The organism is Wenzhouxiangella sp. XN24 (genome assembly GCF_011064545.1).
In the GTDB taxonomy this organism is placed as follows: Bacteria; Pseudomonadota; Gammaproteobacteria; order Steroidobacterales; family XN24; genus XN24.
Genome location: NZ_JAAMFG010000037.1, coordinates 53,951 through 110,387, shown reverse-complemented (window position 1 = coordinate 110,387; position 56,437 = coordinate 53,951). Strand labels below are relative to the sequence as shown.

Below are 56,437 nucleotides of genomic sequence, written 5' to 3'. Positions count from 1 at the left end.
GGCCGCGTCGTCATCGGGGATGATGCCTCCCTGTGGCCGATGGTGGTGGCGCGCGGCGACGTGAACAGCATTCATATCGGCGCCCGCAGCAATATCCAGGACGGCAGCGTGCTCCACGTCACCCACGACGGGCCTTATTCGCCCGGCGGCCTGCCGCTGGTGATAGGCGAGGACGTGACGGTGGGGCATCGCGTCATGCTCCATGCCTGCACCATCGGCGACCGTTGCCTGCTCGGCATGAGTTCGACGGTGCTCGACGGCGCCGTGCTCGAGGACGAGGTGTTTCTCGCGGCGGGGAGCCTGGTGCCGCCGGGCAAGCGGCTGGCGGGCGGTGGCCTTTACCGCGGCAGCCCTGCGCGGCGGGTGCGTGACCTGTCGGAGGAGGAGCGCGAGATGTTGCGCTACTCGTCCGCGCACTACGTGCGCCTCAAGGATCGTTACCTGGGCTGATCCCGGTTCAGGGGCGCATCATTGCGTCGCGCAATTCCCCGAGCACCTGGGCAGTCGGCGGCCGCATCCCGCGCCACAATTCGAACGACTCGGCGGCCTGCTCCACGAGCATGCCCAGGCCGTCCGCGACGCCTTTTGCACCGTGTGCGTCCGCCCAGCGAAGAAACGCCGTGGGTCCGGCGCCGTACGCGAGGTCGTAACAAAAGGTGTGCGCGCCGATGATGCGGGTATTAAGCGCCGGCACTTCGCCCGACAGGCTGGCGGAGGTGGCGTTGACGACCAGGTCGAAGGCATCCCGTGCCCCCTCGAGGGCCACGCCCGAGACCGGCCCGTCGGAGGCAAACCTCGCTGCCAGTTCCGCGGCACGCCCTGGCGAACGATTGGCGATGAGCACGGAGGCCGGGCCCGCATCGAGCAGGGGGCCGAGCACGCCGCGCGCCGCCCCGCCCGCTCCCACGAGCAGGATACGCTGCCCTGCGAGCTCGATTCCCAGGTTGTGCTGCAGGTCCCGCAGCAGGCCGGCGCCATCGGTGTTGTCGCCGAGCAATCCCTGCGCCTGCAGCGCGAGGGTGTTCACGGCGCCCGCGTGCTGCGCGCGAGGAGTCAGGACATCGGCCGCGTCGAATGCGGCCAGCTTGTGAGGTACCGTGATGTTGAGGCCCTTGCCGCCAGTGGCGAGGAAACCCTCCAGCGCCGCTTCGAAATCCCCTGGAGGAACATCGATCGCCTCGTAGGCGATCAGCTGGCCGGTCAGTTCGGCGAAGCGCGCGTGAATCCGCGGTGAGCGGCTGTGCCCGACCGGATGGCCGAACACCGCGTATCGGTCGGGTGCGGCCAAGGTCTCAGCGGTTCTTCAGCCAATCGGCGACGACCGGGGCGAAGTAGGTCAGGATCGCGTCCGCCCCCGCCCGTTTCATCGACAGGAGCGACTCCAGCACCACCGCCTGCTCGTCCAGCCAGCCGTTGGCGGCGGCGGCTTTCAACATCGCGTACTCGCCGCTGACCTGGTAAACGAAAGTGGGTACGCCCAGTTCGCTCTTCACGCGCCGCACGATATCGAGGTAAGGCATGCCGGGCTTGACCATGAAGGCATCGGCCCCTTCCGCGATGTCGAGCGCCACTTCGCGAATCGCTTCGTCGCTGTTGCCGGGATCCATCTGGTAGCCGTACTTGTTACTGCCGCCCAGGTTGGCGGCCGAGCCGACGGCATCCCGGAAGGGGCCGTAGAAACTGGACGCGTACTTCGCCGAATAGGACAGGATGGCGGTGTTGGCATGGCCGGCGGCTTCCAGCGTGGCGCGAATCCGTCCCACGCGCCCGTCCATCATGTCCGACGGCGCGACCATGTCGGCGCCCGCATCGGCATGCGACAGGGCCTGGCGGACGAGGGCTTCCACCGTGATGTCGTTCAACACGTAGCCGGTGTCGTCGATGATGCCGTCCTGGCCGTGGGTCGTGAACGGATCCAGCGCCACGTCGGTGATGACCCCGAGTTCCGGCAGTGCGGCCTTGAGAGCCCGGACCGTGCGCTGCGCGAGTCCTTCCGGGTTCCAGGCCTCCCGCCCGTCCTCCGTTTTCGCGTCGGCCTCGGTGACCGGGAACAGGGCCACCGCCGGCAGCCCCAGCGCCATCCAGCCCTCGGCCTCCCGGAGCAACTCATCGATCGACATCCGCTCCACCCCGGGCATCGAGGGTACGGGTTCGCGGCGACCCTCTCCCTCAAGGACGAACACCGGGCAGATCAGGTCATCGACCGTCAGGAGCGATTCTCTTACCAGGCGGCGGCTGAAGGCGTGGCGCCGCAGGCGGCGCATGCGGGTGCTGGGGAACGATGGCGGGGTGGCGGCTGTCATGTTGGTGAGTTCCGGCAAGTCCGAGTTATGCTGATTGTCCCGCGATTTGCCGGGCCTTGCCAGCCGGGGACGTGGGTCGCTGTAATAACTTTGCAACTCCGCAGGTCTTGATGCATGAAGGCAAGAATTCTCAACCTCGGCCTCAGGCGACGCTACGAACAGGTCGTCGGGGCATTGCGGCAGGACCTGTACCGGTACGCCCTCTGGCTGAGCCGGGACCCGCAGGCCGCGGAGGATATCGTCCAGGAATCGCTGCTGCGGGCCTGGCGGGGATTCGACAGCCTCGAGGACGCGGGCAAGGCGAAGCCCTGGCTGGTGACGATCGTGCGCAGGGAGTTTTTGCGCTTCAGGGAACGCCAGCGGGAGGAGACGATGGACCCGGCAGTCGTGGCAGAGATCGCGGAGGATGAAGCGGATCCGCGGGTGCAGGAACTGCGAACTGCCATATTCGGCCTCGAGGAGACTTACCGTGAGCCGCTGGCGTTGCAGGTATTGATGGGGCACTCGACGGACGAGATTGCCGAGATCATGGGACTGACCCAGGGCGCGGTGCTGACGCGACTGCATCGTGCCAGGGACAAGCTGAAGCAGGCTTTCGTGGAGGACGGGATCGCCGTCCAGGTGGAGACAGGATGAGCAGGTTGACCCAGGAAGAACGCCGTCAAAGAGAGGCCATCGTCGCCGACGATGCGCAGTTCGACGCGCTGCTCGAAGCCGCGTTCAGGGTCCCCGTGCCGGAGAAAGCGCCCGCGAAGCGCCCGGGCGGCAGCCGTTGGCCGGCCCTGGTCGCAGTTGCGGCGACGATGGTGCTCGCCGCCGGGGCATGGTTCGGGCTGCGCACGGTAGACCCGGTGCACGCCGTGTCCCCGCTGGGCCCAGACATAATCGCGCACATCAATCACGAGCCGGCCGCCCTCGCGGTGTCGGCGCGGACCGTTCCGGAGGCGGAGTTCGGCGACGTGTTGCAGCGCGGCGGGGCAAGCCTCGGCGGGCCGATCGGCCGTGTCAGCTATGCAAAGCTATGCCCGTTCCGGGGCCAGATGGTGGCGCATTTCGTCGTCCAGGGTGAGCAGGGGCCGGTGACGGTCATGTTGCTGCCCGACGAGGAAAGCAGCGCCCCGGCGACGATTGACGAAGATGGCTTCAAGGGCACGATCGTGCCGCTCGACGGCGGTGGCAGCATGGCCGTGGTCGGCCAGCCCGATGAAGACCTGGAAGTGATCCGGGATCGCCTGCTGCAGGCGGTACGCTGGAAACTATAGTGGGCACGACCCATTAAAAAAACGGCTGAAAAAGCCGGGCAAGTAGAAACCAAGAGCTGACAAACCAAGAGAGAGAGGGACCAGAACATGTTGAAGAAGACGATCAAACCCGTTTCCCTGGCCGCCGGCATCGCGCTGGCGGGTTCCCTGGCCAGCGTCTCCGTCGCCCAGGCCGACAACCCCTTCGGCATGACCGCGCTGTCCAGCGGCTACATGGCGATGGCCTCGGTCGGCGAAGGCAAGTGTGGCGAGGGCAAGTGCGGCGGCGACAAGAAGGAAGACAAGGACGCCGAAGGCAAGTGCGGCGAAGGCAAGTGCGGCGGCGACAAGGAAGGCGAGAAGGGTGGCGAAGGCAAGTGCGGCGAAGGCAAGTGCGGCGAGGGCAAGTGCGGCGCCGCCTGATCCGTTAGTAGCTTTCATCCACCGACGGATGAACGAGGGGGTTCGCGATTCGTTTCGCGGACCCCTTTTTTCGTGCCCGATGTCCCGTTACGAGCTCTTCTCTCGTGGCCCAGTCTGCGGGAACATGGCCGGGGCGCATGGAGCTCGGAATACGGGGGGGTCTCGGATGAGTGCAATGAATGGCGATCTGCCTCGATGTGACTGGAGCCGGGGCGTCAGCGCGGCGTACCTGGCGTACCACGACGAGGAATGGGGGCGCCCGGTTCGGAACGACGCAGGCCAGTTCGAGTTTCTCCTGCTGGAAAGCGCGCAGGCCGGCCTGTCCTGGTCGACGGTGTTGCACAAGCGCGCTGCGTACCGGCGTGCTTTCGCGGGCTTCGATCCTGAAAAAGTGGCGCGCTTCAACAGGCGCAGCGTGGCGCGGTTGCTCGCCGACCCGGGCATCATTCGCAATCGCCTCAAGGTCGAAGCGGCCATCAGTAACGCCCGTGCTTTTCTCGCGATCCGCGACGAGTTCGGCAGCTTCACCGACTACCTGTGGGATTTCGTGGACGGTCGCCCGGTCGTCAACCGCTGGCGGACACAGGGCGAGGTGCCGGCGACCACGCCGTTGTCCGACCGCGTCAGCAAGGACCTGAAAGCCCGCGGCTTCAGGTTCGTCGGCAGCACCATCATCTACGCGCACCTGCAGGCCACCGGCCTCGTCAACGACCACCTGCTGGGATGCTTCCGCCGGGAGGAATGCATCGCCGAATCCGCGCCAGTCGGGTAACCTTCGCGGTCTGCAACAGCCGCCGAGGTCGCCACTTCCATGAGCCCGACGATTACCGCTCTCTACGGGGGCCTGCTTGGCCTGCTCTACATCGCCCTCTGCTTCCAGGTGGTCTCGCACCGCCGGCGCGCCAAGGTCGGGCTCGGCACGGCGAGCGACACGGCGCTCGAGCGCGCGGTGCGCGTGCACGGGAATTTTGCGGAATATGCGCCGCTGTTCCTGGTGCTGCTGCTCGCGGCGGAACTGAATGGCGCTCCCGCCGCCCTGCTGCATGTCTTCGGCGCGCTCTTCTTCCTCGCCCGGGTGGGTCACGCCGTCGGCCTCGCACGCAGCAGCGGCACCAGTTTCGGGCGGTTCTACGGCACCCTGTTCACCTGGATCGTGATCCTGGCGGTGGCCGTGACCAATATCTGGCTGGCCCTGGGCTGAGCAGCCGGCCGGGCGGGATGCCCGACCGACACATGGAATCCGCTTTCAGCCGACGCCTGGATCCAGCGAGAAGATCTGTCGCTCGTCTGCGAAGGACTTGAATTCCAGCGCGTTGCCCGAGGGGTCGCGGATGAACAGCGTCGCCTGCTCACCGGGGCGTCCCGGGAAACGCACGCGGGGCTCGATCAAAAACGGTGTCCCGGCGTCACGCAGCCGCGCGGCGAGCGCGTCCCACGCGTCCCGTTCGAGGATCAGGCCGAAATGCCGTGCCGGAACCCGGTCGCCGTCCACGGGGTTGGCGGCCACCTCCTCGAGCGATTCCACGAGGTGTGCCGTGATCTGGTGGCCGTGGAAATCGAAATCGATCCAGCGTGCGGACTCACGCCCGACAGCGCAGCCCAGCAGTCCGGCATAGAACGCCCGCGCCGCCTCGAGGTCATGTACCGGGAACGCGAGATGAAAGCGCGGCCGCATCATGCCTCCAGCCAGTCGCGCGGTTGCAGGAAGTCCCGGTACAGGGCGGCCTCCGGCGTGCCTTCTTCCGGGCGCCAGTCGTAGCGCCAGCGCACCAGCGGCGGCAGGGACATCAGGATGGACTCGATGCGCCCGCCGGACTGCAGGCCGAACACGGTGCCGCGGTCGTAGACCAGGTTGAACTCCACGTAGCGGCCTCGGCGATAGAGCTGGAACTCGCGTTCCCTCTCGCCCCACGGCGTGTGGCGGCGGCGCGCCGCGATCGGCGTGTACGCCGGGAGGAATCCGGCCGCCACGGCACGCGAGAACTCGAAACAGCGATCGAAGCCCCACTCGTTGAGGTCGTCGTAGAACAGCCCTCCGACGCCGCGCGGCTCGTTCCTGTGCTTCAGCTGGAAGTAATCGTCGGCCCAGCGCTTGTAACGGGGATAGACCTGCTCGCCGAACGGCAGGCAGGCGCTGCGGGCCTGGCGGTGCCAGTGCTGCACGTCCTCCAGGTAAGGGTAATAAGGCGTCAGGTCGAAACCGCCGCCGAACCACCAGACCGGCGCCTCGCCGGCCTTCTCGGCGACGAAGAAACGCCAGTTGCCGTGGGTGGTCGGCACGTAGGGATTGCGTGGGTGGAGCACCATCGACACGCCCGTCGCGCGAAAGCTCCGCCCTGCAAGGTCCGGCCGGCGGGCCGTCGCCGACGGCGGCAATGCGGCACCGCGCACCGACGAGAAGTTGATGCCTCCCTTCTCGAAGAGGGCGCCCTCTTCGATGACCCGGCTGTCGCCGCCGCCGCCTTCGGGACGCTCCCAGCTGTCGCTGCGAAAGGTGGCGCCGCCGTCTAGCGTTTCCAGCTCGGCGGTGAGCTCGTCGTGCAATGACCGCAGCCATCCTTCGACGGCGTTGATCTCTTTTTGTCCTACGGGGGGTTGCATGGCTTCACTCGGGTAGACGGTGTAGTCCAGGAGGCCGTCGAATCGCAAGCCTGCCGGCCATGATCAGTTCTCGATATCGTCCGCCGTCCGGCTGGCGGCTTTCTTTTTCGTTCCCGCTTTCTTGCCGCCGGCGGTTTTCTTCGTGGCTGCGGTTTTCCTGGTCGCCGGTTTCTTCTTCGCGCCGGCTTTCTTTTTCGCTGCCGGCTTTTTCTTTGCGGCCGATTTTTTCGCGGCCGGGGCCTTTTTTGCCGCCGTTTTCCTGGCGGCGGCCTTTTTCTTCTTCGCGCCCTTTTTGGCCGGGGCTTCGTCGAGCAGCTTCATGGCTTCCTCGAGCGTCACGCTCGCGGGGTCCCGGTCCTTCGGGATGCTGGCCCGCCGCCCGGCGTCCGTCACGTAGGGACCGAAGCGACCCTTGAGAATCCGGATGCCCTGTTCGGGGAACTCGACGATGGTGCGGGCCGCCTCCAGCGCTTCCTTCTCGCGCACGATCTCCAGTGCCCGTTCGAGGCCGATGGTGTAGGGATCATCGTCCTTTTTGAGCGAGGCGTATTTCGCGCCGTATTTCACGAAGGGGCCGAACCGCCCGATGTTGACCATGACGGGCAATCCATCCGGCGTCTCGCCGAGCTCGCGGGGAAGCTTGAACAGCTCCAGCGCCTCCTCGAGGCCGATGTGCTGCATGCTCTTGCCGCGGGGGATGCCGGCGAATCGGGGCTTGTCCTCGTCTTCCGCGGTGCCGATCTGCACGTAAGGCCCGAAGCGCCCGATCTTCACGAGCACCGGCTTGCCGCTGACCGGGTCCTTGCCCAGTTCGCGGTTCGGCATGACGTCACGCTTGCTGACGGAGCTTTCCTTGTCCTTGATCAGCTCCTCGAAGGGCGTCCAGAAGCGCCCCAGCAGTCCCTGCCAGTCCTGTTCGCCGCGTGACACGGCGTCGAGCCGGTCCTCCATGCGCGCCGTGAAATCGTAGTCCACGTAACGGGTGAAATGGTCGCCGAGGAAGTTGCTGACGATCCGGCCGATGTCGGTGGGAATGAAGCGCTTTCTGTCCAGCTCGACGTACTCGCGATCGACCAGCGTCGAGATGATCGTCGCATAGGTCGAGGGGCGGCCGATGCCGAATTCCTCGAGCGTCTTGACCAGGCTCGCTTCGCTGTATCGCGGCGGCGGCTTGGTGAAGTGCTGTTCGGCGTCGAGCTTGTTGAGCTGGATGAGTTCGCCTTCCTCGACCTGCGGCAGCCGGCGGTCCTTCTCGTCCTCGACGTCATCCCGGCCTTCCTGGTAGACCGCGATGTAGCCGGGTTCGACGAGGATCGAACCGGAGGCGCGGAACCGGTGCCCGGCGTCCAGGGCCTGCGAGGGCGCCAGGTCGAGGGTCACGGTGTCGAACACCGCGCTGGCCATCTGGCTGGCGACGGCTCGCTTCCAGATCAGTTCGTACAGCCGCTGCTGGTCACGGTCGAGCCGTCCCGCAAGGCTGTCCGGATGCCAGGTGGCGGACGTCGGGCGAATCGCCTCGTGAGCCTCCTGCGCGTTCTTGGCCTTGGTGCGGTAGTGGCGCGGCTTCTCCGGCAGGGCCTGGTCGCCGAAGCGCTGCGCGATGACGCCGCGCATCTCCTGCACCGCATCGGCGGCGAGCGACACGGAGTCGGTACGCATGTAGGTGATCAGTCCGGTCGCGCCCTCGCCGAAATCCACGCCTTCGTACAGGCGTTGCGCCGTGCGCATCGTCTTCTGCGCGGTGAAACCGAGCTTGCGGGCGGCTTCCTGCTGCAGTGTCGAGGTGGTGAACGGCGGGGCCGGGTTCTGGCGCCGCTGGCGCCGTTCCACGGACGTGACCTTCAGCTTTCCGGCGGCGGCTTCGCGGAGCGTGCGCTCGGCCTCACGGGCCAGGCCCTCGTCGCCGATGAAGAACTTCTGCAGCTTGTCGTCGATGCGCTGTCCGGCGTACTCGGCGAGCCGCGCCGGGAAAGTGTGGGCAGCCTTCTCCAGTTCGGCCTCGAGCGTCCAGTATTCCACCGGCTTGAACGCCTCGATCTCGCGTTCGCGCTCGACGATGAGGCGCAGCGCCGGCGTCTGGACACGACCGGCCGAGAGCCCCGGACGGATTTTCTTCCACAGCAGGGGCGACAGGTTGAAGCCGACCAGGTGGTCCAGCGCGCGGCGCGCCTGCTGGGCGTTGACCAGGTCGCCGGAGATCTCGCGCGGATGCTCGAGGGCTTCCTGCACCGCTCGCTTCGTGATCTCGTGGAACACGATGCGGTGGACGGGGCGGGTCTCGAGCAGCCCCCGCTCGCGAAGCGCCTCGCAGACATGCCAGCTGATCGCTTCGCCCTCGCGATCCGGGTCGGTCGCCAGGTAGAGGGCGTCGGCGCCGCGCATGGCTTTCGCGATCGCGTCCATATGGCGGCGATTGCGCTCGATTTCCTGGTATTTCATGGCGAAGCCGGCTTCGGGATCGACCGCGCCGCCTTTCGCGACGAGGTCGCGGACATGGCCGTAGGAAGCGAGCACCTTGAAGTCGCCGCCGAGATACTTCTCGATGGTCTTGGCCTTCGCCGGCGATTCGACTATGACAAGGTTCTTGCTCATTTCAACGGTTGGCCTTTGGGTCGAAAAAACGGGCCGTGGCTCGCGCCACGACCCCCCTCTGTACGTCTATGCAGGTCGCGGGATGGCTGAGATTCTAGTGGGTGATCCAGGCCCTGTCCTCGAACACGAGGTCTTCCATCCGCGCGTAGGCGGTTTCCTCGCCTGGCTGGCTGAACAACACCATCAACACGACCCACTTGATGTCATCGACATCGATCTCTTCGCCGTCCAGCGCCATCAACCGGTCGATGACCAGTTCCCGCTGGTGGGCCGATAAAATTCCGATCTGCTCGAGGTACATCATGTATCCCCGGCCGTTGGTATCCATGCGGATGCATTCGTCGCGTCCGTAGATCCGCATGGCGCGTTCCGTGGGTGGCTCGCCCACCTCGTCGGCCCGCCGCGAAGCGAGTCCGTCCAGCCACTCGAGCGCCCGATCGATTTCGCGGTCACGAAAGCCGGCCCGCTCGAGCTCGTCCCGCAGTCCTTCCCGGTCCGGCTCCGGCGGCACGCCGTCGTCGCCTGCGGTCTCGAACAGGTACATCAGAACGTCGAGAACATTTTCCGTCATTTCACGACCTCTCCGGTTTCCTGGCGTAGCGTCCGCCCGGCAAGGATTCCACGGCGCCTTGCAGTTCAAGGATCAGCATCATCGAGGAAACCTCCGCAGCCGTCAAACCGGTCCGGGCGGCGAGTCCGTCGACCCCGCAGGGGTCGTGGGCGAGGGCCGCCAGCAGTTTTCCGTAGTCTCCGTCGGGTGCCGGCGCCGGCCGAGCCGGGTCGGCTGCGGGCTCCGTGGCTGCCATCGACAGGCCCGCCAGCGGGCCGATTTCGCCCAGGATGTCGTCGGCGGTCTCCACCAGGACGGCGCCCTGGCGAATGAGCGCATGGCAGCCGCGCGCCAGCGGATTGTGAATGCTGCCCGGGATCGCGAAGACCTCCCGGCCCTGGTCGCCGGCGAGTCTCGCCGTGATCAGCGAGCCGCTGCGCCGGGCGGCCTCGACCACCAGGACACCGAGGCCGAGCCCGCTGATGATGCGGTTGCGCCGCGGAAAGTTCTGCTTGAGGGGGCGCGTGCCCGGGAGGTACTCGGACACGATCAGCCCGTTTGCCACGATCCGTTGGGCCAGCTGCGCGTTCTCCGCCGGATAAGCCCGATCGGGTCCGCAGCCGAGCACGGCGGTGGTCGGCGCACCTGCCGCAAGTGCCCCGCGGTGAGCTGCCGCATCGATGCCGGCGGCCAGGCCGCTGCAGATCACCAGCCCGCAGCCCGCCAGGTGGCGCGCGAAAGCATGCGCGTTTTCGGCGCCCTGCGGGGTCGGGTTGCGGCTGCCGACGATGGCGAAATGGGGCTCGCCGAGCAGTGCCCTGTCGCCACGCAGGAACAGGGCCGCCGGCGGATCCGGGGCGCGCCGCAGCAGCGGCGGATAGTCCGGGTCGGCAAAGGTCAGGAGGTCGTGGCCCGGGATCTCGAGCCAGTCGAGCGCCGCGGGCAGCCACTCAGGCGCCGGACCGGTCAGCATCCCGGCCGCCTCGGCCGGGATGCCGGCTGAGAGCAGCGCGCCGCGCCCCGCATCGATCAGCGCCTCGAGGCCGCCGGGGTGGGTCGCGGCGTGATGCGCGGCGGCCACCGGGATGCCCGGGGCCAGCGAGAATCGCAGCCAGGCTGCGGCCCTGTCGCTCATGGCAGCTCCCTCAAAGCACGACGCCGGCGATGGCCGGCGTCGTAGGGTGGGAATCCGCGGCGCAGCGCCGTCAGGGGTTGCGCACCCGGTCCAGCACCCGGATCTCGTTCGACGCCTGCATGATCAGGCCATAGCTGAGATCTTCGTAGCTGCGGAAAATCATCAGATTGCCCGCATATTCATCCGGCAGATCCACACGCCCGCCCTCGAAACGATCACGGACACGTTCACCGGCCTGCCACACGGCAAGTACGTGGCCGGGTTCGAGGCCGTGCTGCGTGCCGCGATTCAGCGTCACGATCTGGTAGGTGCTGGCGCGCGCCACGCCGTTGAGGACGCTGATGATGCGGCCATCCACCTCCTGCTCGGGCGGGCGCGGCGTGAAGCGCAGCGGAAAATCAGTCTCGACCGGCACCAGCTTGTCGCCGTTGAGAGCTTCCCGCGCGGTGGCCTGCAGCTGCAGCGTGGCCGGATCGCCCGTGCGGATCACGCGGCCTTCACCGACGTAAATGCCTTCGTAGCCGAGCAGCCGGCCGTTGTCCGGGTCGCGCAGCGGTTCGCCCACGTTCACCACGCTGTAGATCTCGTCTTGCGCGAAATCTGCGCCGCGGACATAGACTTCTGTGAAGGAACCGTGCGCGAGGTGACCGGCGCGGCTGGTGAGGATGTACGGCGCCTCATCGATCGTCTCGCGATCGAGCACCGAGGGACGGCTCAGGAACGCCGCGATCCGGTCGTACGGCACCGTCAGGATCGCGTCTTCCAGCGGTTCCACTCGGATCCGCGGCTGCAGCCGCTCCGTCGTTGCGGGGCCTCGTTCGAGGATCAGGCGGGGACGACCGTCGAGGTAGACCAGCGTCAGCACGTCGCCGGGATAGATAAGGTGCGGGTTCTCGACCTGCGGGTTGGCGTACCAGATCTCCGGCCAGAACCAGGGATCGCGCAGGAACATAGCGGAAATGTCCCAGAGCGTGTCGCCTTTGCGCACCACGTAGCGTTCCGGGTGGCGCGGATTGAGGACCGGCGGTGGAGCCACGGGTGCGGCGGCGCGTGGCGTCGCGCTGGGGGCGGGTGGCGGCGCGCTCTGTTGCGGCGGCGGCTCGGCGGCGGGTGCCGGCGCGGGCGCTTCCGGGGTGCTTGCGCAGCCTGCCGCCAGCAGTGCAGCTGCAAGGCCGCTCAGCAGGCGTGTTTTCATCGGGCGTTTGGTCGGCTTGGACATGGCTGGCCTGACTCCATGATGTCCGTTAATTGAGAGGGGACGGGTGCGGCTTGGTATAATCGGCCGAGCCGACGGCCATCTCCCCCGCGCGCGCGCATTCCGAGCGCCGTTCGGTGAGCGGGACGTTAGCACGGCAGACTTGAATTGTCATACTCTTAGCGGCACTTTGTGGCGTAATACGCGAGGAACCGGAACGGCGCTCATGGCGATCCTGAAGATACTCGAATACCCCGACCCCAGGCTCCGCACCAAAGCGGAACCGGTGCTCGTCGTGGATGACGAACTCCGTCAGCTGGCCGCGGACATGCTGGAAACCATGTATGCGGCTCCCGGCATCGGCCTCGCGGCAACGCAGGTCAACGTCCATCGTCGCATGCTGGTGGCAGATGTCTCGGAGAAACAGGACACACCGCACGTTTTCATCAACCCGGTGATCGTCGAGCGGCTGGGAACCGAGGCCATGGAGGAGGGATGCCTTTCCGTGCCCGGCTTCTACGAGACCGTGACCCGCGCCGAGTGGGTGCGGGTGCGCGCCCTGGGGCTGGACGGCGAGCCGTTCGAGCAGGAGCTCGACGGCCTGCTCGCGGTCTGCGTCCAGCACGAGATCGATCACCTGGATGGCAAGCTGTTCGTCGATTATCTCTCCGACCTGAAGCGCCAGCGGCTGCGCAAGCGCATCGAGAAGGAGCGCCGGCAAAAAGAACCCGACTCCGCCGTTCGCGCACTCTAGGCGAGGCAGCCATGCCGCGCCTCGTGTTTGCCGGCAGCTCGGACTTTGCCGTACCTGCCCTGGAGGCGCTGGCGGGCGCCGGCTGGGAAATCTGCGCGGTGCTCACCCAGCCCGATCGGCCGGCGGGCCGGCGACGCCAGCCGGCGCCCACACCCGTCCGCGCCCACGCCCGCGAGCGGGGCCTTCCTGTCCAGACGCCCCTTACCCTGCGGGATCCGGCCGCGGTCGAGGCGCTGGCCGAACTGCGGCCGGACATGGTGGTCGTGGTGGACTACGGACTCATACTGCCGTCATCCGTGCTCGAATTGCCGCCGGCGGGGTGCATCAACGGGCACGCTTCACTGCTGCCGAGATGGCGGGGCGCGGCGCCGATCCAGCACGCCATCCTGGCGGGCGACGTGCTGACCGGAATTTCGATCATGCACATGGACGAGGGGCTGGACACCGGTCCTGTATACAAAATGCAATCTACGGAAATCGGTTCCATGGAAACGGGCGGCGAGCTGCGTGAACGACTTGCAGAGCTCTGCGCGGCGCTGCTGGTCGAAACACTCCCCGGAATCCTGGGCGGTCGCCTGGAGCCGCGCCCGCAGGACGACACGCTGGCGACCTATGCCGGCAAACTCGATCCGGCCGCGGCGGAAATCGACTGGCGGGATCCCGCCACCACGCTCGCCAGGCAGGTGCGGGCTTTTGCGCCGCGGCCCGGCGCCTGGACCCGTCGGCGCGACGAGCGCATCAAGCTCCACCGGGCGGTGGCGCTGGCGGAATGCGAAGGCGAGCCCGGGGAGATCTGGCGGACGGGCCCGGCGGGCATCGACGTGGCCGCCGGCGCGGGCAGCGTACGACTGCTGGAACTCCAGCCGCCGGGCGGCCGGGTGATGAGCGCCCGCGATTTCCTCAACAGCCGGGCCGTGCTCGGCGAGCGGTTCGGCGCATGAGCCTGGGCGGAGAACCGCGTGCCGCGGCGGCCAGGGCCGTCGCGTCGGTCGCGCGGCGCGGCCGCTCCCTCGACGAGGCGCTGGCGCAGGGTTTTCCCGACCTCGCGGCCGCCGATCGCAGCCTGGTGGCGCAACTGGCCTACGGGACGCTGCGGGCCTATCCGCGGCTCGATCGCTGGGTCGATTTGCTGCTTGCCCGCCCCCTGTCGAACCGGGACGCGGAGGTGCACGACCTGCTCGCCGTCGGCCTGTACCAGCTGGAGGACACGCGCGTGCCCGATCACGCCGCCGTGGCCGCCACCGTGGAAGGCGTGCGCCTGCTCGGCCGGCACCAGTACGCGGGGCTGGTCAACGCCTGCCTGCGTCGCTGGCTGCGCGAGCGCGATGCGCTGAAGGGCCGGGTCGCAAGGGTTCCGGAGGTCGTGCATGCTCACCCTCGCTGGTGGCTGGATGCCCTGGCGAAGGACTGGCCGAAGGACTGGGAGGCGATCGTTGCCGCGGCCAACGTGCAGGCGCCCATGTGGGTGCGCGTCAACCGCCTGCGCGGTACACGCGAGGCCTGGCTCGGGCGGCTCGTGCTCGCCGGCGGGTCTGCGACGAGCTGGGCGCCGGCGCCGGATGCGCTGTGCCTCGCGGCGCCGATGGACGTAGACGCCCTGCCGGGATTCTCCGCTGGCGATGTGTCTGTCCAGGATGCCTCGGCGCAGCTCGCGGCGGAATTGCTGGAGGCCGGCGCAGGGATGCGGGTGCTGGATGCCTGCGCGGCGCCCGGGGGCAAGACCGGACACTTGCTGGAACGCTACCCCGGGATCGACCTGACCGCGCTGGACGTTTCGCCGGCCCGTCTCGAACGCGTGCGGGAGAACCTGGCCCGGCTCGGACTGGAGGCGCGCCTCTTGTCCGGCGACGGTTGCGACCCGGTGGCCTGGTGGGACGGCAAGCCCTACGACCGGATCCTGCTGGATGCGCCGTGCAGCGGCAGCGGCGTGGTCCGCCGCCATCCCGACATCAAGTTGCTGCGCCGGCCGAAAGATATTGCGGCGATGGCGGCCAAACAGCAGGCGCTCCTCGACGCGCTGTGGCCGTTGCTCGCCCCGGGCGGGCGCCTGCTGTACGCCACCTGTTCGGTGTTTCGTGCAGAGAACGGTGCGCGCATGGCGGATTTCCTGGCGCGCCATCCGGAAGCCCGGGCGATCGATCTCGGCGAGCCCGGCTGGGGCCGTCGCGCCGGCCCGGGACGCCAGGTTCTTTCCGGTGAGGCAGGGGCGGATGGCTTTTATTATGCTTGCATCACCCGGCCAGCCGAGGCTTAGACGGATGCAGGGACTGGAGCGACATGGCGATATTGCCGGCTGGCGCCTGGCGGCGGCCGGTTTGTTCGTCATGTTGTTGCTGCAGACGAGCGCCACGCAGGCCGACGACGGCATCGAGGTGCGCAGCGCGTCGACGCTGCTGCAGGGCGGCGTGTGGTACCTGGATGCGAACATCGACTACACGCTGAACGAGACCGTGCGTGAGGCGCTCGACAGCGGGCTCGTACTGGATATCGAGTTGACGATCCGGCTGGAGGAGCGCCGCCGGATCCTCTGGGATCCGGTGTTTGCCGAACTCAGGCAACGCTACGAACTGCAATTTCATGCCCTGACCGAGCGCTACATCCTGCGCAACCTGAACAGCGGCGAGCAATCGACCTACGGCAGCTTGTCGGCCGCGCTTGCAGAGGTCGGCACGGTACGTTCACTGCCCATCATCGACGATGCGCTATTGGACCGCGGCCAGGCTTATCGAGTTTCCATCCGCGCGGTCGTCGACATCAAGCAGCTCGGCGGCCCGCTGGCGCTGATCAGCCTGCTGTGGAACGACTGGCGTATTTCGAGCGACACGGTGCGATGGCGACTCGCACGCTGAGACGCTGGACACTCGCGACGTCGGCCCTGCTGGGCCTGTCCCTGCTGCTCGTCGCGCTCCTGTTCCTGGCCTCGACGGTCGAGAATGCCGATCGCTTCGGCGAGATCTACAACTGGATCATCCTGCTGAACGTGGCGGGCGGATCGATCCTGCTTGCTCTGATCATCGCGAACCTGGTGCGGCTGGTGCGCGAGTACCGCAGCCAGGTGCCCGGTTCCCGCCTGGCCTCCCGGATGGTCGCGATCTTCGTCGTGCTGGCCGTGCTCCCCCTGGGGCTCGTCTACTATTTTTCCGTGCAATTCATCAGCCGTGGTATCGACGCCTGGTTCGACGTCAACGTGGAGGCCGGCCTGGGCGGCGCCCTCGAGCTCTCGCGCGCGACCCTCGAAAGCCGCATGCGGGAACACCTCGACGCGACGCGCGAGGTCGCCGATTCGCTCAGCGGAAGGGTGGACCGCGAGCTCGCGACGAGCCTGGAAGTCATGCGTCGTGGCGCCGGCGCGGTCGAGCTGACGGTCGTCGGCGCCAGCAGCCGCATCATCGCACTGTCCTCCGGGCGCAGCATCGCGGACCTGCCGGAACCGCCGACCGAAGAGGTCATGCTGCAGATCCGCCAGGGGCATCCTTTCGTGAGCCTGGACCCGGTGAACGACGGCTACGTGATTCGTACCGCGGCGGAGATTCCCGGCGGGCACCCGCTCGACGAGTTGCGCGTGTTGCACGCCTTGTTCCCTGTGCCGGAGCGCGTCGGACGGCTCGCCAATTCGGTGCAGGAAGCCTATGCCCAATACCGCGAACTGTCCTTCCTGCGCGAGCCGTTCACCCGCAGCCTGACGCTGACCCTGACGCTGGTCCTGCTGCTATCGCTGTTGATGGCCGTGTGGGGAGCCTTCTTTTTCGCACGCAAGCTGACGGCGCCGATCCAGACGCTGGTTGCAGGCACCCGCGCCGTCGCGAAGGGCGATTTCGACACCCGCCTCCCGATGCCGGCGCGCGACGAGATGGGCTTCCTGGTCCACAGCTTCAACGACATGATCACGCGCCTCGCCGGAGCCCGCGAGCTTGCTCACCAGAGTCAGCAGGCGGTCGAGAGCCAGCGCGCCTACCTCGCCGTCATCCTCGGACGCTTGTCCACGGGGGTGGTTTCACTCGAGCGCGACTGGCGCATCAAGACCGCGAATGAGGCCGCGGGCGCGATTCTCGGCGTCGATCTCGAAGCTGCGATCGGGCGGCCGTTGCTCGAGGTTGCAGAGGACAAGCATCTCCTGCTGCAGTTCATCGAGGTCGGCCGCCGGCATTTCGAGGCCGGCGATTACGAGTGGCGCGAGCAGATCGTCCTGCGCGGCGAGACGGGCCGGCGCGTCCTGATGTGCGCCTGCTCGGCGCTGCCGGGCGAGGACGACACACCGGACGGTTTCGTGGTCGTGTTCGACGACATCACCGCCCTGCTGCAGGCCCAGCGCGATGCCGCCTGGGGCGAGGTCGCGCGTCGCCTTGCGCACGAGATCAAGAACCCGTTGACACCCATCCAGCTGTCGGCAGAGCGGATCCGACGCAGGTTCCTCGGGCAGATGGACGACGACGATGCACAGGTCCTCGAGCGCGCGACCCGCACCATCGTGCAGCAGGTCGAGGCGATGAAGGAGATGGTGAACGCCTTTTCCGATTACGCGCGGGCACCCGACATGGACATCGGCACCATCGACCTGAACCGGCTCGTGGCCGAGGTGACCGAACTCTACCGGGTACGCGAAATCCCGGTCTCAATCGAATTGAGCCTGGATCCGGCGGCCGCCGTCGTGCAGGCGGACCTCGGCCGGTTGCGACAGATTCTTCACAATCTCATCCGCAATGCCGTCGAAGCGCTCGAGGGGCAGGAGGACGGCGTTCTGCGGGTGACTACACGCGGTACCGAGGAATTCGACCTGCACGCCGTTTTCATCATGGTGGAGGACAACGGCCCGGGCATTCCGCAGGACTCGGTGGACAGGATTTTCGATCCGTACGTGACGAGCAAGCCGAAGGGCACCGGGCTCGGCCTCGCGATCGTGAAGAAGCTCGTCGAGGAACATGCCGGCTGGGTCGAGGCCACCAATCGCGCCGAGGGTGGTGTCCGCATCACGATCGCATTGCCGGCTGACGAGGATGCCCGCAGCGCCATGTTGCGTCGCGAGGTCCGGGCGAACGAATTCAGGAGAGCGCACGCATGAGTACCGGCCGGATCCTCGTCGTCGATGACGAAGCCGACATCCGCAGCCTCCTCGAGGAAATTCTCTCCGAGGAGGGCTACGACGTGATGTCCGCCGCAAATGCGGTCGAAGCCCGCCAGCGACGCGGCACTTTGCATCCGGACCTGGTGCTGCTCGATATCTGGATGCCTGACGTGGACGGCATCAGCCTGCTGCGCGAATGGTCCGGCAACGACAAAACCCGTTCCTGCCCGGTCGTGATGATGTCCGGCCATGGCACGGTCGAGACCGCGGTCGAGGCTACGCGCCTCGGCGCCTTCGATTTCATAGAGAAGCCGGTGTCCCTCGCCAAGCTGTTGCGCACCGTCGAACTGGCCCTGGAGTCGGGGCGCGCCCCGGCGCGCGCGATGCGGAGCCGGATGCCGGCGAACATCGTGTCCGTCGGCCGCAGCCGCGTCATGCAATCGCTTCGCGAGCAGGCGGAGCGTGTCGCGGCACATGCGACACCGGTGCTCATCACGGGCGAGCCCGGCAGTGGCCGCGAGGCGTTTGCAGAGTACATCCATTCTCTCGGACCCCGCGCAGACGGCCCTTTCGTGCGCCTTGTCGCGAGCGCGCTCCCCGAGGAGGGCGCCGACGCGATACTTTTCGGGCGCGTGGCGGGTGACGGTGTCGAGCCGGGGTACCTGGAACGGGCCCGGGGCGGCACATTGTTCATCCACCAGGTATCTGACCTCGGTCCGGCCGCGCAGCGCCTGTTGCACGGGAGCCTGGAAGCGGGCCGCTTCACGCCGGTCGGCGGCTCGGAGCCCCGGCTGCTGGACATGCGCATCATCAGCTCTGCGGCGCCCGGATTCGAGCACGCCGTGCAGCGCGGTGCCTTTCGTGCGGAGCTGCTGATGGACCTTGCGGTGGTGGTGCTCAAGGTTCCGCCTTTGCGCGATTATTCCGAGGACGTGCCGGAACTCCTGCGCCACTACCTCGATGCGCTCGTCGACAGCGAGGGACTGCAGTTCCGGCGCCTCAGCGTGGCGGCGCAGAATCGCCTGCGGAACTACCCATGGCCCGGCAACGTGCAGGAATTGCGCAATCTCATCCACCGCCTGCTGATCCTCGGGGGCGAAGAGGAAATCGGGCTCGAGGAAGTGGAGCAGCTGCTCGCCGCCAAGGAGTCGGGGGACGATGCGGTGTTGAGCCAGGATCTCATGGCCCTGCCGTTACGCGAAGCGCGTGAGCAGTTCGAACGGAGTTATCTGCAACAGCAGTTGCGCTTGTGCGACGGCAAGGTGGGCCAGCTGGCCAAACGCGTCGGCATGGAGCGAACGCATCTGTACCGCAAGCTGCGTGCGCTCGGCATCGACTTCCGTAGCGGCGGAGGAGACGACTGACCGTTGTAATGTTTTGCGTCCGTGCAAGGTCTCTATGTGCACAGCAGGCCGATACCCGGGTGCGGGCTATCGCGACCCACACCTGAACAGGAGACCCGAGACATGGCATGGACGATCGCGAACGAAACGGCGGGCGGTGGCGCCCGGGGTATTGCAGGGACGCTCTGGCGTGCATTGACGGATCGCCTGGAAGGTCTCGGACAGTGGCTGGCGCCCTTGTTCCTGCGGCTCATCATGGCCTGGGAGTTCGGCGAGGCCGGCTTCGAGAAACTGCGCGGAGACAACTGGTTCTCCCATGTGCAGGAAAATTTCCCGTTTCCGTTCAGCGTGGTGAGCACCGACATCAGCTGGTTCATGGCCACGTGGTTCGAGATCGTCGGGGCGTTCGCCCTCGTGCTGGGCCTGTTCACGCGTTTTTTCGCATTCTCGCTGCTGATCCTGACCTTCGTCGCCACCGCCGCAGTCCACTGGCCGGACAGCTGGTCCAGCCTGGGCGAGCTCTGGCAGGGCTATGCGATTTCCGACGACGGCGCCGGCAATTTCAAGCTGCCGTTGCTGTTTGCCGTGATTCTCGTCCCGCTGGTCCTCAATGGAGCCGGCAAGTTGAGCCTGGATCACCTGCTGGGTCGTATCCGGCTGCCCGCGCCGGGCACGCCCCGTGCCGACGGCCTGTCCTGGTCCCTGGCCGGCGTGGCGTTCGGTTTGCCGCTGGCGACGCTGTTCCCGGCCTTCGGCTTGTTGCTGGCGGCGGCGGGCATCGCCGGGTTCGTCGTGACCTGGTTTCGCGGGGGTGCGCACGCGGCCTGAAGCGCGGATTTCTATCGCGACGCACAATCTGTGATCTGGGTCATCGTCACACCATCGGGGCTGCGGGTAAAAAGTGATCGCGGGGCGAACCTCGCGACAAAGACGAGCTGGACCGAGGATGATGGCCGAGACTGAAATGCGATCTGCTGCTGGCGCCTTGCGCGAGCCGGAGGCGGAACTCGCCGTGATTCCCATGCCTCCCGTGGGTACACGCATCGGCCTGGAGAGCGCGTTGATGTCGGGGCGGCTCTGGTCGACGGTGGTCGGGCATCTCGAGGGCCAGTTGATCATCATCGAGACGCCCGAGACCGATATCCCGGTCGGCATGACGGCACCGTTCTCGACGGAAGACACTCTTACGATCCGCTTCGTCAACGACGGCCTCGTGGTGGGATTCCGCGCGCCGGTCCTGCGCCGGCTGCATTCGCCCGCCCAACTGACGGTGGTGGCGTGGCCGAAGAAAATCCAGACGCACGGCCTGCGGGAGCATCCCCGCATCAGCTGCCACCTGCCGTGCCAGGGAAGCATCGGCGAGCATGCCGTGCAGCGGGCGATGGTGCGCGACGTGAGCCTCTGCGGCTGCCAGCTGCGGGTTCCCTACGAGGACTTTCCGCCGGACCAGCGGGAATTTTCACCCGGCACGCACGTCGACCTGGAGGTCGAGATTCCGGCCGAGAGCGGCGGCGAGCGGACACGGCAGCGGATTGCCGGCAAGATCGTGGCATTCGACAGCCAGGAAGGCTATGCGATGATTCGCGTCCGCAGCGCGGAGCCGCTGGAAGCGTTGCTGGAGTTCCTCAGCACGTTCACCACGCGCCTGGTTTTCCCCACGGATATCTAGCGCCGGCGAGACCTGACGCCGGCGAGCCTAGGGCTCCTCGCGCTCCCGCAATGCCAGTGCGCCGATGCCATTGTCCGCGAGCCGCTGACGCATCGCCTCGGCCCGTGCAGCATCCGGCAATGGCCCGACCCGAACACGGTGCCAGGTCTGGCCGTCGATGGCTACGTCCTGGATGCTGGAGCCAAGGCCCAGCAGGGCCAGCTCCGCCTTGCGGCGGTCGGCGTCCCGGTAGCTGCGAAACGATCCCGCCTGTATCCAGTAACGCCCCGGCGCCAGTGCGGTGGCCTGCATCGCGCCCGCCTCCGGTGCATCGCGCGCTCGCGTGTCTTCCTGCGGCACGATGACCTCGAGGCCGGGAAGCATCGTATAGAAGTCGAAGCCGCCTTCGGTCGGCGAGTCGGCGCCGGGCGCGTCGCCGGCGCCGGCGGACGGGTCGGCTGTGTCTGCGGGTTGTGTCGCGCGCGTCGCCACCGGCGCGCCCTCGGGGCCGGGACCCGCATCGCGCAGGTAGATGAAAAGTGCCACGGACAACCCCACCGCGAGCCCGCCGAGGAACCACATCCAGCCCGGCGTCGGCGGCTTGCGGGTCCGCTGGCGCCGTTTGTAGTCGCGGGCCATGCCTACATCGACTCCGGGGCGTTCACGCCGACGAGAGCAAGGCCGTTGGCGATCACCTGGCGCGTCGCCTCCGCCAGCGCAAGGCGCGCGGCCCGCAACGCGGCGTCATCGACCAGGAAGGTCTCGGCGTTGTACCAGGTGTGGAAATCCTGGGCGAGTTCCCGCAGGTAGTGGACGACGTTCTGCGGCGCACGGTTGGCGGCGGACAGTTCGACCACCTCGGGGAATCGTCCCAGGGTCGCCATCAGCACGCGCTCGTGGTCGCTGGAGAGCCGGTGGAGTTGGGCGATGCCGTCCGCCGTGCTCCAGGGAAGATCTTTCTCCACCAGCTGGCGAAAGACGCTGCGCACGCGCGCATGGGCGTACTGGATGTAATAGACCGGGTTTTCGTTGCTGCGCGATTTCGCCAGCTCGAGGTCGAAGTCGAGGTGCTGCTCGTTCGAGCGGAGCACGTAGAACAGCCGCGCCGCATCGTTGCCGACTTCCTCGCGCAGCTCACGCAACGTCACGAACTCGCCCGAGCGGGTGGACATCTGCACTTTTTCGCCGCCGCGATAAAGGATGGCGAACTGCACGAGGCGCACTTCCAGGCTGTCGGGGGGCTCGCCCATCGCCTCCAGTCCCGCGCGCACGCGGGCCACGTAGCCGTGATGATCCGCGCCGAGGATATCGAGCAGCACGTCGTGGCCTCGCTGGCGCTTGCCGAGGTGGTACGCGATGTCCGAGGCGATGTACGTCGTCTGGCCGTTGTCCCGGACCAGCACCCGGTCCTTCTCGTCCCCGAGTTCGCTCGCGCGGAACCACAGGGCGCCCTCCTTCTCATAGGCGTGGCCGTCGGACTTGAGGCGGTCGATGCACTCGGCGACGAGCCCGAGGTCCGTCAGGCTGCGTTCCGGGAACCACTCGTCGAAGGTGACGCCGAAGTCCGCCAGGTCGTCGCGTATGTCGGCCAGGATCTCGTCCAGGCCGAGCCCGTGCACCGCACGGTAGTCCGCGTCGCCGAGCAGCTCGCGCATTCGTGCGACCACGGCGTCGATGTACTCGTCCTTGTCGCCTTCGGGAGCGTCCGGCGGCAGGTTGGCGAAGACGTCCTCGACGGGCCGGCGGAGGCGATCGTGTTCGCGGGCGACGAGCTTGTCGGCGATCGGCTGGATGTAGCCGCCGCGGTAACCGTTCGCCGGGAACGCGAACTGTGCGCCGAACGCTTCGAGGTAACGCAGCCACACGCTGGCCGCGAGGATGTCCATCTGCCGGCCCGCGTCATTGACGTAGTACTCGCGGTGCACCCGGTAGCCGGTGGCCTCCAGCAGGTTACCGACCGAGGCGCCATAGGCGGCATGGCGACCATGTCCCACGTGCAAAGGCCCCGTCGGGTTCGCCGACACGAATTCGAGCAGCACCCGCCGGCCGGCGCCGAGCTCCGATCGGCCGTAGGCCTCGCCCTGCGCGAGTATGGCAGCGGTTTCCTCTTCGAAGGCGCGCTTGCCGAGGCGAAAATTGATGAATCCCGGTCCGGCGATCGAGACGCTTTCGATCATTTCCGACTGCGGCAGCAGGGCGACGATGCGTTCGGCGAGTTCGCGGGGATTCATCCCGGCCGGCTTGGCCAGCAGCAGCGCGGCGTTGGTGGCGAAATCGCCGTGCCGCGGATCGCGGGCGCGTTCCACGCGGGTCTCGGGCATGACGATCTGCGGGAACTGGGCGTGCAGCGCGGCCAGCGCCTCGGCGAGCAAGCCTTCGATCTGTTTCTTCAATTCGGGAGTCCCCGACTGGGTAGACGATTAGCCGGTCATTGTAACGTCCCGCGGCCGTCGCGGGTCATGGCGGTCGCTCAGAAGAGGTCCTGGGGATCGACTTCGAAGAAACAGCGCACGCCGCGCGCTTCCGGGAGATCCGTTGCGAGTCCCCGGAACGCGGCAAGGGCCTGGTGCAGCGCGGGTCTCTCCGCCGACTGCAACAGCAGCTGGGCGCGCCAGCGACCGCCGCGCTTTTCCATCGGCGCAGGCGCCGGGCCGAGCACGGCGACGCCCTCAGGTGCCGCGGTCGCGCGCCGGCATGCCGCGAGGAAGGTCATCGCGCGTTCGGGTCGCGTGGCTTCGGCGCGCAGGATCGCCAGGTGACTGTAGGGCGGCCACCCGGCTGTCCGGCGTTCCTCGAGCGCCGCCTCGGCAAAAGCTTCATAGCCGCCCGACAGGAGGCATTGCAACAGCGGATGCTCCGGGTAAGACGTCTGCACAAGCACCTCGCCCGGACGTTCCGCCCGCCCGGCCCGGCCCGACACCTGGACCAGCGTCTGGGCGAGTCTTTCACCAGCGCGGAAATCGGTGCCGAACAATCCCTGGTCGGCGTTGACCACCCCGACCAGCGTGACCTCGGGGAAATCGTGACCCTTGGCCATCATCTGGGTCCCGATGAGGATTCTGGTGTGACCGTCGCGGACGTCGTCGAGAATTCTTTCCACGGCGCCCCGCTGGCGCGTGCTGTCGCGATCGATGCGGGCGATCTTCACCGCGGGGAAGTGCCGTGCAAGCGCGTCCTCCAGCCGCTCGGTGCCCTCGCCCACCGGACGCAGGTCGGCGCCGCACTGCAGGCATGCCGCAGGCAAGCCGGTTTCGTCCCCGCAGTGATGGCAGCGCAGCCGCTGGATCCGGCGATGCCAGGTGTAGCGGGCATCGCAGTGCCGGCACTCCGCCACCCAGCCGCACGACGTACAGAACAGCGCGGGCGCAAACCCGCGCCGGTTGAGAAACAGCATCACCTGGCCGCCGGCCTCCAGGTGCGAGCGCATGGACTGCAGCAGCGGCGCCGAGAGGCCTTCGACGGCCGGGTGGCGGCGCAGGTCCACCAGCGTTACCCGTGGCTGCACCGCGCCCCCCGGGCGGTCGGGCAGCAGCGACAGGCTGTAGCGCCCGTCGCGTGCGTGCCGCAGGGTCTCGAGCGAGGGGGTGGCGGAGCCCAGCACCACCGGCAGCTCCGCCAGGCTCGCGCGCATCACCGCCAGGTCGCGTGCCGAGTAGCGCAGGCCCTCGTGCTGGCGGAGCGAGGGATCGTGTTCCTCGTCCACGACGATGAGCCCGGGACGCGCGAGGGGGACGAACACCGCCGAGCGGGTGCCGATCACGACCGCGGCACGGCCGCTGCGCGCATCGTTCCACGCGACCAGGCGGTCCGTGGCGGACAGACCCGAATGCAGCACTGCGACCGGCGCCCCGAGGCGGCTCGCGAAGCGTTGCACCAGTTGCGGCGTCAGCCCGATCTCGGGCACCAGGACGAGCACCTGGAGCCCACGCCGCAGGCATTCGGCGGCAGCGGTGAGGTAGATCTCGGTCTTGCCGCTGCCGGTGACGCCGAACAGGAGACGCGCGGAAAAGCGGCCCAGGTCGGCGACGATGGCGGCCGCCGCCGTGGACTGGGCCGCATTGAGAGGTGGGCCGGCAATGGCGTCGGCCCAGGCGGCCGCGAGCGGTTCGGTCTCGAATTCCACGAGGCCCCTGGCGGCCAGGCGCGCCGCGCCGGCGCGCCACCCCGGTGGCAGGTCCGGATCGTCGGTTCGCCGCGGCCTGGCTGCAAGCAGGTCGAGCAATGCCGCTTGTTTCGGCGCACGCCGGTGCATGGCGTCCGGCGCAGGACCCCGAGCGACGAGCCTCGCGGGGGGCTCCGGCAATGGCTTGCCCTGGCGCAAGGGGGCGGGCATGGCCGTGGCCGCAACGCCCCCGGGGGCCGCCTGGTAATAGCGGGCGGTCCACGCGATGAGCCGCAGCAGCTCGGTGTCGAACAGCGGCGCCGTATCGAGCGTCTCGAGCACCGGCTTGAGACGCTCGACGGGGACCTCGGAGGTCTCCCCATGGGCCATCACGAGCCCGACCGGGCGACGTCGCCCGAACGGCACCCGGACCCGGGAACCGGGCGGCGGAAGCGGGCCGGTTTCAGGCGCCAGGTAGTCGAACAGCGTGTCCAGCGGAGCGTCGATGGCCACCTTCAGGATGGTCAAGAGCACGCACCCCATTGGGGCGTCTCGAGTTGTCCACAGAAGCTGTGGATAACTCTGTGGAAGAGTGGTCGGAATAGTGGTGCGGTCCGCGTCACTTCAAGGGGGCACTTAGTTTGGTCAAAAAATAATCATAGACAAAATGTCATGATAATCAGTCAGTTCCGGTTCCTTGTTGTGGTGCTTTGTTCGGCGACACGGTTTTGACACGGTATTTTCAGGGTGTTGTGAATAAGTGCGCGGAGTACGTAGCCTGCGGCACCTTCCCAAGCCCTTGTAAAGGCTCGCCGCGACCGGGCAAATGGGGCTCCGGAAAGGGCGCGAGCGACGAGAAACGCCGCTCGCGCCCGCCGCTTCTCTTGGCCTCCGGGCGCCTCAGCTGGCCTTGATCGCGTGGATCAGTTCCGAGACCGCCGCCTGGCCGTCGCCGTAGAGCATGCGGGTGTTGTCGAGATAGAAGAGGCGGTTCTCGATCCCGGAGAAGCCCTTGCCCTTGCCGCGCTTGATCACGATGACGTTCTTCGCCTTGTCGGCGTTCAGGATCGGCATGCCGTAGATCGGGCTGGACGGATCCGTGCGCGCCACCGGGTTGACCACGTCGTTGGCGCCGATGACCAGCGCCACGTCGGTGGTGTCGAAATCGGGATTGATCTCGTCGAGGTCGGCGATCAGGTCATAGGGTACGCCGGCTTCCGCGAGCAGCACGTTCATGTGGCCGGGCATCCGCCCGGCGACGGGGTGGATGGCGAAGCGGACCTTCACGCCTTTCGACTGCAGCAGCTGGGCCAGTTCCCAGACCTTGTGCTGCGCCTGGGCGACCGCCAGGCCGTAGCCGGGGATGATGATGACCCGGTCCGAGAAGGCCATCATGATGCCGGCGTCGGAGCTCTCGATGGGCTTGAGGCTGCCCTCGACCTCCCCGCTGTCCACCGACTCGTCGCCGAAGGCGCTGAACAGCACGCTGGCCAGCGAGCGGTTCATCGCCTTGGCCATCAGCTGCGTCAGGAGGGTGCCGGCCGCGCCCACGACGGTGCCCGCGATGATCATGGCCTCGTTGTCCAGCACGAAGCCCTTGAAGGCGACGGCCAGCCCGGTCAGGGCGTTGTACAGCGAGATCACCACCGGCATGTCGGCCCCGCCGATCGGGCTGGTGAGCATGATGCCGGCCACCAGCGCCAGCACGAAGAACAGCGTCACCAGCGTGGTGTGGGCGGGGTAGTTGCCGAGCAGGAACAGGCCGATGATCAACGAGCCCAGCAGCAGCACCGCGTTGACCTGGTTCACGGTGCGGAAGCGGATCGGCTTTTTCATCCAGCCCTGCAACTTGGCAAAGGCGATCAGGCTGCCGGAGAACGACACCGAACCGATCAGGCCGCCGAGCACCGCCAGTAAGCCGACCGTGAGCGAGTCCGGCGCGCCCTTGTAAAGGGTCACCGCTGCGATGGCCCCGGCGGCGCCGCCGCCCATGCCGTTGTACAGCGCGATCATCTGCGGCATGTCGGTCATCGCGACCTTTTTGCCGGTCCACCAGGCGAGTCCGCCACCGAGCAGGATGGCAACCAGGATCAACCCGATGTTGAATGCGCTCATGCCTGGCCAGAAGAACGTCACGACCGTCGCGAGCACCATGCCCCAGCCGGCCCATACGACGCCGCCACGCGCGGTGCGCGGGGAACTCATGCGCTTCAGCCCGATGATGAACAGCAACGCCGCGACGAAATAGCTCGCCTTGATCATGAAGGTCGCGAAGCCCATTACTTGCGCTCCCCGCTGGCCTTGAACATCTCGAGCATTCGCTCCGTCACCACGTAGCCGCCGACCGCGTTGCCCGCACCGAGCACGACGCCGAGGAAGCCGATGACCTGGCCCGCCAGCGTCTCGGCCGTGCCGAGCGCGACCATGCACCCCACCAGCACGATACCGTGCACGAAATTGGAGCCGGACATCAGCGGCGTATGCAGGATGACCGGTACGCGGGCGATGATCTCGTAGCCGGTGAAGGCGGCGAGCATGAAGATGTAGAGCGCGATGAAAAACCCCTCGATTCCGCCGATCATTGCGTCTGTCCTCCGCTGGCTGCCTCAATCCGCTCGCGAGTAGCGTCGTGGCCGATCCGCCCGTCGTGCGTCAGGACGCTACCGGCGAATACCTCGTCCTTCCAGTCCAGCACGAGTTCACCCTCGCTGATGGCCGGGGAGAGGAAGTTGTAGATGTTCTTCGCGTACATTTCGCTGGCATGTCGTCCCAGCGAAGCGGGCAGGTTGACCGGGCCGACCACCTGCACGCCGCCGACGTCGACGGTCTCGCCCGCCCTGGTCAGCGCGCAGTTGCCGCCGGATTCCGCGGCGAGATCGACGATCACGGAGCCGGGCTGCATGCGCCCCACGGTTTCGGCGTCGATGATGCGCGGTGCGGTGCGGCCGGGGATCGAGGCCGTGGTGATGACGACGTCTGCCGCGGCGACGTGATCGGCCAGGATGCCGGCCTGCTTCGCCTTCTCTTCGTCGGTGAGTTCGCGCGCATAGCCGCCGGCGCCCTCCGCGCTGATCCCCGTATCGACGAACTTGGCGCCCAGGGACTGGACCTGTTCGCGGGTCGCGGAGCGGACGTCATAGCCCTCGACGATGGCGCCGAGGCGCTTGGCGGTGGCGATGGCCTGCAGTCCGGCGACGCCGGCGCCGATGACCAGCACCTTCGCCGGGCGAATGGTGCCGGCGGCGGTGGTCAGCATCGGGAAGAACTTGTCGAGCTGGGTGGCGCCGATCAGCACGGCCCGGTAGCCGGCGACCGCCGCCTGCGAAGAGAGCGCGTCCATGGACTGGGCCCGCGAGATGCGGGGCACGAGTTCCATGGAAAAGCTGGTGATCTTGCGGTCGCGCAGCAGGGCGACCAGCTCGTCGGAGCGATGCGGTTGCAACAGGCCGATGAGCAGGGCGTTCTCGCGCAGGCCCGAGGCGACTTCCAGCGGCGGCGGGTTCACGGCGATCAGCACGTCGGCGCGGCTGACGACTTCCTCGCGGCCGAGGAACTCGACGCCTTCGAAGCGGCTGTCGGGAATGCGGGCCGCTTCCGCGACGCCGTGCTCGGCGCAGACGGTGGCGCCGAGCGCCGCGAGTTTCTTCGCGACTTCCGGTACCAGCGGCGAACGTGTCTCCCCTGCAGCGGTCTCGCGCAGGGCCCCAACGACAATAGCCATCGGCAGCCTCCCCCGGGCGTCAGTCCGCCCTTATTCTTACGGCGACTGAGTGTACAGCAAGATTCGGGGATGTTGCCTCCCGATTGATTTTCGCCCGGCCTTCTGGAATAACACGGGCAACGGCAAGGCCGCGTGTAGGGAACGAGTTCGCCATGGGAGCATCCCTGAGCCAACAGATCCTGCGCACCGATGTGGCCGGCATGCCCCTCGAGTGGGTCGACTACCGGTGCGCCGTGCGCCTGTACCACATGGAACAGGTGGCCTACGAGTGCGGGCGGCCATTGTTCCGCCTGCGCGGCGGCATCAACGCCCGCACCGGCAATCGTACCGTGGTCGAGGTGTCGAGCATCATCGCGACCTACGGCCACGGCGCCGCCTACCCGGCCTCGGAGGCCTATTCACCGCCGCTCAACAATCCCACGCTGTTTCGTCGCGACGCCAACCTCTGTCTTTATTGCGGCGAACATTTCCTGGTCGTGGACCTGTCGCGCGATCACGTGACGCCCCTGTCCCGCGGCGGACGGGACTGCTGGACCAATGTCGTCACCGCCTGTCGTCGCTGCAACAACCACAAGGCCGGCAGGACGCCCGAGCAGGCCGGCATGCAACTGCTCGCCGTGCCCTTCCAGCCGACCTATGCCGAGTACATCTACCTGAAGGGGCGCCGGGTGCTGGCCGACCAGATGGAATACCTGCTGGCGCATTTCCCGCGCAAGAGTCCGTTGCACGCACGCCTCAGCGGCATCGCACCCGACGGCGTCGCGCCTGCCGGGGCGGGATGGTTGTCGCATCGCGCCGGCGCGACGCTGACCCTTGACTGAACTCGACGCCGTCATCGCGGCGCTCGGCGATGCGGGATTCGCCCTCGACCCATCCAGCGCCCGGCCTGTCGGCGGGGGTTGCATCCACGCCGCCACGCGTCTCGACGGCGCCGACGGCCCCCTGTTCCTGAAGAGCTGTCCGGCGTCGTCGGGCTGGCAGCTGGAAGCGGAGGCCGATGGGCTGGCCGGGCTGCACGAGGCGGGTTTTCTACGCGTGCCGGCGGTGCTCGCCGGCGGTACCGCGAACGGCACGTCCTGGCTGGCGCTGGAATGGCTCGAGCTGCGCTCCCCGACTTCACGCTCGGATGCAGCGCTCGGCACGGCCCTCGCGCAGCAGCACCTGGCGGGCGGCGCTTTCTTCGGCTGGCGACGCGACAACGCCATCGGCGCGACGCCGCAGCCCAATGCCCGCAGCGACGACTGGGCTGAGTTCTTCGCCACGCGGCGCATCGGTGCGCAGGCCGAGATGGGTGCGCGGGCCGGCTGGCCGCCGTCGCTGGTGGTACAGGCGCGGCGCCTGCAGGCGCACGTGCCCGCCTTGCTGGCCGGGCGGCGACCGGCGCCGGCGCTCTTGCATGGCGACCTGTGGAGCGGCAATCGCGCGGCGGATCCGCAGGGCGGGCCGGTGGTGTTCGACCCGGCCGTGCATTACGGCGATGCGGAGTGCGATCTCGCGATGGCCCGCCTGTTCGGCGGCTTCGCCCCGGATTTCTTTGCGGCCTACGATGAGGTGCTGGCCCCCGCACCCGGTCGTGAGCGCCGCGTGCGCCTTTACCAGCTGTATCACGTCATGAATCACGCCACGCTGTTCGGCGGTGCGTATTTCGGCCAGGCGGCGCAACTCATCGAGCGGCTGCTCGCCGAGTCCGCCGGCGCCTGATCGTCGCGGTGCGCAGAGTCCGCCCGCGCCCGCGGCGCGCTCAGCCGTCCGCGCCGCTCAGCCGTCCGCGCCGCTCAGCCTTCAGCGGACTCGATGACGATCTGCAGGCCGTCGGGTGCGCCCAGGCGCACGACGCCCGCGTCGGCATCCACCGCGTAGCCGCGTTCCCCCAGGCGCGCGGCCGCCGCCGCCAGGTCGTCTTGCTCGAAAGCCAGCACCGGCGCGCCCAGGCCGGACCGCGGCGCGAGGGTGATGCCCGTGGCGATGGCGCGCGGCCCGTCGAGATCCTGGACCAGGCCCAGTGTTTCCCAGAAGGCCGTGACCGCGGCGGGATCCGCCGTCGCGTAGCGATACTCGCGAAAGTGGCCCAGCAGCGTCGCCAGCGGCGGCCGGGTCGGGCCGGGCGACCAGGTGCGGGCCTCTAGCAAGGTGACCACCTGGCCTGCGGGATCGCGAAATCCGGCCTCGTGAAACTCGTCCGGTCCCGTCTTGGCGAATTCGAAAGCGAGACCCAGCGCGCGAAGTTCCGGCAGCGCCTCCGCGAGCCCGGGCCGCACCCAGGTCAGCGACGGCGAATCGAATTCATAGGCATGCAGGCCGAGAGCGAGTCGATCGTCATGCAGCACTGCGCAGCGGTGCGGCCAGGTGTCGCCGACCACGCCCTGGGTGAACCCCAGGCCTTCCCAGAAGGCGGCGGACGCAGCGACGTCGCGGCTCCACACGCTCAATTCGAAGAAGCTGCCCAGCATCAACCGAGTTCGCCGGCTTCCCGGGCCGCCGTGCGTGCCGCGGCCCGTTCCCGGCTGGCCGCGGATTCCGCTTCCAGCGCGGCCGGATCAGGTGCGGGACCGGTCTCCGGCCAGCCCTGCAGGTGCCGCTGTGCCAGGTCGGCGAGGAAGTCGAGGTGGTCCTGCCGGCTGTTCAGGCAGGGAATGTAGTTCAGTGTCTCGCCGCCCGCCTCGTGGAAATACTCGGCGTTTTCCACCCCGATTTCCTCGATCGTCTCGAGGCAGTCGGCGGAGAATCCCGGGCAGATGACGTCGAGACGCTTCACGCCGCGCTCGCCGAGGGCGCGGATCGAGGCATCCGTGTAGGGCTTCAGCCATTCCTCGCGGCCGAAACGCGACTGGAAGGTCACCGACCAGCTGCCGTGCTCGAGGCCGAGGCGCTCGGCCAGCAGGCGCCCGGTCTTGAGGCACTGGCAATGGTAAGGGTCGCCGGCATCGAGATAGCGCCGGGGTACGCCATGGAAGCTCATGACCAGGTGTTCACCGCGTCCTTTTTCGGCCCAGTGTTCGCGGATGCTCGCGGCGAGCGCCTCGATGTAATCGGGCTCGTCGTGGTAGCGACTGATGAACCTGAGATCCGGGATCCAGCGCCAGCCCATCAGCGTGGCGGCGACGGCGTCGAAGGTGGAGGCGCTGGTGCTGGCGGAATACTGCGGGTAGAGGGGCAGCACGAGCAGGCGCCGCACGTTGGCGTCATGCAATTGCCTCAGCGCGGAGGGGATCGACGGGTTGCCGTAGCGCATTCCCAGCACCACCTCGACCGGTCCGGCGAGCCGTTCCTGCAGTCGCGCGCGAATGCCGGCCACCTGATCCTGCGAGATGCTCAGCAGCGGGGATCCGGCCTCGGTCCACACGGAGCGATACGCCTCGGCCGATCGTCTCGGGCGAATCCGGAGGATGACCCCGTTGAGGATCAGCCACCACAGGGGCCGCGGCACTTCCACGACGCGGGGATCCCAGAGGAATTCCTTGAGATATCGGCGCAGGGCCCCGGTTTCGGGCGCATCGGGCGTGCCGAGGTTCGTCACGAGCACGCCGAGTTTTTCGCCGCTCCCGTGCTGGAATCCCTCGCTGCCGTGGTATCTGGTCATCGCGTGTTCTCCTGTTGCACCGAGGCATTATCCTACGTCGGTGCCGCCTTGTCGTAGGCATGACTACAATTGAACCCAGGAATGCATTGCAGGAGAGCGTCCATGCGCAGATTCTTCACGGCCCTGCTGATCGCGGGATTGCCCGTGGTCGCGGCAGCCTATCCGAGCGAACTCAGGATGGAAGTGGGCGACCTGGACATCACCGGCACGCTGTATGCGGACGGCCCGGTCGCTGCGGTGCGCGTCACCAACCACGAGAATGTACCGGTTCGCTGCAGCGCCGTGTTCCGCAACGGCCCGGAGCAGGGCCGCGCGCGGCGGGCGATCATCGAGTCCGGCGACATGGCGATCATGTCCTGGTCGCCGCGACGCGAAGTCGTGCGCCTGGAGGTCGTCGTCAGCTGCGAACGTGAGGCGCCGGCGGCGGACGGCGAGGACTGACGGGCCGGGGGAAAGAGGTGGCCCGGCGCGGGAACCGCCCTGCGCCGGGGGGGCACGACGCGATTCAAGGAATCCCTTTCGCGGCCGATGTTCGAGGTATCGATCCTCCCCCCTGCCTGGAGAACGCATCATGAAACGCACCCCCCTGCGCGCCCGTCTTGTCTGCCTGGCGCCTGTTCTCCTGTTGGCCAGCGGCACTGCGGCGGCTGAGTCCTTCGCCCTGGGCGCCAAGGCCGGCACCACCGGGCTCGGCGTGGAAGCGAGCTGGGCGGTCCTCGAGCGGGTCAACCTGCGCGCCGGTTACTACACCTTCGATTACGGCACCGATCTCGAGGAAGAAGGCGTCGAGTACGACGGCGACCTGCGGCTGCGCAACGCCGCGTTGTTCGCCGACTGGCACCCGTTTGCCGGTCGTTTCCGCATCACTGTCGGCGGCATCGACACGGGCAACGAGTTCAGGGGTTCGGCGGAAGATTCGCTGGATATCGGCGAGAACACCTACGATGCGGCGGTCGACGCGACCGTAGGCTGGAGCGGGTTCGCCCCGTATCTCGGCGTGGGATTCGGCAATGCGGTCGGCGCGGGCCACTGGAGCTTCTCCATGGACCTCGGTGTCATGTTCACCGGTTCGCCGGACGTGACGCTGAACGGCACCGTCAACGATCCCACGCTGGAGGCCCAGTTCCAGGACGACCTGGCGCTCGAACAGGAACGTGTGCAGGCGGAGCTGGACGATGCCAAGTATTACCCCGTCCTGAGCCTCGGGGTCGCCTACCGCTTCTAGCGGGCATCGCGACGCGCGCCTGGCCCGAGCCGGCCGGTCGCGCCACGCGGAACGGGATGCGGCCGGTCCCTTGCAGGACCGGGTGGCGTAGAATGCTCGCCCCCTCTCCGGTAAACCGCCCGTGCAATCGCAGCTCACCAAACGCGCCCGCAGTCTCGCGGAGGCCGTCGGCATCCTCAGGCTGGCCGGCCCGCTGGTGGCCAACAACCTCGCGCTCGCGGGCATGAGTTTCGCCGACACCGTCATGGCCGGACGCCTCGGCACGGGACACCTCGCGGCGGTGGCCACGGGGGGCTCGTTGTGGATGGTGGTGTTCCTCTTCGGCCTGGGCATGCTGATGGCCGTCAGCCCGGTCGTGGCGCACGCCTACGGGGGCGGGCGCTGGGAGGAGGCCGGCGCCGTGCTGCGCCAGGCCTTGTGGCTGAGCCAGGCGCTGGCCGTCTGCGCTTTCGTCCTGCTGCTCGGCGCGGGGCCCCTGCTGTCGGCCATCGGCGTCGCAGCGGAGGTCGTGCCGCTGACTTCCGGCTACCTGTTCGCGATCTCCTTCGGCCTGCCGGGGGTCTACGCTTTTCTCGCCATGCGTTTCATGAGCGAAGGGGTCGGCTGGACACGGCCGATCATGTACGCGGCGGCCGCCGGCCTCGTGGTCAACGTGTTCGGCAACTGGGTGCTGATGTACGGCAACCTGGGCTTCCCGCGGCTGGGCGCGGTCGGTTGCGGGATCGCCAGCGCGATCGCGATGTGGTCGATGTTCGGCGTCATGCTGGGCACCCTGCTGAAGTCGCGTCGCTACGATCGCTTTGCCCTTTGGACGCGCTTCGAGGGTCCGCGCTGGCCGATCCAGCGGGAAGTGATCGGCCTCGGACTCCCGATCGCCGCGAGCGTCGAGGCGGAGGCCGGGCTGTTCGCCGGCGTCGCCCTGATCATGGCCACGCTCGGTGCGACGCAGGTGGCGGGCCACCAGATCGCGATCAATTACGCGGCCACCATGTTCATGGTGCCGCTGGCGTTCCATTCCGCCACGACCATTCGCGTGGGACAGGCGCTCGGACGCGGCGAGGCGCGCCGGGCCCGGCGGGCCGGCTGGACGGGCATCGGGCTGTGCGGCCTGTTCATGTCGCTCTCGGCCTTCGTGCTGTTTTTGTTCCGCGACCAGATCGCCGCCTTCTACACCAACGACCCCGAGTTGCTGCCGCTGGCGACCGCGCTGCTGGCCATGGCGATGGTGTTCCAGATTTCCGACGGGCTGCAGGTCGGCGCGGCCGGCGCGTTACGCGGTTTCAAGGACACGCGGGTGCCGATGCTCATGAACGTCGGCAGCTACTGGTTATTCGCCTTCCCCATGGCCTGGTACGCCGGGATCCATGCGGACCTCGGCCCGGTCGCGGTGTGGGTGGCGTTGATCGCCGGGCTGACAGTGACGGCGCTGCTGTTGAACATGCGCTTCATGCGCCTGTCGAATCGCCGTGTCCGCGCTGCGGCCAGCCTGGCCGCAGAGGCTCAGCCCGACGTGGGCGCAGAGGGGCGCGGCGCGGCCTGACCGAAGCTTTCTCCCCCCGCTTCGAGCCAGGTCGTCTCTTCCTCGGTGGGACGGCGTCCGAGGACGGTGTTACGGTGCGGGAAGCGACCGAAACGCGCCACGATGTCGCGGTGTTTCTGCGCATACTTGCGAAACCCGGCGAAGATCTCGCGGTGGTCGGATGCGACCTCGCGCTCCAGCTGCAGGAAGCGGTCCACGGCCATCTCCTGGTCGTCGAGCGATTCGGAGTGCTGCAGCGGCATATAGAAGAACACCCGCTCGATGGGCGTGAGTTTCATGTCCATGAGCCGGCCGACGCCGTCCCGCATGAGGTAGCGCGCGCGGCCGTCGCGCAGGAACGCCTCGGCGGTGCCGCGATAGATATTGCGGCGCATCTGGTCGAGGAGGATCAGCACGGCGAGCCGGCCGCGCGGCGTTTCCGTCCAGAAGTCCAGCTTGCCCTCCGAGGCCGCGCGCACGAGCTCGCCGAACCGCTCGCGCATTTCGGCGTCCCTCTCCGGCTCGTCGGCGAACCAGAACGCCATCCGGCCTGGCGCCTTTGAGGGATCCCGCACGCTGTCCCCGAACCAGTATTCGAGAATCTCGTCGGCGATACGCTGGTCGTGCATCGAAAGCCACCCCGTGGAACCGCTGTCTGCGTCCGTATAAATGTCGGCTTTCGCGCGCCGCAAGTCCAGTTTACGCTGCATGATCGCCCGGACACGATTGCGGAATGACGCATGACGGAGACATCCATCAGTAATCTCGAACTTCCGCTGGCGCGCGCGGCACCGGCGGGCGTCCTGTGGATTTTCGGCCTGGCGGCGTTGCTCGCGGGCTGCGGCGAGCCGCCGGCCGGGGACCCGGAGACCGAGATCCGCATGCTGGTGGATACCGCCGAGACAGCGGCCCAGGACGGCGACTTCGACACGCTCGCGGAGCTGGTGGCGAGAGACTACGCGGATCGCGCGGGGCGCGACCGCCGCGAGCTGCTGCTGATGACGCGCGGGATGCTGCTGCGTTACGCCCGCCTGGAACTGGTGGTGCGAGTGGACGAAGTGCAGGTGTTGTCGCCGCAACTGGCGCGCATCCGCCTTGCCGTGATCGCCGCCGGAGCGAGCTCCGCAGGGCTGTCGGCCGACACGTTTCCGCTGGCGCTGTCGCTGCGCAACGAAGGCGCGGGCTGGCAGGTCACGCGGGCCGAATGGGGCCGGCAACTGGACGATGGTATTTGACGCCGGGCGTCCGGTCTGTTTTATATTCTGTGTTGCACCGCGCATAAAACGCGCGGGCAGCATAAGCGAGACAATAAAAACAATCACTTGCCAGCCCCGTCCCGAATCCCGGGCCGGATTTCAACTACTCAGGGCAGCCCGTTTGGGGTCGGCCAGCCGCCGGAGGGAATCTTGACCGTGTCTGCCGAGCAAGGCCTTTACCGGCCCTCCTTCGAACGTGACAGCTGCGGGTTCGGCCTGATTGCGAGCCTCGCGGGTCGCGACAGCCACTGGCTGGTCGCGACGGCCGTGGCGGCGCTCGGACGGTTGACGCACCGGGGGGCGGTCGCGGCGGACGGCAAGACCGGCGACGGCTGCGGGCTGCTCGTGTCCACCCCGGAGAGTTTCCTGCGTGCCGTGGCGGCGGAGGCGGGCATCACGCCCGGCGCCCATTTCGCCGCGGGCATGGTGTTCATGGATCACGATCCGGCCCGGGCGGCGGCCGTCAGGAACACCCTGCGCGCCTGTGTCGCGGCGGAGGGCCTGCGACTCGACGGCTGGCGCACGGTGCCGGTCGATCCCGAAGCATGCGGCGCGCAGGCGCTCGAGACCCTGCCGCTGATCCAGCAGCTCTTCGTCACCGCGCCCGACGGCATGCCGCCGGACAATTTCCGCCGCCGGCTGTTCGTCGCGAGACGGCGCGCGGAGAAGAAGCTCGAAGGCAGCGACCCGGTGTTCTACATCGCCAGCCTGTCGGCGGACACCGTGTCCTACAAGGCGATGGTGATGCCGGAGCAGCTGCCGCGCTTCTATCCCGACCTGGCGGACGAACGCCTGGCGGCGCGTGTCTGCGTGTTCCACCAGCGTTTCTCCACCAATACGCTGCCGCAATGGCGCCTCGCGCAGCCGTTCCGCTTCCTGGCGCACAACGGTGAAATCAACACCATCCAGGGCAATCGCAACTGGGCGATCGCCCGGGCGCCCAAGTTCCGCTCCCAGCCCCTGCCGGAACTGCAGGAACTCTCGCCGCTGGTCTCGCTCAGCGGTTCGGACTCGTCCAGCCTGGACAACATGCTCGAGGTCCTGGTGGCCGGCGGCATGGACATGATGCAGGCGGCCCGGCTGCTGATCCCGCCGGCCTGGCAGACCGTGGACGATATCGACGCCGACGTGCGCGCCTTCTACGAGTATTACGGCATGCATCTCGAGCCCTGGGACGGCCCGGCCGGGATCGTGATGACCGACGGGCGCAATGCCGGCTGCATTCTCGACCGCAACGGCCTGCGTCCCGCGCGCTGGGTGGTCACGGACGACGACCACCTGACGATCGCGTCGGAAGTCGGCGTGTGGGACTACCGTCCGGAGCAGGTCGTCGCCAAGGGGCGCCTCGGACCCGGGGAGATGATCGTCGCCGACACCGGCACCGGCAAGCTGATGGAGTGGCGCGAGATCGACGAGACGCTGGCCAGCCGGGCGCCTTTCAAGGAGTGGCTGCGCCAGGGCGTGCGCTATCTCGAGACCTCGCTGGTGGATCCGCAGCTGCTGGCCGAGCCGATGATGCGCGAGGAGCTGCAGCGCTACGAGAAGATGTTCGGCATCACGCGCGAGGAGCGCGAGGAAGTCCTGCGGCCGCTGTGTGAAAGCGAAGCCGAGGCCGTGGGCTCGATGGGCGACGACACGCCCCTGCCGTTCATGTCGCGGCGCATCCGTTCGCTGTACGACTATTTCCGCCAGCAGTTCGCCCAGGTCACCAATCCGCCCATCGACTCCCTTCGCGAGCGGGTCGTGATGTCCCTGGAGACGCAGATCGGGCGTGAACAGAACCTGTTCGAACCACGGCCGGAGTACGCGCGGCGCATCGTGATCAACTCGCCCGTGCTCTCGCAGCGCAAGTTCCGCCAGCTGCTCGCCGACCAGGAGGCCCAGGGCGGGTTCGCCCTGCTCGACCTGAACCGGCCCGAAACGGAAGCCCTGCAGGACGGCCTGGACACGCTGTGCGCCGAGGCGGAGGCCGCGGTGCGCAGCGGCCAGCTGGTGGTCGTGATCAGCGATCGCGACCTGCGTCCCGGGGCGGTGCCCATCCACGCGCTGCTGGCGGTGGGTGCGGTCCACCATCACCTCGTGCGCGCGGGCCTGCGCTGCGACTGCAACCTGCTCGTGGAGACGGGCACCGTGCGCGACCCGCACCAGTTCGCGTGCCTGATCGGCTATGGCGCGACCGCGATCTACCCCTACCTGGCCTACGAGTGCCTGAACGACCTGGCCCGCAGCGGCCGGCTCAAGCGGGTCGGCGAGAGCGGCCGGCAACTCGGGCGCAGCTACCGGCGCGGGATCCGCAAGGGCCTGTTCAAGATCATGTCCAAGATGGGCATCTCGACGATCGCGAGCTATCGCGGCGCGGCGCTGTTCGAGATCGTGGGCCTGCACGACGACGTCGTCGAGCGGTGTTTCCCGGGCAGCGTCTCGCGCATCCAGGGGGCTGATTTCACGGACCTGAAGTCGGACGCGATGACGCTCGCGCAGCGGGCCTTCAATCCCCGTTTCGACATCGAGCAGGGCGGCCTGCTGCGCTACGTGCACGATGGGGAGTACCACGCCTACAACCCGGACGTCATCGCCACGCTGCAGGCCGCGGTGCAGAGCGGCGACTACGAGGTGTACCAGGAATACGCGCGCCTCGTGAACGAGCGGCCCGCCATGGTCATCCGCGACCTGTTCGACATCAAGCCGATCGGCCCGCCGGTCCCGCTGGAGGAGGTCGAACCGGCCGAGGCGCTGTTCAAGCGTTTCGATTCGGCCGGCATGAGTCTCGGCGCGCTGTCGCCCGAGGCGCACGAGGCGCTGGCGATCGCGATGAACCGCCTCGGGGGGCGCTCCAATTCCGGCGAGGGCGGCGAGGACCAGGTGCGCTACGGCACCGAGAAGGTGTCGAAGATCAAGCAGGTCGCGTCGGGTCGCTTCGGCGTCACCGCGGCCTATCTCGTGAACGCCGAGGTGCTGCAGATCAAGATCGCGCAGGGCGCGAAGCCGGGCGAAGGCGGCCAGCTCCCCGGCCACAAGGTCAACGAGATGATCGCGAAGCTGCGCTACGCGCTGCCCGGTGTCGGGCTGATCTCGCCGCCGCCGCACCACGACATCTATTCGATCGAGGACCTCGCGCAGCTGATCTTCGACCTCAAGCAGGTCAACCCGCAGGCGCTGGTGTCAGTGAAGCTGGTTGCGCAGGCGGGCGTCGGCACCGTGGCGGCCGGCGTGACCAAGGCCTATGCCGACCTGATCACGATCTCGGGCTACGACGGCGGCACGGGGGCGAGCCCGCTGACCTCGACGAAATACGCGGGTTCGCCATGGGAGCTCGGCCTGGCCGAGACGCACCAGGTGCTGGTGCAGAACGACCTGCGCCATCGGGTGAGGTTGCAGACCGACGGCGGCCTCAAGACCGGCCTGGACGTGATCAAGGCCGCGCTGCTCGGCGCCGAGAGCTTCGGTTTCGGCACGGCCCCGATGGTGGCGCTGGGCTGCAAGTACCTGCGCATCTGCCACCTCAACAACTGCGCCACCGGCGTGGCCACGCAGCACCCGGTGCTCCGCGAACGGCATTTCATCGGCCTGCCTGAAATGGTGATGAATTATTTCCAGTTCGTCGCCCGCGAGACCCGCGAGCGGCTCGCCGCCCTCGGCGCGCGCAGCATCGAGGAATTGATCGGCCGCGCCGACCTGGCGGAGCCGCGCGAGGGCGAGACGCCGCGGCAGCGCAAGCTCGATCTCAGGCCACTGCTGCGGGGCGGGCTGTCGGCCACCGAGGCGCGCTTCTGCACGGAGGCCAGCAATCCGCCGTTCGACGAAGGCCTGCTGAACGAGCGCATGGTCGCGGACTGCAGCAAGGCCATCGAGGAGCGGCGCGGCGGCACGTTCTTCTACGAGGTGAAGAACTTCCATCGCTCCATCGGCGCGCGCCTCTCCGGAGAGATCGCGCGCCGCTACGGCAACCTCGGGCTGGCCGAAGACCCGGTGAACATCCGCATGAAGGGCTCGGCGGGCCAGAGCTTCGGCGTCTGGAACGTCGGCGGCCTGCATCTCTATCTCGAGGGCGACGCCAACGATTACGTGGGCAAGGGCATGTCCGGAGGCCGGCTGGTGATCTACCCGCCCACCGGCAGCCGCTTCGAAGCGCGCAATGCGCCGATCATCGGCAACACCTGCCTGTACGGCGCCACCGGCGGCCACCTGTTCGCGGCGGGTACGGCCGGCGAGCGCTTCGCGGTGCGCAACTCGGGTGCGGTGGCGGTCGTCGAGGGCTGCGGCGATCACGGCTGCGAGTACATGACCGGCGGGGTGGCGGTCGTGCTCGGCCGCACCGGCTTCAATTTCGGCGCCGGGCTCACCGGGGGCTTCGCCTACGTGCTCGACATGGAGCGGGATTTCGTCGATCGCTACAACCACGAACTGATCGACATCCATCGCATCACGCCGGAGACCATGGAGGCGCACCTGCATCACCTGCGCAGCCTGCTCGAGCTGCACGCGCACGAGACCGGCAGCGCCTGGGGGCGCGAAATCCTCGATGATTTCCGTTCCTTCCTGCCGAAGTTCTGGCTGGTGAAACCCAAGGCAGCGGATCTCGCGAGCCTCATCGATTCGTTGCGGCGCGCGGCCTGAGGGAACCATGAGCCAGGAAAAACCACTGCGTTTTCTCGAGATCCCGCGCGAGGACCCCAGCAAGGTCGGCGCCCAGCAGCGCGTGCGCGATTACCGGGAAATCTACGGCCAGTTCGATGCCGAGAGCGCCCACCAGCAGGCGGGTCGCTGCCTCGACTGCGGCAACCCTTACTGCGAGTGGAAGTGCCCGGTCCACAACTACATCCCGAACTGGCTGAAGCTGATCGAGGAAGGCAATCTCTTCGAGGCCGCGGAGCTGTCGCACCAGACCAACTCGCTGCCGGAGATCTGCGGCAGGGTCTGTCCCCAGGATCGGTTGTGCGAGGGCGCGTGCACGCTCAACGACGGCTTCGGCGCCGTGACCATCGGCAGCATCGAGAAATACATCACCGACGAGGCAGTGCGGCAGGGCTGGCGCCCCGACGTCTCGGGCGTCAAGCCGACCGGGCGCGAGGTGGCCATCATCGGCGCCGGTCCCGCGGGCCTGGCCGTCGCCGACGTGCTCGCGAGGCGTGGCGTGCGCGCGGTGGTCTACGACCGTTATCCGCGCATCGGCGGCCTGCTGACCTTCGGCATCCCGCCGTTCAAGCTCGAGAAGGAGATCGTCGAGACGCGGCGTATGCTGCTCGAGGGCATGGGCGTGGAGTTCGTGCTGAACTGCGAGGTCGGGCGCGACATCACGCTCGACCAGCTGCTCAACGACTACGACGCCGTGTTCACCGGCACCGGCGCGTATCGCTTCGTCAAGGGCGGCCTTCCCGGCGAGGACCTGCCGGGCGTCTACGAGGCCTTGCCCTACCTGGTCACCAATGCGCGCCGGGAACTCGGCCTGCTCGAAGCGGGGGAGCCCTTCGTTTCGATGGCCGGCAAGCGTGTCGTGGTGCTCGGCGGGGGCGACACGGGCATGGACTGCAACCGCACCGCCATCCGCCAGGGCGCGGCGAGCGTCACCTGCGCCTACCGGCGCGACGAACAGAACATGCCGGGCTCGCGCCGCGAAGTCACCAACAGTCGCGAGGAAGGCGTCGAGTTTCTCTTCAACCGGCAACCGATCGAGATCGTCGGCGCGAGCGCGGCGGAAGGCGTGAAGGTCGTCCGCACCCAGCTCGGCGAGAAGGGCCCCGGGGGTCGCCGGCGCCCGGAACCCATCCCGGGCACGGAGGAAGTACTCGACGCCGACGCGGTGATCATCGCCTTCGGCTTCCGTCCCGACCCGCCGGGCTGGCTGACGGACGCCGGGGTCGAGACCTGGCCCGACGGCCGGTTGCGCGTGGATCCCGCCGGTCGTTACCCCTTCCAGACGACACATCCGAAAATCTTCGCCGGCGGGGACAACGTGCGCGGCTCGGATCTCGTCGTGACCGCCGTGTTCGAAGGCCGCGAGGCGGCCAGGGGCATCCTGGCGTACCTCGGCGTCTAGCCGTCGCCGCTCGCGTCTCGCGTCTCGCGTCTCGCGTCTCGTAGGTGCCGCGCCTGTTGGTCGCGGGGGATTTCAGCTCGCTGTCGGAAAGCGCAGCCGGAAGCGCGGCACGTGCAGGGCCATGCGTACCTGCCCCGCGCCCAGGTCCGGAAAGAGTTCGCCGTCACTCCCGGCGCTGGCCAGTCGGGCAGGACCGACGCGGCCGCGCGCCCCGGGGGCGAGCTCGAAGCGACGGCCGCCGTGGTGCTGCACCACGCGCCGGAATGCTGCGGGCACCAGGCCGCTGTGTACCGGCCACGCCGGCCCGCGTCGCTCGAGCTCGAGCGACGCGACCGGCCTTTCGTCGACAGTGACCCGGATGCGCTCACCCCGGCCTGTCGAGGCGACGGCGAAATCCGCGCGATCCTTCGGGATGCCCCAGTTCAACCGGCCGTTCACCACGCTGTCCCAGCTGCTGACATAGATGCGCGTAACCGACCACGCGCGTCGGCCGTCGGGGAAGCGGAAACGGCCCGGGATGTACAGCAGTTCACGATACGGCCCGGCCGGCGAATCGGCATAGTCCACGAACATCACGAGCGACGGGCCGCCAAGTGGCAGCCCCCGCAATTCCTCGGGCAGGTGGCGCGGATCGCATCGCACCTCCCCGGGCAATTCGAGCAGGAGGATCCAGCCGGAGCCATGCAGTGTCCATGGCGCCGGCACGCGTTCGACCGCCGGCAACGCGTCGTCGGCCGTGATCAGTCGCATGCTCAATCGACGCGCCCGACGCGCAGGTGCAGCGGCCAGCGTACGCGCCGCGGCGTGGAGGGTTCGCCCCACACCGCTGCGAGGCGCCGGCCGACGGCCTCCACCGGATCCCGTCCGGTTTGCTCGCGGCAGTGATTGACGCCCGACCAGGTGCTGAAATAGCCCAGCAGGCGGTCCAGCGGCCAGTCGGCGCGCACCTCGAACCCGGGCGCCTCGATCGCTTCGAACGGGAACGCGAGGTTGCGGTAACCCTCTTCGACATGGACGCGTTCGGGCGGCCACCAGGGCGCCATTTCCTCGTAGAAAGCCGCGACCAGGGGATCCACCACGGGATCCGCATCGGCGAGGCTGTAGGTCCATGCCGCGAACACGGCGCCCGGGCGTGCCACGCGCCGCACTTCGGCATAGAACGCGTCCAGGTCCAGCCAGTGGAGGGCCTGGGCGACGGTGACGAGATCGACGCTGGTGTCGTCCAGGCCGCAGTCCTCGGCCCGCGCCACGGCATACTCGACGCGCGGGTGCCGAACGGCGTGGGCGAGCTGGGCGGGACTCGCGTCGGTCGCGATCACCTCCTGGAAGTGTTCGGCCAGGCCTGTCGCGGCCTGCCCGGTGCCGGTCGCGCAATCCCACGCGCGTGCGCGCGACGGCGCCAGGTCCGCGAGGAAGGCCATCAGCGTCCCGGGGTAGGCGGGCCGGAAACGATCGTACTCTCCGGCCGTGACGGAGAAATGGTCCTTGAAGCCAGGGTCACTCATCCCGGCGCGTCACCGCGGGCGCAATTCCCCGGCAGGTGAGGCGCGGCGCGCGAGGACGAAAGCCAGGCTGAACAGGGCGAACTCCAGCACCATCACCCACGGCACGATCCCGGTCGGAACGCCTTCGCCGAACAGGGCCACCACCCGGCCGCCGAAATAGCCGATGTTCATCAGGAACACCAGCCAGAGTCCGTACAGGAACCAGTCGCGCGTCCCCGCGGACCACAGCAGGAACAGGCCGATGGCGACGTTGATCCCGCCGTGACTGCCGTGCAGGTCGGACATTGCGTTTGCGGCGGACAGGTCGATACCGAGATAAGCAAGGCTGGTCGTGGGCGAGAGCAGCACCCAGAGACCGAAGCCGAGATAAAGCAGTCCCGTTGCGTAGAGAAAGGCGCGGTTCATCGGGGGCCCCGGCGGTTGAGAACTCAGCCCAGACTATAGCCGCGTCGCCGCCCCGGCGCATCCGCACAAGCGCGCAACCGTGTGCGTCTCGTTCAGAGACGGCCCGGCGGCGCGCCATGGGCCTGCGGCAATTCGACGACGAACTCGACCCCGGTGTCGTTCGCCAGGTTACGCGCTGAGGCGCGGCCGCCGTGGTGCTCGGCCACCAGGCGGACGATGAACAACCCGAGTCCGAGGTGCGGCGTCGTGTCCGCGGGCCGTTCCGAGACCATCGAATCGAACAACCTTGCAGGCGGACCCGGTGGCAGGCGGCTGCCCGGGTTGGCCACGCTGAGCCGCCAGTGAGACCCGGACTCCTCGATCGCGAGCCGGATGTCCGCCCCGGCCGGCGCGAAAGCCACCGCGTTTTCCACCAGCTTGTCGAGCAGCTGGGCGATCAGCTCGGGCGCGCCGTCGAGCCAGCAGGCTGCGCCGGGTCGCGCGAGGCTGAATGTCCGATCCGGGTACAGCGCCTGGTAGGCCGCGGTCATCTCGCCGACCTGGGCCGCCAGGTCGAATCGTTCATGCGTCTCGGCAGCCACAGCGCGCTCGATCTGCCGGGCGGCGGCCAGGGCATTGACCAGCCGGCCCATCCGGTCCACCCCGTCCCGCGCCCGCCCCAGCCAGGGGCCCTCGCCGGCCCCCTCGGCCTCGAGATTGTCGAGTGAGCTGCGGACCACCGCCAGCGGCGTCCGAAGTTCATGCGCGAGCCGGCCACCGAGGCTCTGCAGGTAGAGGTTGTGTTCGTGCACCTTGCCGAGCAGTCCGCCGATGCTGCGGGCGAGATCGCCGAGCTCGTCGTCGGCCTGCGCATTCGGCAGCGGACCGCTGATTTCGCCGCGCCGTCCCACGGCGTCGCCGGCGGCGTCCCGCAGGCGGCGAATCCTGAGCGACAGCAACACCGCGTAACCCAGCAGTACCGCAGCGGCGGCAAAGCTGGCCAGCAGGCTGGTGCCCAGGAGGCGGCGCGTGGGGCGTCCGGTCAGGCTGAGGATCTCGGCCGTGTCGCGCTCGACCACGACGATGGCCTCGGCGGCCTGTCGGCTGCCGATCGGCGCCGCGGCGGCCAGCAGGCTGCCGCCGGGCAGGGCGTAACGGCGCGCGTCGCTGACACCAAGTGCGGCGAGCTCGATGTGTCGGCCGCTGAGCTGTCCCGGTCGGGCGGCCGGCGGCGGATCGGCATCGATCCGGTCGCCGAGTACCCGGCGATAAAGCCGCTCGAGCCATCCGGCGTCCGGGTCGGGCTGCGACTGGCGCGGCGGCCCGTGCTCGGCAAGCACGAAGCCTGCACGATCGACAAGGAACACGCGCTGGCCGGGGGGCGCGAGCGCGTCGAGGGCGGCCTGTGCCGCGGGATCCGGACCGGTCATCCAGCCCGGGACGGTGCGGAAGGTGCTCGCGCGCACCGTGCCTCCGGAGTCCAGCAGTCGCACGCCGAGACGGCCGTCCAGCAGTGCGGCCGGCACACGCGCCTCGAGTTGCCAGCCGGCGCTGGTGGCCTGCCAGTCGCCACGCGCGCGCGGATCCGGCGATGCACCCCCTACGATGCCGCTGACCGTCCCAGGAGCCTCCAGCGGAAACTCCACCCGCAGGTCGCGACCATGCAGGCTCACGGCGGCCGGCGGACGGGTCCCCGGCGCCGCGACGAACACGTGGATGAAAACACCGCGGCGAGCGACCAGCAGGGCCATGTCGCCGTGCGACTCCGCCTGGAGACTGGCCGGGCCCCAGTCCTCGACGAAGCCGTCCAGCGTCGGCAGGGCGGGCAGCACGTGGACGTAGAGGTCTGCGCCACGCGCCCGGTCTGCTCGCCAGCGGGTCGATGGGGCGGCGAATTCGTCAGCCGCGGGCGCGACAGCGGCGGCGAGCAGGCGCGCGGTGGACGACAGCGTCTCGGCTTCGCCCTGGCGCAACGTCGTCTCGATGTCGCGCGCGTACTGGCAACCGGCCCAGGGCAGCAGCAGGGTGACGGCGCTGACCGCCACCAGCTGGCCGGCCAGCTTCATGCCGCGGGCCCGTTCGGCCTCATGCCGCCGGACCGTCCCGCCTCATGTCGCGGCGCCGTCCCGCCAGCGATAACCGAGGCCATAGACGGTCTGGATGGCGCCGAAGTCCGGGTCGATCGCCTCGAACTTGCGCCGGATGCGCTTCACGTGCGAGGTGATCGTGGCGTCGTCGAGCACCACGTGCGCGGCATCCATGAGCTGCTGCCGGTTCTTGACGTGGCCCGGGTGCCTGGCCAGCGCATGCACGATCCAGAACTCGGTCAGCGTGAGCCCCGGGTCCTGCCCGGCCCAGCGTGCCTCCAGTCGTTCGACATCGAGCTGCAGCTGGCCGCGCTCGAGCACGCGTTGTGCATCGGCGGGTTCGGTGAGGGCCTGCAGGCGGCGGAACAGCGCGGCGATGCGCGCCAGCAGGTGCGGCAGGCTGATGTCCTTGGTCAGGTAGTCGTCGGCGCCGAGTCGCAGACCTGACACGGCGTCGAAATCGCTGTCGCGCGCCGTGAGGAAAATCAGCGGCAGGCGCGGCGCGCGGGCGCGCAGTTCACGGCACAGCTCGAAGCCGCCTTCCGGCTCCGCGCCCAAGCTGACGTCGATCACGACCAGGTCGGGCAGGCGCGCGTCGAAGGCGTCGAGCGCCTCGCGCCGCGCGGCGAACATGCTCACGCGATAGCCGGCGCGCCGGAAGGCGTCGGCGTAGTTCTCGCGGATCGCCGCTTCATCCTCGACTATGGCGATGTGCCGGCTCACGAGGTGTCGGACAGCAGTTCGCGCAGGGCGGCCTCGATCGCCGCCTCGGAGGCCAGCACGGTATCGGCGGCGGGGCCCAGGGGGACGAAAGAGTCCTCGCTGGTGACCCGCGCCTTGGGCAGGCCGGGGCGGGCGGACTCGTCGAGCAGCGTGAAGATCTCTTCCGCGATCCCGCCGGTGCGGCGCCCCTCGTCGACCACCAGCACTTTTCCGGCCGCGTCGGCCTCGCGCACGATGGCTTCGGCGTTCAGCGGCTTGAGCCAGCGCAGGTCCAGCACGCGGATGCGGCGTCCCGCCTCCGGCACCACCCGTTCGGCCGCGCGCAGGGACATCCGTACACCATTGCCGAAGGTCACGACCAGGACCTCGGGTCGCTCGTCGCCGTAGGCGCGCGGCGCACCAAAGGGCACGAAGGTCTCGGGCGGGGGATAGCTGCACAGCCAGCCGCCGTCCTTGTTTTCGTGCAGGTCCTTCGTCATGTAGAGCGCGATCGGCTCGAGGAACGCCACCACCCGGCCGTTCACCTTCGCCAGGGCGGCGGCGGTGCGCAGCATCCCCGCCGCATCGTCGCCGCGTGCGGGGCAGGCGACGATGAGCCCGGGGATATCGCGCAAGGCCGCGAAGGAATTGTCGTTGTGAAAGTGCCCGCCGAAGCCTTTCTGGTAAGCCAGGCCGGCGATGCGGACGACCATGGGGTTCGCCCACTGGCCGTTCGAAAAAAACTGCAGCGAGCAGGCCTCGCCGCGCAGCTGGTCGCAGGCGTTGTGGAAGTACGCGAGGTACTGGATCTCGGGAAAGGGCAGCAGCCCCATGTATCCCGCGCCCTGCGCGAGGCCGAGGATGGTGGTCTCGTCGAGCAGCGTGTTGAAGACGCGACCGCCGCGAAAGGTGCTCGCCAGCCCGGCGGTCACCGTGTAGACGCCACCCTTGCGCGCCACGTCCTCGCCGAACAGCGTCATCTCCGGATACTTGATCATCAGGTCGTGCAGCGCGCGGTTGATCTGCAGCGACAGGTGGCGCGGCGGCCCCGCCTCGGGCAGGCGGGCCGCACCGCCGAACACCGCGAGCCGGTCTTCAACAGCCGGCGCACGGGCGGCCTCGGCATGCACGGCCGCGGCATCGAGCGGCGCGATCGTGGCCATCACCTCGGATGCGGTTTCGAGCCGCGGGCGCCGGGCCGCGCGCGCCGCGCTTTCCGCGACCCGCGTGCGGGACTCTTCGTAAAGCGCCAGGACTTCGTCAGGCGCCAGGCAACCGCTCGCCACGGCGAGTCGTGCGGCGGCGAGCAGCGGATCGCGTGCCTCGTTCGCCTCGATGGCGGCGATCTCCATGTAATCCCCTTCCCAGTCGGTGCCCGCATGGCCCAGCAGGCGCGGCACCTTGAGATGCAGGAAGGTGGGACGGCGGCGCTTGCGGCAGTGTTCCACCGCGCGCGCCGCCATTTCGAAAGCCTCGGGCAGCGACGTCCCGTCCGCAGCAAAGTAATCCAGGCCTTCGCGGCGCGAGAAGCCGGCCTCGATCCAGCCCGCCGGGGTGCTCACGGAAATGCCGATGCCGTTGTCTTCGCAGACGAAGAGCACGGGGACGGGAAGTCGCTGGTAGGCGGCCCACTGGGCGGCATTGAATCCCGCCAGCGCGGTCGCATGGTTCGTCGAGGCGTCGCCGAAGCTGCACAGCACGATGCTGTCGGCCGGCACCGGCGGTGTGCGCCGGATCCGCCGGGCTTCTTCGAGCCCCAGCGCCGCACCGACCGCCTTGGGCAGGTGGCTGGCGATGGTCGAGGTCTGCGGCAGCACCCACAACTTGCGATCGCTGCCCCACACCTTGTGGCGTCCGCCCGAAACCGGGTCCTCGCTGCTCGCCGCCAGCGACAGGCAGGTTTCGTAGACGGGGTCGCAGTCCGCGTCCTTGGCCAGGCGCGCCATCATGAAGCCGCCCGAGCGGTAATGCAGGAAAGCCGGGTCGGTCTCGCGGCAAAGAAAGCCAAGCACGGCATTGGCTTCGTGGCCGGAGCTGCCGATGGTGTAGAAGCCCTCGTTGCGCGCGCGCATCTCGCGCGCCTGCAGGTCGAGGTGCCGCGACAGCAGCTGGTGGCGGAAGATCTCGACGAATTCCCCGGCGGTCATCCGGCTGCCCGGCGCGATCGGTGCATGCGGTTGCGGCCGCTCGCGTTCCGCTGCCGTCAGCCCGCGCAGGAGTTCGAGGAAATTGCCGTCGATCACCGCGGCGCGATTGAGCCCGCGCGCGGCGCGTTTCGCGAGCGCGGCCTCAGAAGGCGTTGACACCCGTCAGCTCCCGACCGATGACGAGTTCGTGGATCGTCTCGGTGCCTTCGTAGGTGATGACGCTTTCGAGATTCAGCATGTGGCGGATCGGGCAGTATTCGGCGCTGATGCCGGCGCCGCCGAGAATATCGCGCGCATCGCGGGCGATGTCGAGCGCCATGCGGACGTTGTTCCATTTCGCCATCGAGACCTGCGACGGCTGCATGCGTCCCGCGTCCTTGAGGCGCCCCAGCTGCAGCGACAGCAGCTGGCCCGTGGTGATCCTTCGCGACATGTCCGCGAGCCGTCGCTGGACCGTCTGGGTATGCGAGACCGGCCGGTTGAACAGCTCGCGATCGTTGGAATAATCCAGCGCTTCCTTGAGGCAGGCCTGCGCGGCGCCGATGGCACCCCAGGTGATGCCGTAACGCGCCTGGGTGAGACAGCCGAGCGGGCCCTTGAGGCCGCGGACGCCGGGCAGCATGCTGGCCGCCGGAACCCTCACGTTGTCGAAGAACAGCGAGGAGGTGACCGAGGCGCGCAGCGAAAACTTCCGGTGAATCTCGGGTGCGTCGAAGCCCTTCATGCCCTTCTCGACCAGGAAGCCTCGCAGGCCGTCGTCCGTCATCGCCCAGACGACGGCGACATCGGCGACGCTGCCGTTGGTGATCCACATCTTGGCGCCGTTGATGATCCAGTCGTCGCCGTCGCGTTTCGCGTGGGTCTTCATGTTGCCCGGGTCCGAACCGCCGTGGGGTTCGGTCAGGCCGAAGCAGCCGATCGCCTCGCCGGACGCCAGCGCCGGCAGCCATCGCTGTTTCTGCTCCTCGCTGCCGTAGGTGTGGATCGGCCACATCACCAGGCTTGACTGCACGGAGACGAAGCTGCGGATGCCGGAATCGCCGCGCTCGAGTTCCTGGCAGATCAGGCCGTAGGACACGCCGTTCAGGCCGGCGCAGCCATAGCCTTCCAGCGAGGAGCCGAGCAGGCCGAGGTCGGCCAGCTCGGGCACCAGCTCGGCCGGGAAACGGTGTTCCTCGAAGCATTCCCGGATGATCGGCAGGACTTTCTCATCGGTGAAGCGGGCGACGGTGTCCTGCACCATCTGCTCGTCCTCGGACAACGTGCCGCGGACGTCGTAGAAATCGAAGGGATTGACGGAACTCACGCTGGAATCTCCCGGAAAGCGATGGCCCGGGCACGCGCTCCGGACGAGGCGATCATTCTAGCCGATCGGCCGCCCGGGGTCCGCGCAGAAGATGGGCGAACGATGCGCGGGCCATCGGTTTACGGCGATAATGTGCCGCATGAAAATCCCCGAGATCCTGTTGATCGAATCCGCCCATCGGCCGGGCAGCCTGGCCAGCATCCTCGGCGTCATCGGTGACGAGGGGCTGGTCGTCGAACACCTGGCCTCGCTGCGTCGCGACCAGGACAAGACGGTCTGGGAAATCACACTCGAAATGGATCCCGATGCCGGCCCGCGCCTCAGGGAGCGGATCGACGCATTGCCCAACGCGCGCCTGCTGGGGCGCTCCGACCGGGTGTTCAATCGCCACCGCGGCGGCAAGATCCGCACCGTCAGCACGCTGGATATCGGCAGCCTGCAGATCCTGCGTGACGTCTACACGCCCGGTGTCGCACGCGTCTGCCTTGCGATCCGCGACAACCCGGCGCTGGCCGCCGAGTACACCGCGATCAGCCGCACGGTCGCGATCGTGACCAACGGCACCGCCGTGCTCGGCCTCGGTGACATCGGCGCGCTTGCAGGGATGCCGGTGATGGAAGGCAAGGCTGCGCTGATGGCGAGCCTCGCCGGGCTGTCGGGCGTGCCGATCCTGGTCGAGGAGAAGGATCCAAAGCGCCTGGTCGAGATCATCGCGGCGATCGCCCCGTCGTTCGGCGCGATCCAGCTCGAGGACATCGCGGCCCCCGGCTGTTTCGAGGTCGAGGACACATTGCGGGCGCGACTCGACATCCCGGTGCTGCATGACGACCAGCACGGCACGGCCGTGGTGGCGATGGCGGCGGTGCGCAACGCCGGGCGCCAGGCCGGGCAGCGGCTGTCCCGAAGCGTCGTCGGCCAGGTCGGACTCGGCGCGGCCGGCATCGGCATCGCCCGGCTGCTCCTGTCGCGCGGCACGCCCCGGATCCTGGGCGCGGACCTGGACGCCGGCGCCCGGCAGCGCTTCGCCGCGCTCGGCGGCGAGCCGGCGGACCTGGCCCGGGTCATGGCGGAAGCGGACATCGTCATCGCCACGACCGGCGTGCCCGGCCTCATCAAGCCCGCCATGGTGCGCGCCGGCCAGGTGATCCTCGCGTTGTCCAACCCCGACCCGGAAATCGAGCCGCAGGCCGCGCTCGCCGCGGGCGCGGCCTTCGCGGCCGACGGCAAGAGCATCAACAACGTGCTCGGCTTTCCCGGGCTGTTCAGGGGTGCCCTCGAGGCGGGCGCCCGGCGTTTCACCGACGAGATGCTGGTGGCGGCGGCCGAGACGATCGCCGACCTGGCGTCGGACCATGACCTCGTGCCGGACCCGCTCAACCTGGCGGTGCACGACGCGGTCACGGCGGCCGTTGCCAAGGCGGCGCGCGACTCCGGCGCCTGAGGCCTGCGCTTCCACGCGACTTGCCACCGGCCGCGCGCCCGGCAGTGCCGCGGTCGATTTCAGCGGTGCCGCGCTGGGCTCCAGCTCGACTTCAGTAGGGAATCCCGACCCGCCGGTAGGCCGCCGCAAGCAGCCACAACGGCCCGATCATGAGGAACTGCAGGTCCTCGAAGAACGAGGGTTTCTTGCCCTCGATGCGATGCCCGATGAACTGGCCGATCCATGCCACGACGAACACGACCAGCGAGATGGCCCACAGCGGCGTCGCCAGTTCGTCGAGCCCGGCGGCGAGCAGCAGCAGGAGCGTCAGCACGAGCGTCGCGCCGACGGCCAGCGATACCGACATGAGGAAGTAGTAGACCACGGCGGCCATCGTGAACAGCACGGCCCAGTTGAGCGCGGGCGAAATGTCGGCGAAAGTGGCGGGCACCGGCAGGGCCCACAGCAGGCCGATGAGACTGAAGACGATCGCCGGGACGCAGATCCAGTGGATGAGCTTGTTGACCGGGTGCTGATGGCTGGCACCGTAGGCCGTCAACCAGTCGTCTATGCTGCGCATATGTGTTCTCCCTCGGCCCGGGACACGTGTCCGACACGTGGCGAAGGTATCATGGAGACATGGACACCGGGAGCGGCGGCCGCCCGTGGGCCGGCCGCCTCCCGGATTTTTTTCCACAGGAGCAGACAATGAAGCGAAAGATCATGCACCTGGCGACGGCGTCGATCGTCGCCACGGCCGTGCTGGCCGCCGGTTGCCAGACAATCGACCCGTACACGGGCGAGACCAAGACGGCGAGTGCCACCAAGGGCGCAGCCATAGGGGCCGGGGCGGGCGCGCTGCTGGGCATTCTGACCGGCGACGATTCGAAGGATCGCCGCAAGCGGGCGCTCATCGGCGCCGGCGTCGGCGCGCTGGCCGGTGGCGCGGTCGGCAACTACATGGATCAACAGGAAGCGGAGCTTCGCCAGCGGCTGGCCGGCAGCGGCGTCAGCGTCACGCGGGTCGGCGACGAGATCCTGCTCAACATGCCGGGCAACATCACCTTCCAGACCGACAGCTCCGACCTGAATCCGCAGTTCTTCGACGTGCTGAACTCAGTGTCGCTGGTACTGGAGGAGTACGACAAGACGGTCGTCGAGGTCGTGGGACACACCGACAGCACGGGCTCGGCGGAATACAACCAGGCCCTGTCGGAGCGGCGGGCCGCGACGGTCGCGACCTATCTCGCCAACCGTGACATCGACCGGCAGCGGATCCTGGCTTTCGGCCAGGGAGAAATGCAGCCGGTGGCCGACAACTCGACGGCTGCGGGACGTGCGGCGAATCGTCGCGTCGAATTGACGCTGTCGCCGATCACCACCTGAGGGCGCGCGGCGAAAGCCTTCTCGACGGAGTCAGGCTGCGCGGTCGATGAGGCCGCGCAGCTTTTTCATCGCCGCGGCCTCGATCTGGCGGATGCGCTCCGCTGAGACGCCGTATTCGTCCGCGAGCTCCTGCAGCGTGGCCTTGTCTTCCGCGAGCCAGCGCCGGCGGAGAATCTCCCGGCTGCGGTCGTCGAGATCGCCGAGCGCGGCGCCGAGCGCCTGGTGGGCGATCTCATCCGAATCTTCGTCGGCCACCAGTTCCGCCGGGTCGGCGCCCGGTGCGGGCAGGTAAGCCGCCGGCGCGCCGAGACGTTCCTCGTCGTCGGCATCCGGGCGCGGATCCAGCGACATGTCGCGAGCGGCCAGGCGCTGCTCCATTTCGTTGACCTCGGCGGGCGTGACGCCGAGATCACCGGCGACCGCCCGTGTCTCCTCGGCGGACAGCCAGCCGAGGCGTTCCTTGGCCTTGCGGAGGTTGAAAAACAGCTTGCGCTGCGCCTTGGTGGTGGCGATCTTCACGAGCCGCCAGTTCTTCAGGACGAACTCGTGGATCTCCGCGCGAATCCAGTGGACGGCGAAGGAGACGAGCCGCACCCCCACGGTGGGATCGAAGCGCTTCACGGCCTTCATGAGGCCGATATTGCCTTCCTGGATCAGGTCGCCGAGCTGCAGGCCGTAGCCGTTGTAGCCGCGTGCGATGTGCACCACGAAGCGCAGGTGGGAGAGCACGAGCTGCCGCGCCGCGTCCAGGTCGCTGTCGCGGCGGAAACGCCAGGCCAACTCGGTCTCCTCGTCGGCGCTCAGCACCGGGATCGTGGACACCGCGTTGATGTACGCGTTGAGATTGCCGACCGGTGCGGCCAGCACCAACTCGTTGTGGCGCATGACGAGCGCTGTGCTCATACAGATTCCTCCCCTCTCACCCGGGATTTTAGCAGTCGATGTCTTAGAGTGCTAACGGCGGCCGGGGTTCCCCGGCGGTTCTGGAGCAGAAATGTGAATCAAGTCAGGTTATTGGCTCAGATTCCGGGCTCGATGCGCCGCAGGTGGCGCGTCGCCGAGACCCACGCGCCGAGCCACCCGAGGGCCGCGCCGGCGGCCAGCAGGGCGAGTGCACCGTCGCCGCCGAGGCCGGTCGGCCGGAAGCCCGAGCCGTACAGCTCGGCGAGCCGCGCCGCCGGTCCGCCCAGGGCGAGCAACCCCCCCTGCACGATGATCAGCGCGACGAGGCCGCCGCCCAGGCCGTACCAGAACCCGCCATAGAGCAGCGGGCGGCGAATGAAGCCGTCCGTGCCGCCGACCAGCTTCATGACCTCGATCTCGTCGCGGCGGTTCTGGATGTCCAGCCGGATGGTGTTGCCGACGATCACCAGCACCCCGACGGCCAGGAGGCCCGCAGCCAGCAGCGCGAGGCGGCCGGCGATCTCCAGCATGGCGGACAACCGCCGCACCCATTCAGCGTCGGCCTGCACGATATCCGCCTCGGGCAGCGCGCGCAGCCGGGCGGCCAGCGCCTCCATCGCCTCGGCCTCGTCGCCACGGGCCGCGGGCCGCACGATCACCAGGTGAGGCAACGGGTTGGCATCGAGCGCGTCCACCGTGGCGCCGAGACCGGAACCGGCGCGGAACCGGGCGAGCGCCTCGTCGGCGGTCACCAGTTCGACGGCCTCCACCTCGGGCCAGGCGCGGATCTCTTCGGCCAGCGCGGCAGCCCGCCCAGGCGACTGGCCGTGTTCCAGGTAGAGCGAGAGTTCGATGCCGTCGTCCCAGTGCCCGGAAAGCGCCTGCAGGTTGGCCACCAGCAGGTGCAGGCTCGCGGGCAGCGCCAGCGCGACGCCGATCACCGCCAGGGTCATGCCGGTCGCGACGGGTTGTTCGCTGAGTCGTCCCAGCGAGCCGATCATGGTCTGCACGTGGCGCTGAAGCCAGGTGCGCAGATGCCCGAGAAGGCCGGCGCCCGGCCAGCGGAACGCGATGTTCGGCCAGCTCAGGCGTGCCAGAAGCGACGGCCGGCGATTGCGCCTTCCGGTGCCGCGCCGTGCGCCCGAGGCCTTAGGCCGGGATGCCCGGGAAGGCATGGTCTACATCCTCGACGAGGCGCCCGTCGCCGAGCGCGATGCGGCGATGACCGAGCCGCTCGAGCAGCCCCTGGTCGTGACTGGCCACCAGCACGGTCACGCCGACGCGATTGAGGCGCGCGAACAGGTACATGATCTCCAGTGACAGGTCCGGGTCCAGGTTGCCGGTGGGCTCGTCGGCGATGAGCAGGGGTGGACGGGCCGCGATGGCGCGCGCGATGCCGACGCGCTGCTGCTCGCCGGTGGACAGCATGACCGGCGGCAGCTGCTCCTTGCCCAGGAGGCCGACCTGGTCCAGCGCCGCCCGCACGCGACGCCCGGTCTCCCGGCGCGTGCCGCCGGAGATCACCAGCGGCAGCGCCACGTTGTCGAACACCGTGCGGTCGGCCAGCAGCTTGTGGTCCTGGAACACCATGCCGATCTGCCTGCGAAAGGCCGGCACCTGTCGCCGCGAAATCCCTGCCGTGTTCCGTCCGCCGATCAGCACCTGGCCGCGGGTCGGCCGCTCGATACAGGAGATGAGCTTCAGGAGGGTGCTCTTGCCCGCGCCCGAATGCCCCGTGAGGAAAACCATCTCCCCGGCCTCGATCCGGAAGCTCAGATCCCGCAGCGCATCTCGCCCGCCGGGATAGCGCTTGTGGACCTGTTCGAAGCGGATCATCGGCTCATCGGGGCGCGCCGGGCGCGGGTGCGGCGAGCAAGGCGTCGACGAAAGGCCCGGCCTCGAATGGCGCGAGGTCTTCGATGCTCTCGCCGATGCCGATGAAGCGCATCGGCAGGCCCAGTTCGCGCGCGATCGCCAGCACGATCCCGCCTTTCGCGCTGCCGTCGAGCTTGGTGATCGCGATGCCGGTGACGCCGACCGCCTCGTTGAAGCGCCGCGCCTGCAGCAGCGCGTTCTGGCCGCTGCCGCCGTCCAGCACCAGCAGGACCTCGTGAGGCGCATCCGCGTCGAGACGCCCGAGGACGCGCTTCACCTTGCGCAGTTCGTCCATCAGGTTTTCCTGCGTATGAAGCCGTCCGGCCGTGTCGGCCAGCAGCACGTCCACGCGGCGCGCGCGGGCGGCCTCGAAGGCGTCGTAGACGACCGCCGCAGGATCGGCGCCCGTGTGCTGCGCGATCACGGGGACGTCAT

The 56,437-nt window shown here is 68.3% G+C and carries 53 protein-coding genes (2 of these 53 cut by a window edge); 24 read left to right on the top strand and 29 right to left on the bottom strand.

Annotated elements, in window-relative coordinates:
• Positions 1-450 carry the 3' portion of a gamma carbonic anhydrase family protein gene (locus G6032_RS15040; RefSeq protein WP_165283061.1) on the top strand. 36 nt of this gene lie to the left of the window's left edge, so 450 of the gene's 486 nt are visible here — the last part of the coding sequence; its start codon lies beyond the left edge, outside the window; its stop codon occupies positions 448-450.
• A 7-nt stretch (positions 451-457) separates the two neighbouring features.
• Here G6032_RS15040 and aroE read toward each other — a convergent pair whose 3' ends face one another.
• Both aroE and hemB read right to left on the bottom strand, forming a co-directional pair.
• Complete coding sequence (aroE, locus tag G6032_RS15035) at positions 458-1,288, bottom strand: shikimate dehydrogenase (protein WP_165282984.1); 831 nt, start codon at positions 1,286-1,288, stop codon at positions 458-460.
• Positions 1,289-1,292: 4 nt separating this feature from the next.
• Complete coding sequence (gene hemB / locus G6032_RS15030; RefSeq protein WP_165282983.1) at positions 1,293-2,303, bottom strand: porphobilinogen synthase; 1,011 nt, start codon at positions 2,301-2,303, stop codon at positions 1,293-1,295.
• A 114-nt stretch (positions 2,304-2,417) separates the two neighbouring features.
• On the opposite strand from hemB, the gene G6032_RS15025 reads away from it, so the two are divergent.
• The 5 genes from G6032_RS15025 (at position 2,418) to G6032_RS15005 (ending at position 5,168) form a co-directional block, all read left to right on the top strand.
• Entirely contained in the window at positions 2,418-2,939 is a 522-nt protein-coding gene (locus G6032_RS15025) for a sigma-70 family RNA polymerase sigma factor (protein ID WP_165282982.1), read from the top strand.
• Entirely contained in the window at positions 2,936-3,565 is a 630-nt protein-coding gene (locus G6032_RS15020; protein ID WP_165282981.1) for a DUF3379 family protein, read from the top strand. The genes G6032_RS15025 and G6032_RS15020 overlap by 4 nt, the downstream gene beginning before the upstream one ends.
• An 87-nt stretch (positions 3,566-3,652) precedes the next feature.
• Positions 3,653-3,967 (top strand): hypothetical protein, encoded by a 315-nt coding sequence (locus tag G6032_RS15015; protein ID WP_165282980.1) that lies wholly within the window; start codon positions 3,653-3,655, stop codon positions 3,965-3,967.
• Positions 3,968-4,142: 175 nt separating this feature from the next.
• On the top strand, positions 4,143-4,739 hold the full coding sequence (locus tag G6032_RS15010) for a DNA-3-methyladenine glycosylase I (protein WP_165282979.1): 597 nt from the start codon (positions 4,143-4,145) through the stop codon (positions 4,737-4,739).
• 39 nt (positions 4,740-4,778) lie between these two features.
• Positions 4,779-5,168 carry an MAPEG family protein gene (locus G6032_RS15005; protein WP_165282978.1) on the top strand — a complete coding sequence of 130 codons (390 nt, stop codon included), beginning with the start codon at positions 4,779-4,781 and terminating at the stop codon, positions 5,166-5,168.
• 45 nt (positions 5,169-5,213) lie between these two features.
• On the opposite strand, the gene G6032_RS15000 is transcribed toward G6032_RS15005, so the two are convergent.
• The 6 genes from G6032_RS15000 to G6032_RS14975 all read right to left on the bottom strand — a co-directional run bounded on the left by G6032_RS15000 (position 5,214) and on the right by G6032_RS14975 (position 12,064).
• Complete coding sequence (locus G6032_RS15000; protein WP_165282977.1) at positions 5,214-5,645, bottom strand: VOC family protein; 432 nt, start codon at positions 5,643-5,645, stop codon at positions 5,214-5,216.
• Positions 5,642-6,568 carry an oxygen-dependent coproporphyrinogen oxidase gene (gene hemF / locus G6032_RS14995; RefSeq protein ID WP_165282976.1) on the bottom strand — a complete coding sequence of 309 codons (927 nt, stop codon included), beginning with the start codon at positions 6,566-6,568 and terminating at the stop codon, positions 5,642-5,644. Before hemF ends, G6032_RS15000 begins: the two co-directional genes overlap by 4 nt.
• 63 nt (positions 6,569-6,631) lie before the next feature.
• Entirely contained in the window at positions 6,632-9,160 is a 2,529-nt protein-coding gene (locus G6032_RS14990; protein WP_165282975.1) for a DNA topoisomerase I, read from the bottom strand.
• 94 nt (positions 9,161-9,254) lie between these two features.
• Complete coding sequence (locus G6032_RS14985; RefSeq protein ID WP_165282974.1) at positions 9,255-9,731, bottom strand: DUF494 domain-containing protein; 477 nt, start codon at positions 9,729-9,731, stop codon at positions 9,255-9,257.
• A 1-nt stretch (position 9,732) separates the two neighbouring features.
• On the bottom strand, positions 9,733-10,845 hold the full coding sequence (gene dprA, locus G6032_RS14980) for a DNA-processing protein DprA (protein ID WP_165282973.1): 1,113 nt from the start codon (positions 10,843-10,845) through the stop codon (positions 9,733-9,735).
• A 70-nt stretch (positions 10,846-10,915) separates the two neighbouring features.
• Positions 10,916-12,064 carry a LysM peptidoglycan-binding domain-containing protein gene (locus G6032_RS14975; protein WP_165282972.1) on the bottom strand — a complete coding sequence of 383 codons (1,149 nt, stop codon included), beginning with the start codon at positions 12,062-12,064 and terminating at the stop codon, positions 10,916-10,918.
• A gap of 202 nt (positions 12,065-12,266) precedes the next feature.
• Here G6032_RS14975 and def point away from each other — a divergent pair, with 202 nt between their 5' ends.
• From def to G6032_RS14935, 8 genes are all read left to right on the top strand, one after another.
• Complete coding sequence (def, locus tag G6032_RS14970) at positions 12,267-12,794, top strand: peptide deformylase (RefSeq protein ID WP_165282971.1); 528 nt, start codon at positions 12,267-12,269, stop codon at positions 12,792-12,794.
• Between the two features lie 11 nt (positions 12,795-12,805).
• A complete protein-coding gene (fmt, locus tag G6032_RS14965; protein ID WP_165282970.1) occupies positions 12,806-13,735 on the top strand; it encodes a methionyl-tRNA formyltransferase in 930 nt (309 codons plus the stop codon).
• Positions 13,732-15,048, top strand: a complete 1,317-nt coding sequence (rsmB, locus tag G6032_RS14960; RefSeq protein ID WP_165282969.1) for a 16S rRNA (cytosine(967)-C(5))-methyltransferase RsmB — start codon at positions 13,732-13,734, stop codon at positions 15,046-15,048. The genes fmt and rsmB overlap by 4 nt, the downstream gene beginning before the upstream one ends.
• Complete coding sequence (locus tag G6032_RS14955) at positions 15,017-15,643, top strand: DUF4390 domain-containing protein (protein ID WP_165282968.1); 627 nt, start codon at positions 15,017-15,019, stop codon at positions 15,641-15,643. The genes rsmB and G6032_RS14955 overlap by 32 nt, the downstream gene beginning before the upstream one ends.
• Positions 15,625-17,853, top strand: coding sequence for an ATP-binding protein (locus G6032_RS14950; protein ID WP_165282967.1), 2,229 nt, complete (start codon positions 15,625-15,627; stop codon positions 17,851-17,853). The genes G6032_RS14955 and G6032_RS14950 overlap by 19 nt, the downstream gene beginning before the upstream one ends.
• On the top strand, positions 17,850-19,220 hold the full coding sequence (locus G6032_RS14945) for a sigma-54 dependent transcriptional regulator (protein ID WP_165282966.1): 1,371 nt from the start codon (positions 17,850-17,852) through the stop codon (positions 19,218-19,220). The genes G6032_RS14950 and G6032_RS14945 overlap by 4 nt, the downstream gene beginning before the upstream one ends.
• Before the next feature lie 102 nt (positions 19,221-19,322).
• The gene (locus G6032_RS14940; protein WP_165282965.1) at positions 19,323-20,027 is read left to right on the top strand and encodes a DoxX family protein; all 705 of its coding nucleotides are present in this window, start codon (positions 19,323-19,325) and stop codon (positions 20,025-20,027) included.
• Positions 20,028-20,163: 136 nt separating this feature from the next.
• Complete coding sequence (locus G6032_RS14935) at positions 20,164-20,868, top strand: PilZ domain-containing protein (protein ID WP_165282964.1); 705 nt, start codon at positions 20,164-20,166, stop codon at positions 20,866-20,868.
• Positions 20,869-20,895: 27 nt separating this feature from the next.
• Here the strand turns inward: G6032_RS14935 and G6032_RS14930 are convergent, their stop codons facing one another.
• From G6032_RS14930 to G6032_RS14905, 6 genes are all read right to left on the bottom strand, one after another.
• Positions 20,896-21,486 carry an SPOR domain-containing protein gene (locus G6032_RS14930; RefSeq protein ID WP_165282963.1) on the bottom strand — a complete coding sequence of 197 codons (591 nt, stop codon included), beginning with the start codon at positions 21,484-21,486 and terminating at the stop codon, positions 20,896-20,898.
• A 2-nt stretch (positions 21,487-21,488) separates the two neighbouring features.
• A complete protein-coding gene (gene argS, locus G6032_RS14925) occupies positions 21,489-23,240 on the bottom strand; it encodes an arginine--tRNA ligase (protein WP_165282962.1) in 1,752 nt (583 codons plus the stop codon).
• 77 nt (positions 23,241-23,317) lie between these two features.
• A complete protein-coding gene (locus tag G6032_RS14920) occupies positions 23,318-25,483 on the bottom strand; it encodes a primosomal protein N' (RefSeq protein ID WP_346763836.1) in 2,166 nt (721 codons plus the stop codon).
• Positions 25,484-25,849: 366 nt separating this feature from the next.
• Positions 25,850-27,229, bottom strand: a complete 1,380-nt coding sequence (locus G6032_RS14915) for an NAD(P)(+) transhydrogenase (Re/Si-specific) subunit beta (protein ID WP_165282960.1) — start codon at positions 27,227-27,229, stop codon at positions 25,850-25,852.
• Positions 27,229-27,531 (bottom strand): NAD(P) transhydrogenase subunit alpha, encoded by a 303-nt coding sequence (locus G6032_RS14910; RefSeq protein WP_165282959.1) that lies wholly within the window; start codon positions 27,529-27,531, stop codon positions 27,229-27,231. Before G6032_RS14910 ends, G6032_RS14915 begins: the two co-directional genes overlap by 1 nt.
• Positions 27,528-28,670 (bottom strand): NAD(P) transhydrogenase subunit alpha, encoded by a 1,143-nt coding sequence (locus G6032_RS14905; protein WP_165282958.1) that lies wholly within the window; start codon positions 28,668-28,670, stop codon positions 27,528-27,530. Before G6032_RS14905 ends, G6032_RS14910 begins: the two co-directional genes overlap by 4 nt.
• Before the next feature lie 152 nt (positions 28,671-28,822).
• Here G6032_RS14905 and G6032_RS14900 point away from each other — a divergent pair, with 152 nt between their 5' ends.
• Together G6032_RS14900 and G6032_RS14895 are read left to right on the top strand one after the other, a co-directional pair.
• Positions 28,823-29,491 (top strand): HNH endonuclease, encoded by a 669-nt coding sequence (locus G6032_RS14900; RefSeq protein WP_165282957.1) that lies wholly within the window; start codon positions 28,823-28,825, stop codon positions 29,489-29,491.
• On the top strand, positions 29,484-30,371 hold the full coding sequence (locus tag G6032_RS14895; protein ID WP_165282956.1) for a fructosamine kinase family protein: 888 nt from the start codon (positions 29,484-29,486) through the stop codon (positions 30,369-30,371). Before G6032_RS14900 ends, G6032_RS14895 begins: the two co-directional genes overlap by 8 nt.
• Before the next feature lie 74 nt (positions 30,372-30,445).
• Here G6032_RS14895 and G6032_RS14890 read toward each other — a convergent pair whose 3' ends face one another.
• The gene (locus tag G6032_RS14890) at positions 30,446-31,120 is read right to left on the bottom strand and encodes a hypothetical protein (RefSeq protein WP_165282955.1); all 675 of its coding nucleotides are present in this window, start codon (positions 31,118-31,120) and stop codon (positions 30,446-30,448) included.
• The gene (gene hemH, locus G6032_RS14885; RefSeq protein WP_165282954.1) at positions 31,120-32,250 is read right to left on the bottom strand and encodes a ferrochelatase; all 1,131 of its coding nucleotides are present in this window, start codon (positions 32,248-32,250) and stop codon (positions 31,120-31,122) included. The genes G6032_RS14890 and hemH overlap by 1 nt, the downstream gene beginning before the upstream one ends.
• 102 nt (positions 32,251-32,352) lie before the next feature.
• Here hemH and G6032_RS14880 point away from each other — a divergent pair, with 102 nt between their 5' ends.
• The 3 genes from G6032_RS14880 (at position 32,353) to G6032_RS14870 (ending at position 35,015) form a co-directional block, all read left to right on the top strand.
• Positions 32,353-32,691: a hypothetical protein gene (locus tag G6032_RS14880; protein WP_165282953.1), complete on the top strand. Its 339-nt coding sequence runs from the start codon at positions 32,353-32,355 to the stop codon at positions 32,689-32,691.
• A gap of 130 nt (positions 32,692-32,821) precedes the next feature.
• Entirely contained in the window at positions 32,822-33,475 is a 654-nt protein-coding gene (locus G6032_RS14875; RefSeq protein ID WP_165282952.1) for a hypothetical protein, read from the top strand.
• 121 nt (positions 33,476-33,596) lie between these two features.
• Positions 33,597-35,015 (top strand): MATE family efflux transporter, encoded by a 1,419-nt coding sequence (locus G6032_RS14870; RefSeq protein ID WP_165282951.1) that lies wholly within the window; start codon positions 33,597-33,599, stop codon positions 35,013-35,015.
• Here G6032_RS14870 and G6032_RS14865 read toward each other — a convergent pair.
• Positions 34,976-35,623, bottom strand: a complete 648-nt coding sequence (locus tag G6032_RS14865) for a DUF924 family protein (protein ID WP_165282950.1) — start codon at positions 35,621-35,623, stop codon at positions 34,976-34,978. The two genes, G6032_RS14870 and G6032_RS14865, sit on opposite strands and share 40 nt — an antisense overlap.
• 111 nt (positions 35,624-35,734) lie before the next feature.
• Between G6032_RS14865 and G6032_RS14860 the strand changes: the two genes are divergently transcribed.
• The 3 genes from G6032_RS14860 to G6032_RS14850 all read left to right on the top strand — a co-directional run bounded on the left by G6032_RS14860 (position 35,735) and on the right by G6032_RS14850 (position 42,287).
• The gene (locus tag G6032_RS14860; protein ID WP_165282949.1) at positions 35,735-36,229 is read left to right on the top strand and encodes a hypothetical protein; all 495 of its coding nucleotides are present in this window, start codon (positions 35,735-35,737) and stop codon (positions 36,227-36,229) included.
• Between the two features lie 177 nt (positions 36,230-36,406).
• On the top strand, positions 36,407-40,867 hold the full coding sequence (gltB, locus tag G6032_RS14855) for a glutamate synthase large subunit (RefSeq protein WP_165283060.1): 4,461 nt from the start codon (positions 36,407-36,409) through the stop codon (positions 40,865-40,867).
• Positions 40,868-40,874: 7 nt separating this feature from the next.
• Positions 40,875-42,287: an FAD-dependent oxidoreductase gene (locus G6032_RS14850; RefSeq protein ID WP_165282948.1), complete on the top strand. Its 1,413-nt coding sequence runs from the start codon at positions 40,875-40,877 to the stop codon at positions 42,285-42,287.
• 72 nt (positions 42,288-42,359) lie between these two features.
• Here the strand turns inward: G6032_RS14850 and G6032_RS14845 are convergent, their stop codons facing one another.
• From G6032_RS14845 to G6032_RS14815, 7 genes are all read right to left on the bottom strand, one after another.
• Entirely contained in the window at positions 42,360-43,037 is a 678-nt protein-coding gene (locus tag G6032_RS14845; RefSeq protein ID WP_165282947.1) for an acetoacetate decarboxylase family protein, read from the bottom strand.
• Between the two features lie 2 nt (positions 43,038-43,039).
• Complete coding sequence (locus G6032_RS14840; protein WP_165282946.1) at positions 43,040-43,792, bottom strand: class I SAM-dependent methyltransferase; 753 nt, start codon at positions 43,790-43,792, stop codon at positions 43,040-43,042.
• A 9-nt stretch (positions 43,793-43,801) separates the two neighbouring features.
• A complete protein-coding gene (locus tag G6032_RS14835; protein ID WP_165282945.1) occupies positions 43,802-44,197 on the bottom strand; it encodes a DUF4345 family protein in 396 nt (131 codons plus the stop codon).
• Positions 44,198-44,289: 92 nt separating this feature from the next.
• Entirely contained in the window at positions 44,290-46,242 is a 1,953-nt protein-coding gene (locus G6032_RS14830) for an ATP-binding protein (RefSeq protein WP_165282944.1), read from the bottom strand.
• A gap of 42 nt (positions 46,243-46,284) precedes the next feature.
• Entirely contained in the window at positions 46,285-46,986 is a 702-nt protein-coding gene (pdsR, locus tag G6032_RS14825; protein WP_165282943.1) for a proteobacterial dedicated sortase system response regulator, read from the bottom strand.
• The gene (locus G6032_RS14820) at positions 46,983-49,271 is read right to left on the bottom strand and encodes a thiamine pyrophosphate-dependent enzyme (RefSeq protein WP_165282942.1); all 2,289 of its coding nucleotides are present in this window, start codon (positions 49,269-49,271) and stop codon (positions 46,983-46,985) included. The genes pdsR and G6032_RS14820 overlap by 4 nt, the downstream gene beginning before the upstream one ends.
• Positions 49,255-50,418, bottom strand: coding sequence for an acyl-CoA dehydrogenase family protein (locus tag G6032_RS14815; protein ID WP_346763834.1), 1,164 nt, complete (start codon positions 50,416-50,418; stop codon positions 49,255-49,257). Before G6032_RS14815 ends, G6032_RS14820 begins: the two co-directional genes overlap by 17 nt.
• Positions 50,419-50,557: 139 nt before the next feature.
• Here G6032_RS14815 and G6032_RS14810 point away from each other — a divergent pair, with 139 nt between their 5' ends.
• Entirely contained in the window at positions 50,558-51,859 is a 1,302-nt protein-coding gene (locus tag G6032_RS14810) for a malic enzyme-like NAD(P)-binding protein (RefSeq protein ID WP_165282941.1), read from the top strand.
• A gap of 91 nt (positions 51,860-51,950) precedes the next feature.
• Here G6032_RS14810 and G6032_RS14805 read toward each other — a convergent pair whose 3' ends face one another.
• Positions 51,951-52,418, bottom strand: a complete 468-nt coding sequence (locus G6032_RS14805) for an Mpo1-like protein (RefSeq protein ID WP_165282940.1) — start codon at positions 52,416-52,418, stop codon at positions 51,951-51,953.
• Positions 52,419-52,546: 128 nt separating this feature from the next.
• Here G6032_RS14805 and G6032_RS14800 point away from each other — a divergent pair, with 128 nt between their 5' ends.
• Complete coding sequence (locus G6032_RS14800; RefSeq protein ID WP_165282939.1) at positions 52,547-53,224, top strand: OmpA family protein; 678 nt, start codon at positions 52,547-52,549, stop codon at positions 53,222-53,224.
• 30 nt (positions 53,225-53,254) lie between these two features.
• Here the strand turns inward: G6032_RS14800 and rpoH are convergent, their stop codons facing one another.
• From rpoH to ftsY, 4 genes are all read right to left on the bottom strand, one after another.
• Positions 53,255-54,127 (bottom strand): RNA polymerase sigma factor RpoH, encoded by an 873-nt coding sequence (gene rpoH / locus G6032_RS14795; RefSeq protein WP_165282938.1) that lies wholly within the window; start codon positions 54,125-54,127, stop codon positions 53,255-53,257.
• A gap of 116 nt (positions 54,128-54,243) precedes the next feature.
• Positions 54,244-55,302, bottom strand: coding sequence for a permease-like cell division protein FtsX (ftsX, locus tag G6032_RS14790; protein ID WP_165282937.1), 1,059 nt, complete (start codon positions 55,300-55,302; stop codon positions 54,244-54,246).
• On the bottom strand, positions 55,277-55,963 hold the full coding sequence (gene ftsE, locus G6032_RS14785) for a cell division ATP-binding protein FtsE (RefSeq protein ID WP_165282936.1): 687 nt from the start codon (positions 55,961-55,963) through the stop codon (positions 55,277-55,279). The genes ftsX and ftsE overlap by 26 nt, the downstream gene beginning before the upstream one ends.
• A 4-nt stretch (positions 55,964-55,967) precedes the next feature.
• Positions 55,968-56,437, bottom strand: partial view of a signal recognition particle-docking protein FtsY gene (ftsY, locus tag G6032_RS14780; RefSeq protein ID WP_165282935.1) — the end only. The gene runs 547 nt beyond the window's last position; 470 of the gene's 1,017 nt are visible here — the last part of the coding sequence; its start codon lies beyond the right edge, outside the window; the stop codon is at positions 55,968-55,970.

Excerpts from the sequence above, each read along its gene's own strand:
- hemB (WP_165282983.1), bottom strand. The coding sequence starts at position 2,303 with ATGACAGCCGCCACCCCGCCATCGTTCCCCAGCACCCGCATGCGCCGC.
- G6032_RS15025 (WP_165282982.1), top strand. The coding sequence starts at position 2,418 with ATGAAGGCAAGAATTCTCAACCTCGGCCTCAGGCGACGCTACGAACAG.
- G6032_RS15020 (WP_165282981.1), top strand. The coding sequence starts at position 2,936 with ATGAGCAGGTTGACCCAGGAAGAACGCCGTCAAAGAGAGGCCATCGTC.
- G6032_RS15015 (WP_165282980.1), top strand. The coding sequence starts at position 3,653 with ATGTTGAAGAAGACGATCAAACCCGTTTCCCTGGCCGCCGGCATCGCG.
- G6032_RS15010 (WP_165282979.1), top strand. The coding sequence starts at position 4,143 with ATGAATGGCGATCTGCCTCGATGTGACTGGAGCCGGGGCGTCAGCGCG.
- G6032_RS15005 (WP_165282978.1), top strand. The coding sequence starts at position 4,779 with ATGAGCCCGACGATTACCGCTCTCTACGGGGGCCTGCTTGGCCTGCTC.
- G6032_RS15000 (WP_165282977.1), bottom strand. The coding sequence starts at position 5,645 with ATGATGCGGCCGCGCTTTCATCTCGCGTTCCCGGTACATGACCTCGAG.
- hemF (WP_165282976.1), bottom strand. The coding sequence starts at position 6,568 with ATGCAACCCCCCGTAGGACAAAAAGAGATCAACGCCGTCGAAGGATGG.
- G6032_RS14990 (WP_165282975.1), bottom strand. The coding sequence starts at position 9,160 with ATGAGCAAGAACCTTGTCATAGTCGAATCGCCGGCGAAGGCCAAGACC.
- G6032_RS14985 (WP_165282974.1), bottom strand. The coding sequence starts at position 9,731 with ATGACGGAAAATGTTCTCGACGTTCTGATGTACCTGTTCGAGACCGCA.
- dprA (WP_165282973.1), bottom strand. The coding sequence starts at position 10,845 with ATGAGCGACAGGGCCGCAGCCTGGCTGCGATTCTCGCTGGCCCCGGGC.
- G6032_RS14975 (WP_165282972.1), bottom strand. The coding sequence starts at position 12,064 with ATGTCCAAGCCGACCAAACGCCCGATGAAAACACGCCTGCTGAGCGGC.
- def (WP_165282971.1), top strand. The coding sequence starts at position 12,267 with ATGGCGATCCTGAAGATACTCGAATACCCCGACCCCAGGCTCCGCACC.
- fmt (WP_165282970.1), top strand. The coding sequence starts at position 12,806 with ATGCCGCGCCTCGTGTTTGCCGGCAGCTCGGACTTTGCCGTACCTGCC.
- rsmB (WP_165282969.1), top strand. The coding sequence starts at position 13,732 with ATGAGCCTGGGCGGAGAACCGCGTGCCGCGGCGGCCAGGGCCGTCGCG.
- G6032_RS14955 (WP_165282968.1), top strand. The coding sequence starts at position 15,017 with ATGCTTGCATCACCCGGCCAGCCGAGGCTTAGACGGATGCAGGGACTG.
- G6032_RS14950 (WP_165282967.1), top strand. The coding sequence starts at position 15,625 with ATGGCGACTCGCACGCTGAGACGCTGGACACTCGCGACGTCGGCCCTG.
- G6032_RS14945 (WP_165282966.1), top strand. The coding sequence starts at position 17,850 with ATGAGTACCGGCCGGATCCTCGTCGTCGATGACGAAGCCGACATCCGC.
- G6032_RS14940 (WP_165282965.1), top strand. The coding sequence starts at position 19,323 with ATGGCATGGACGATCGCGAACGAAACGGCGGGCGGTGGCGCCCGGGGT.
- G6032_RS14935 (WP_165282964.1), top strand. The coding sequence starts at position 20,164 with ATGCGATCTGCTGCTGGCGCCTTGCGCGAGCCGGAGGCGGAACTCGCC.
- G6032_RS14930 (WP_165282963.1), bottom strand. The coding sequence starts at position 21,486 with ATGGCCCGCGACTACAAACGGCGCCAGCGGACCCGCAAGCCGCCGACG.
- G6032_RS14915 (WP_165282960.1), bottom strand. The coding sequence starts at position 27,229 with ATGGGCTTCGCGACCTTCATGATCAAGGCGAGCTATTTCGTCGCGGCG.
- G6032_RS14910 (WP_165282959.1), bottom strand. The coding sequence starts at position 27,531 with ATGATCGGCGGAATCGAGGGGTTTTTCATCGCGCTCTACATCTTCATG.
- G6032_RS14905 (WP_165282958.1), bottom strand. The coding sequence starts at position 28,670 with ATGGCTATTGTCGTTGGGGCCCTGCGCGAGACCGCTGCAGGGGAGACA.
- G6032_RS14900 (WP_165282957.1), top strand. The coding sequence starts at position 28,823 with ATGGGAGCATCCCTGAGCCAACAGATCCTGCGCACCGATGTGGCCGGC.
- G6032_RS14890 (WP_165282955.1), bottom strand. The coding sequence starts at position 31,120 with ATGCTGGGCAGCTTCTTCGAATTGAGCGTGTGGAGCCGCGACGTCGCT.
- hemH (WP_165282954.1), bottom strand. The coding sequence starts at position 32,250 with ATGACCAGATACCACGGCAGCGAGGGATTCCAGCACGGGAGCGGCGAA.
- G6032_RS14880 (WP_165282953.1), top strand. The coding sequence starts at position 32,353 with ATGCGCAGATTCTTCACGGCCCTGCTGATCGCGGGATTGCCCGTGGTC.
- G6032_RS14875 (WP_165282952.1), top strand. The coding sequence starts at position 32,822 with ATGAAACGCACCCCCCTGCGCGCCCGTCTTGTCTGCCTGGCGCCTGTT.
- G6032_RS14865 (WP_165282950.1), bottom strand. The coding sequence starts at position 35,623 with ATGCACGACCAGCGTATCGCCGACGAGATTCTCGAATACTGGTTCGGG.
- G6032_RS14860 (WP_165282949.1), top strand. The coding sequence starts at position 35,735 with ATGACGGAGACATCCATCAGTAATCTCGAACTTCCGCTGGCGCGCGCG.
- G6032_RS14850 (WP_165282948.1), top strand. The coding sequence starts at position 40,875 with ATGAGCCAGGAAAAACCACTGCGTTTTCTCGAGATCCCGCGCGAGGAC.
- G6032_RS14845 (WP_165282947.1), bottom strand. The coding sequence starts at position 43,037 with ATGCGACTGATCACGGCCGACGACGCGTTGCCGGCGGTCGAACGCGTG.
- G6032_RS14840 (WP_165282946.1), bottom strand. The coding sequence starts at position 43,792 with ATGAGTGACCCTGGCTTCAAGGACCATTTCTCCGTCACGGCCGGAGAG.
- G6032_RS14835 (WP_165282945.1), bottom strand. The coding sequence starts at position 44,197 with ATGAACCGCGCCTTTCTCTACGCAACGGGACTGCTTTATCTCGGCTTC.
- G6032_RS14830 (WP_165282944.1), bottom strand. The coding sequence starts at position 46,242 with ATGAAGCTGGCCGGCCAGCTGGTGGCGGTCAGCGCCGTCACCCTGCTG.
- G6032_RS14810 (WP_165282941.1), top strand. The coding sequence starts at position 50,558 with ATGAAAATCCCCGAGATCCTGTTGATCGAATCCGCCCATCGGCCGGGC.
- G6032_RS14805 (WP_165282940.1), bottom strand. The coding sequence starts at position 52,418 with ATGCGCAGCATAGACGACTGGTTGACGGCCTACGGTGCCAGCCATCAG.
- G6032_RS14800 (WP_165282939.1), top strand. The coding sequence starts at position 52,547 with ATGAAGCGAAAGATCATGCACCTGGCGACGGCGTCGATCGTCGCCACG.
- rpoH (WP_165282938.1), bottom strand. The coding sequence starts at position 54,127 with ATGAGCACAGCGCTCGTCATGCGCCACAACGAGTTGGTGCTGGCCGCA.
- ftsX (WP_165282937.1), bottom strand. The coding sequence starts at position 55,302 with ATGCCTTCCCGGGCATCCCGGCCTAAGGCCTCGGGCGCACGGCGCGGC.
- ftsE (WP_165282936.1), bottom strand. The coding sequence starts at position 55,963 with ATGATCCGCTTCGAACAGGTCCACAAGCGCTATCCCGGCGGGCGAGAT.